Raw genomic sequence first — 57,671 nt, 5'->3', positions numbered from 1 at the left:
TCCTAAGTAACCTACCTGCCGGTTCGGCGAAGTGTCAGATGCGAGAAAGGTGACGGGCGATGACCATGCGCTGGATCTGGTTGGTGCCCTCGAAGATCTGCATGACCTTGGCCTCGCGCATGTAGCGCTCCACCGGGAAGTCGCGGGTGTAGCCGTACCCGCCGAGCACCTGCACGGCGTCGGTGGTCACCTTCATCGCCGCGTCGGTGGCCACCAGCTTGGCGATGGACGCCTGCCGCCCGAACGGCAGCCCCCGGTCCCGGCGGCGCGCCGCCTCCAGGTAGGTCGCCCGCGCCGACTCGACCGCCGCCGCCATGTCCGCCAGCAGGAACCCCAGCCCCTGGTGCTCGATGATCGGGCGGCCGAACTGCTCCCGCTGCCGGGCGTACGCCACCGCCTCGTCCAGCGCCCCCTGCGCCAGCCCCACCGCGCACGCCGCGATGCCCAGCCGGCCCGAGTCCAGCGCCGACAGCGCGATCGGGAACCCCTGCCCCTCGGCGCCGATCCGCCGTTCCACCGGCACCCGGGCGCCGTCGAACAGCAGTTGCGCGGTGGTGGAGCCGGTCAGGCCCATCTTGCGCTCCGGCGGCCCGAACGACAGCCCGTCCGTCCGCCCGTCGATCAGGAACGCGCTGACGCCCCGCCCGCCGTCGTCGGAGGTCCGGGCGAACAGCACGTAGAAGTCGGCCTCGCCGCCGTGGGTGATCCACGCCTTGGTACCGGTGATCACGTAGTGGTCGCCGTCGCGGACCGCGCGGGTGCTCAGCGCCGCCGCGTCCGACCCGGCGTGCGGCTCCGACAGCGCGTATCCGCCCAGCAGCTCGCCGCCGAGCAGCTCCGGCAGCCGCTTGCGCTGCTCGTCGTCCCCGTACGTCGCCACCGGGTAGCAGGCCAGCGTGTGCACGCTCACCCCGACCGCCACCGACGCCCACACCGCCGCGATCTCCTCCAGCACCTGCAGGTAGACCTCGTACGGCTGGCCCCCGCCGCCGGCCTCCTCCGGATACGGCAGCCCCAGCAGCCCGGCACGGCCGAGCAGCCGGAACATCTCGCGCGGGAACTCCTCGTCGGCCTCGGCTCGGGCGGCCCTGGGACGCAGCTCGTTCGCGGCGATCTCGCGAGTCAGGTCGATGAGCTGCCGGGCCTCCTCGGTCGGCAGCAGCCGTTCGGCGGGCATCGGCGGTCTCCTCTCCTCACCGCCGATGTTAACGGTCATTAACCCCCGTACCGTACCGGGCCGGACATCACGGACGGATCAGCCGCCGCCCTGCGAGATCCGGACGACCACCTGGTCCTGGGTGACCGACTGGACCTGCACGCTCAGGCCCTCGACCTCCTGCCGCCCGTCGACCGGCACGGTGATCTGCTGGCCGGCGACGCGCAGCGTCACGTTGTCCCCCTGCACCCCCACCAGTTCGGCCTTGACGCCCAGGATCGAGGCGTTGGCGTTCACGCCCCGGTCGAACGTCACGGTGCAGGCGTCGATCGAGCAGTCCGTGGTGGTGCCCTCGCCGCCGCACGCGGCGACCGCGCCGAGCGGCAGCAGTACGAGAGGGACCACGGCGACCAGACGGCGAATGGGAAGGAACATGCCGCCGAGTCTACGGGCCGCCCGCCCGCCGGCCCCCCTTCCCGAGGATGAACGGCCGTCATCCCGGGGTGTGACCGTGCCCCCCGCCGCCGTGGTCCGAGCCGGACTCGATCCGGCCGCCGAGGTCCGCGCGCAGCGACCGCAGCGTCTGCTCGGTGCCCACCGCGACCCACCGCGGCCCCACCAGGTAGGTGCCGCCCCACGGCTTGGCCTCCTTGAGCCAGGCGGCCTGGCCCGTGTCGGTGGCGAACGTGACCAGCGTGTACCGGCCGCGGTTGGTCTGGCAGGCCCCCTGCCGCAGCTCGGCGGCCTTGGTCTGGCTCTGCAGCCGGCATCCGGTCTTGGCCGCCAGGTCCTCCAGCCCGGCCGCCATCACCGCGGGCGGGCCGTCCTGGCCGGCGCTCGCGGCCCGGCCGGGGGCGTTGGAGGAGGAGCAGCCGCCGAGCAGCAGGGCGGCGCACAGGACCGGCAGCGGCCGGAGACAGCGGGGGAGGTGGAGCATCGGCCGTCCTTCCGCGAAGGCGTGACTTCGGTCGGAACTTCGCTCGGAGGTACGCGGGCGACGGCGCGAAGGGTTCAGCCGGGGCTAGAACATCAGCCGGTCGGATGCGGCGGCCCGTACCCGCTGGTCCTCGGCGGGGTCGGAATGCAGCCGATGCAGCCGCAGCCGGGTGTCGTCGGTGAACGGGGCGGCGGACACCGCCACGCGGCGGGTCTCGTCCTCGCAGTCCCACAGCCCTTCGACGGCGTAGGACTCGGCGGTGTGCGGGGCGGTACGGGTCAACGAGGTCAGCACACGGGGACGTAGGTACGAATAGGCGGACTCCAGCCAGATCGTCTTCAGCAGCGGAACGGCCTCACCGGCCCGCAACCTGCCCAGTCCCTCCACCGGGCCGGCGACCGCCCCCCAGTCGCGGCGCTCCACCGCCGCCTCCAGCTCCGACATCAGCAACGGGATGTCCTGGTGGGTGCCGTGACTGGCCAGGATGCACAGCGCCAGGGCCTCGCACCCGGCGTGCGCCCGCGCCCAGGCCCGCGCCCGCGGCAGCGCCGCCGACCCGTACTCGCGCAACGCCCGGCACAACGCCCCGCCCCATCGCCCGTCCCGCTGCGGCAGCAGCTCCTCGGCCAGGTCCAGCAACGCGGGGGTCCGCCGCCGGCCCAGCTCGAATATCGCCGCCACCGCGCCGTCGTCGTCCCGCCGCCGGGCCAGCTCCAGCAGCTCCGACTCCGACCGGCCGGACCGTTCCCCGCCCTGGACCGGTCCGCCGGGCCGGCGCGGTCGCGTCCCGCCGCCGGCCCCGGCCCGCCGCCGGCCCAGCGCGGCGGCGATCCGCGGCCGCCGCCCCGCCCAGTGCCGGATCACCGGATTGTCCGGATCACCGGCCAGCCACTCCAGCTCACGGTCGTCGCACCGGGCCACCACCAGCGCGTCCAGCCCCTCGGCCGGCGCCGGATCGCCCAGCCGGATCAGCGCCTCCACCGCCTCGAACCACAGCTCGCCCTCCTCGGCGCAGGCCCGCAGCAGCCCGGCGGCCTCCCGGCGGCTCAGCCGGACCAGCTCGGCCAGCACCTCGACGGCCAGCCGCCCCTCGTCACCGCAGCCCGGCTCCAGCAGCCGGTCCCCGATCGGCCCCGCCGGCAGCTCCAGGTCGACCACCAGTCGCGCGTAGTACAGCCCGCGCGACTCCACCCGGGGATCCCACCGCGGATCCCGGCGGATGCAGTCCAGGACCAGCTCCCCGGCCCCCGCGGTCCCGGCCGCCCGGCGCGCGGCCCTGCCCAGGCCGCGCTGCAGTTGCCCGTGCAGCGTGCCCGCTGATTCGATGACGACCTCGTTCACTGCGCCAATATGCGCAGACGACCCCTAACCGGGCAAGTTGTTTGGTCGCGCCTCCGGCGCGACGGTTCGCGCGCGTGTTTGATCGCCGCGGCTCCGCCGCGGCGGCGAGCGGGCCTTCGGACGCGCGGCCGTTCGTCGTCGCGGTTCACGATCGCTCGTTCCTCGCGATCGTGAACCGCTCCTCCTCACGACCACGCGGGCCCGCTCGCGGTGGCCTTCAGTCCCTTCGGGTGCGAGGTCTTCAGGCTCGTGGACGGCCGGGTGCAGGGTCTTTCGGGTGTTGGGGTGCAGTTCTCGGGGTCAGACCTTGCGTTGGGCCATCCAGGAGGCGTGCAGGTCGGCGTAGACGCCGGGGACGGCGACGAGTTCGCTGTGGGGGCCGCGCTGGACCAGGCGGCCCCGGTCGAAGACCAGGACCTCGTCGGCGGCCTGGGCGGTGGACAGGCGGTGGGCGATGGAGATGGCGGTGCGGCCCCGGGTGACGCCGTCGAGGGCGCGCTGCAGGCGGACCTCGGTGGCGGGGTCGACGGCGCTGGTGGCCTCGTCCAGGACCAGCAGGTCGGGGTCGGCGAGGTAGGCGCGGGCCAGGGCGACGAGCTGGCGTTCGCCGGCCGACAGGGACTCGCCGCGCTGGCCGACGGGGGTGTCCAGGCCCTGGGGGAGGCCCTCCAGCCAGTCGGCCAGGCCGAGTTCGGTGAGGGCCAGCAGGATGTCCTCGTCGGCGGCGCCGGGGCGGCCGTACCGGATGTTGTCGCCCAGGGAGGCGTCGAACAGGAAGCCGTCCTGGGGGACCATCACGATCCGTTCCCGCAGGGAGGAGAAGCGGACCCGGTCCAGGGGGACGCCGTCGACCAGGATGCGGCCCTGCGCCGGGTCCATCAGGCGGGTCAGCAGCTTGGCGAACGTGGTCTTGCCCGAGCCGGTCTCGCCGACCACCGCGATACGCGAGCGCGGGGCGATGTCCACCGTCACGTCGTGCAGGACGGTGGGGCCGCCGGGGTAGGCGAACGACACGTTCTCGAAGCGGACCTCGATCGGGCCGCGCGGCAGTTCGTGACCCCGCTCGCCCGGGTCGGCCACGTCGGGCGTGGTGTCCAGCACGCCGAGCACCCGCCGCCAGCCGGCGATGGCGTTCTGCGCCTCGTTCAGCACCTCGGTCGCGACCTGCATCGGCCCGACGAACAGCGTCACCAGGAACATGAACGCCACCAGCTCACCGGCCGTCAGGTGCCCGCCGACGCCCAGCAGCGTGCCCGCCACCACGACGGCGGCGGTCGCCAGCGCCGCCACCAGCTCGCTGGACGGGAACGTCAGCGCCACGAACCCCTGCGCCCGCGTCTGCGCCTTGCGGTAGGCCTCCACCGACTCGTCGATCCGCTGCGCGGTCCGCTCCTCGACGGCGTACGCGCGGATCACCGACGCGCCCACCACCGACTCGCTGACCGCCGCGAGCATGTCCCCGACCCGCTCGCGCACCGTGGTGTACGCCCGCGACAGCAGCTTCTGGAACCGGCGCAGCGCCAGCGCCAGCGGCAGGAACGAGGCCCACACCAGCAGCGCCAGCGGCCAGGAGTAGACCGCCATCAGCACGCTGGCCACCACCAGCTGGCCCGCCGACACGATGATCATCAGCCCGCCCCACTGCATGAACTGGCTGATCTGGTCGACGTCGCCGGTGACCCGCGACACCAGCGAGCCGCGCCGCTCGCTGCTCTGGGTCAGCATGGACAGGTCGTGCACGTGCCGGAACGCCTTGATCCGCAGCGTGGCCAGCCCGCTCTCGGTGGTCCTGTAGAGCCGGACGTTCATCAGGTAGCCGGACACCGCGGTGACCACCACGACCACCGCGGCCACCAGCACCGCGGTGCGGATGAACGCCACGTCCGGGCCGCCGGAGGCCTGCAGCCCCCGGTCGATGGTCTGCTGCACGGCGATCGGCACGACCACCCGCCCCGCCGTGGCCACCAGCGCCAGCAGCAGCGTGACCGGCAGCCCGGTCGCGAACTCCGGGCTCAGCCGCAGCCCCCGCCGCAGCGTCCGCAGCGCCCCCTCCTGAGCGGCCGACTCGTCCAGCGCGCTCACCGTCATGCGGTCACCTCTTCACCCTCGATGGCGTCGCGTTCGGCCTCGGCCCGCTCGTAGGCGTTCACCAGGTTGCGGTAGCCCTCCGAGCGTTCCAGCAGCTCGGCGTGCGTGCCGCGGTCCAGGACCCGGCCGTGCTCGATGTAGACGACCTCGTCGGCCAGCGCGATGGTGGCCTTGCGGTAGGCGACCACCACGACGGTCGAGCCCGAACCGTCGCTCTGCGCCGACCGCAGGCCCTCCAGGATCCGCGCCTCGACCTGCGGGTCCACGCTGGAGGTGGCGTCGTCCAGCACCAGCAGCCGGGGACGGCGCACCAGCGCGCGGGCCAGCGCCAGCCGCTGCCGCTGCCCGCCCGACAGGGTCGCGCCCCGCTCGCCGACCCGGGTGTCCAGCCCCTTCGGCAGCGCCGCCACGAACCCGTCGGCCTGCGCCAGCCGCAGCGCCTCCCACACCTGCTCGTCGGGGATGTCGGCGCCCAGCGTCACGTTGCCGCGGACGGTGTCGTCGAACAGGAACGTCTGCTGCGGCACCAGCGCCGCCGTCGCCGCCACCGCGCCCCGCCGGGCCCGGCGCGCGTCCACCCCGTCCAGCAGCACGGCCCCGCCGGCCGGGTCCACCAGCCGCACCAGCAGCGTCGTCAGCGTCGACTTGCCCGATCCGGTCGGCCCGACCACCGCGATCGTGCGGCCGGGCCGCGCGGCGAACGAGACGTCGTGCAGCACCTGCGCCCGCCCGCCGTCGTCCCCGTCGGCCGCGTAGGCGAACCGCACCGCGCCGACCTCCAGCCCGGCCGGCCCGTCGCCGTCCAGCGGGTGCTCCCCGAACGGCAGCGACCCCTCGGCGTCCAGCACCGCCCGCACCCGGTTCCACCCGACGACGCTGCGCGGCACCTCCGCCAGCACCCAGCCCAGCGCCCGGATCGGCCAGGCCAGCAGGGTGAACAGGTACGACACGTTCACCAGGTCGCCGGCGTTCAGCGCGCCCGCCTCCAGCCGCACCGACCCGACCAGCAGCACCGCCAGCACCCCCAGGGTCGGCAGCGCCTCCAGCATCGGGTCGAACAGCCCGCGGATCCGGCCGACCGCCACGTTGGCGTCCCGCAGCCGGCGGGCGCGCTCGGCGAACCGCTCGGTCTCGGCCCGCTCGCGGCCCAGGGTCTTGATCACCAGGCCGCCCTCGAAGCTCTCGTGGGCCACCTCGCTGACCTCGGCGCGCAACTGCTGGGCGCGCGCCGCCAGCGGCGACAGCCGCCGCTGGTAGACCACGTTGAGCAGCGCGATCGCCGGGAACACGCAGAACCCGACTAGCGCCACCGTCACGTCCACCAGCAGGATCGACACCGCCGCCACCAGCAGCATGAACAGCACGCCCACCGCCATCGGCAGCGGCGCGATCGGCGCCCAGGAGGCCTCCACGTCGGCGTTGGCGTTCGACAGCAGTTGCCCGGTGGGGTGCCGGTGGTGCCAGGCCAGCGGCAGCCGCAGGTACTGCCGGGTCACCGCGCGCCGGTAGCGGGCCTGCATCCGGTACTGCATCAGCCCGGCGTAGAACCGCCGCCCGGCCACCCCCAGCGCCTTCAGCAGCGCCACCCCGAGGATCGCCACCGCCCCGCCGGCCAGCGCCCCCGCCGTCGTGCGGCCCTCCCGGAACGCCGGCAGCACGACGTTCTCGGTCGCCCAGCCCAGCACCCACGCGCTGGCCACGGTCATCGCCGCGTACAGCGCGCTGGCCAGGACGGACACGGTGAACACGACGGGTTCGGCCTTGACGGCGACCCATAGGACCCGCATCCCCTCGCGCAGGATGTGGGGCTCGACCCTCGGGGGCCCTGCTGGCACGACGTCCTCCATTCGGCAGCGGACACCGGCGGACGCCGCCGGCCGGGTCCGCGGTGAGGTGGGCAAGGGGACCTGTGGCCCGCTCATGCCTACCATCCGGGGGTGTCCGCTTATTCCCGTGGACGCCCGCCGCGCCCTCCGGCCCAGGTGACGGACGCGGCATGCGGGACCGCGCGCGGCGGGAACAACGCGGCCGGTCCAGGCGTTGACGCCGTCCGGACGGTTTTCCGTGCCAAGAGCAGGTGAACGGGCGGATCGCGTCCATACCCGGTCTTCTCGCCCATCACAGGACGGTTGCGACGCGCATGGACGCGGCGACCGGTCTTTGGCGTGGCCGGTCGTTGAAAATTGCACGAGGGATCCGGTGTAAAGACATCGGTCCGCATACCGTGCGATACCGCGCGCCCGGCCACGATGCGACGAGACGGCCGGCGCAATCGCGCGCCGACAAAGCGCCCGCGCGTTCCCGGAGCGGCCGGACGGGCCGGTACCTCGGACGACGCGCCCGTGACCCGGCCCCGGCGCCCGCCCGCGGCGGACGGCGCGGCCCGGCGCGTCCCGTGCGGCCGGGAATCCGCCGCCCGGGCCTCTCCGATTTACGCCCGACCGGTGATACGGTGGACCCGTCGGTTGCAGTCGTGGTTCACGATCGTTTTGTATGAACGCCCGCGGACTGATGACAGCGGGCGTTTTGGCTTTTCCGGGACGGTTCGGGAGGGCGAGAGCGTACCGCAGGGCGACCGCACCGGGCCCGCGAGGTGCGGACCCGAGTTTTGCCGCAAGGAGAAAGACATGCCCCAGCAGGGCACCGTGAAGTGGTTCAACGCCGAGAAGGGCTACGGCTTCATCGCCGTGGACGGCGACGGTCCGGACGTGTTCGTGCACTACTCGGCGATCCAGACCTCCGGCTACCGGACCCTCGACGAGAACCAGCGCGTCGAGTTCGAGGTGACGCAGGGTAACCGGGGTCCGCAGGCCGACCAGGTCCGCCCCCTGTAACACCCGCAGACGTTCCGTCGGGCCCGCACCATCCAGGTGCGGGCCCGACGTGTTTTCCCCGGACAACGGCGTGGTGCGGTGGCCGGGAGGGCGGGGAGGGCGGGCACAATGGAGGGCATGTCCGAGCGTGCGTCCAACCTGGACCCGAAAATCGCCGCGCGCCTCAAGCGCGATCCCAACGGGCTCGTCCCCGCCATCGCCCAGCAGTACGACACCGGTGAGGTGCTCATGCTCGCCTGGATGGACGACGAGGCCCTGCACCGCACCCTGACCACCGGCCGCGCCACCTACTGGTCGCGCAGCCGCCGGGAGTACTGGGTCAAGGGGGAGAGCTCGGGCCATCAGCAGTGGGTGAAGTCGGTCGCCCTCGACTGCGACGGCGACGCCATCCTGGTGAAGGTCGACCAGGTCGGGGCGGCCTGCCACACCGGTGACCGCACCTGCTGGGACGCCGACGTGCTCGACGCCGTCGTCGGTGAACGTCCCCAGAACTCCTGATGAACGTTCGCCGTGAGCGGGCCGCCGCCGTGCTGGCGTGCGCGGCCGGCGCCGGGCTGGTGCTGCTGGCCGCCGGCCGCGAGTGGGCCGCCGTCCGCGCTCACGGCGCCATCACCCCGATCGACCGGACGCTGACCGGCGCCGACCTGACCGGCGCCGTGAGCGCCCTCGGCTGGGCCGGGCTGGCGGCGCTGGCCGCCCTGGTCGCCACCCGCGGCCGGGTCCGCGCCGCCGTCGGGGCCCTGCTGGTGCTGCTGGGCGCGGGCGCGGCCTACACCGCGGCCGCCGCCGTGCGCCGCTCCCACGTCCTGGCCACCGCCGAGGAGCACAGCACGCTGCTGCGGCTCGGCGCCGACCTGTCGGTGACCACCACCTGGTGGTGGGCGGTCGCGGCGGCCGGGGGCGTGCTGATGGCCGCGGCCGGGGTCCTCACCATGGTGCGGGGGCACCGCTGGCCCGGCATGTCCGCCCGCTACGACCGTCCCGGCGCCGGCCGCCCCGCGCGGCGGCCCGCCCCCGACGATCCGGCCGGGCTGTGGAAGTTGCTGGACCGGGGCGAGGACCCCACCGTCCGCGGCGAATGACCCCGCCCGTACCCATGACGCCGATGACGCCCATGACGCACCCGGAAGCAGCGATGCCCGCCGACCACGACGGCGCCCGGACCACCGGGCCGAGCGCGGGCCGTCCATGACCGAGCCCGCCGGCGGACTCGTCCTGGTCGCCGAACACGACCCCGGCGTGGCCGAGCTGGCCCGCCGCTATCTGGCCCGCGCCGGGTACGACGCCGAGATCGAGCTCGACACCGCCCGCGCCGCGGCCACCGCCGCCCGGCTCCGCCCCGACGCGGTGGTCCTGGACCTGTCCGCCGCCGGGCCGCCCGGCGAGCTGTACCGCAAGGTCCGCCAGGCCGCCGGGGACGCCCCCGTGGTGTGCGTCGTCGCCGCCGGGCAGGCCGCGCCGACCGGCGATCCGGGCGTCGCCGTGCTGGCCCGCCCGTTCGGGCCGCGGGTCCTGGTGGACGCCGTCGCCCGGGCGCTGCGCGGCCGGGGCGGCGACGAGGGGCACGTGCTGCGCGCCGGGACCGTCGTGCTGGACCCGCAGTCCCGCACCGTCACCGCCGGGGACCGGCCGGTCGCCCTCACCGCCACCGAGTTCGACCTGCTGCGGTTCCTGATGGGCCGGCCCGGGCGGGTGTTCACCCGCGAGCAGCTGCTGGAGGCGGCCTGGGAGCCGGGCGCCAGCGCCGGCAACCGCACCGTCGACGTGCACATCGCCCAGCTGCGCGCCAAGCTCGGCGACGCCAGCCCCATCCGCACCGTCCGCGGCGTCGGCTACGCCGTCGACGCATAGGCGTCTGGGGGACGACCTCCCAGACCCCGGGCCGCCGCATCCTCGCCGATCCGTTTCTGCGGGGGCGACCTCCGGGGAGCCCGTTCCGTACGCTGGGACCATGACGCAGGTCGGCGCGGCCCGTACCGGCGGCCTGGCGCGCAGGCTGCTGGGGCCCGCCGTCGTGCTCGGGGCCGTCGCCGCCGGGGTGACCTGGGTCGCCCTGGTCGACCCGCACGAGCCGGGGCACTACCCGGTCTGCCCGTTGCTGTGGGCCACCGGCCTGTACTGCCCCGGCTGCGGCGCGCTGCGCATGGTGAACGCGCTGGCGCACGGCCGCCCCGGCGCGGCGTTCGGGCTCAATCCGCTGCTGTTCGCGCTGCTGCCGGTGCTCGGCTACCTGTACGGCCGCTGGGTCCTGCTGGCGGCGCGCGGGCGGCCGATGACCTCGCGGCTGCTGCGGCCTGCGGCGGCGTACGCGGTCCTGGTCCTGGTGATCGTGTTCTGGGTCGTCCGGAACCTGCCGTTCGGGGCGTCCCTGGCCCCGTGACGGCGGGCCGGGTGGCCGGGCCGTCGGGGCCGGAGGCTACGATCGGGGCACGTACGATCCGCAGACGAGGGGGCCTGATCCGTGAGCGACGTGACGAGCCGGCAGGCGCGGAACGGAGCCGACCCGGTGGCGCACCCGGACGCGGCCGCCGGGCCGCTGGGGGAGGAGGCCGCGTGAGCGTGCTCGCAGAGATCGTGGAAGGCGTCCGGGCCGACCTCGCCGAACGGCAGGCCGCGGTGCCGCTGGAGGCGCTCAAGGACAAGGCCGCCGCCGCCCCGCCGCCGCGCGACGCCATGGCCGCCCTGCGCGCCGAGGGGGTCAGCGTGATCGCCGAGGTCAAGCGGTCCAGCCCGTCCAAGGGCGCGCTCGCGGCGATCGCCGACCCGGCCGCGCTGGCCCGCGACTACGAGGCCGGCGGGGCCAAGGTGATCAGCGTGCTCACCGAGCGGCGCCGGTTCGGCGGCAGCCTGGACGACCTGGCCCAGGTCCGCGCCAACGTCGACGTCCCGGTGCTGCGCAAGGACTTCATCGTCACCTCCTACCAGCTGTGGGAGGCCCGCGCCCACGGCGCCGACCTGGCCCTGCTGATCGTCGCCGCGCTCGACCAGGACGCGCTGGTCTCGCTGGTGGAGCGGGCCGAGTCGATCGGGCTGGTCCCGCTGGTGGAGGTGCACACCGAGGAGGAGGTGGCGCGGGCGCTGGACGCCGGCGCCAAGGTCATCGGGATCAACGCCCGCGACCTGAAGACCCTCAAGGTCGACCGGAGCGTGTTCGCCCGGCTCGCCCCGCTGGTGCCCCGCGACGTGGTCAAGATCGCCGAGTCGGGGGTGCGCGGCCCGCACGACCTGCTCGCCTACGCCTCCTCCGGAGCCGACGCCGTGCTGGTGGGGGAGAGCCTGGTCACCGGGCGCGACCCGCGCACCGCCGTGGCCGACCTGGTCGCCGCCGGCGCGCATCCGGCGCTGCGCCAGGGCAAGTAGGCTTTGCCCATGCCCGACGAGCCTTTGTCGACGTCGCCGCGCGGCCGGGTTCGGCCGCGCCGCCCGCGGGGCATGACCACCTCGCCCAGCGGCCCGGCCGCGGCGGAGGTCGCCGAGCCGCTGCGCGAGCGATGGTGCGCTCATCCGGATCTCGCACTGCACGCATAGCCCGGACGAGCCCACCCTTCACGTTCGACGTACGACAGGACGATCATGACCATCGACGCCGCGCGCGGCGCTGCCAGCGATTCCGCGAACCTGCCCGATCCGACCGGCCACTTCGGCCGGTTCGGCGGCCGGTTCGCCCCCGAGGCCCTGATGGCCGCCCTCGACGAGCTGACCCGCGAGTTCGAGGCCGCCAAGGCCGATCCCGCCTTCACCGGCGAACTCGACGAACTGCTCACCGACTACGCCGGGCGGCCCAGTCTGCTCACCGAGGCCCGGCGGTTCGCCGAGCACGCCGGCGGCGCCCGCATCCTGCTCAAGCGGGAGGACCTCAACCACACCGGGTCCCACAAGATCAACAACGTGCTGGGGCAGGCGCTGCTGACCCGCCGGATGGGCAAGCGCCGCGTCATCGCCGAGACCGGCGCCGGCCAGCACGGCGTCGCCACCGCCACCGCCGCCGCCCTGCTCGGCCTGGACTGCACCGTCTACATGGGCGAGGTCGACACCCGGCGCCAGGCCCTCAACGTCGCCCGGATGCGGATGCTGGGCGCCGAGGTCGTCCCGGTCAAGAACGGCAGCCGCACCCTCAAGGACGCCTGCAACGAGGCGTTCCGCGACTGGGTCGCCACCGTCGAGGACACCCACTACTGCATCGGCTCGGTGATGGGGCCGCACCCGTTCCCGATGATGGTCCGCGACTTCCAGCGCGTCATCGGGGTCGAGGCCCGCCGGCAGGTGCTGGAGCTCACCGGGCGGCTGCCGGACGCGGTCGTCGCCTGCGTCGGCGGCGGCTCCAACGCCATCGGCATCTTCCACGCGTTCGTCCCCGACGAGGGCGTCCGGCTGTACGGGTTCGAGGCCGGCGGCGACGGCGTGGACACCGGCCGGCACGCCGCCACCCTGGCCGGCGGGTCCCTCGGCGTCATCCACGGCATGCGCACGTTCCTGCTGCAGGACGACGACGGCCAGACCCTGGAGACCCACTCGGTGTCGGCCGGGCTGGACTACCCGGGCGTCGGCCCCGAGCACTCCTGGCTGCACGACACCGGCCGCGCCGTCTACCGGGCCATCACCGACGCCGAGGCGATGGACGCGTTCGGGCTGCTGTGCCGCACCGAGGGCATCATCCCGGCGATCGAGTCCGCGCACGCCCTGGCCGGCGCGCTCAAGGTCGGCAGGGAGCTCGGCGAGGACGCCGTCATCGTGGTGTGCCTGTCGGGCCGCGGCGACAAGGACATGCACACCGCCGCCGAATGGTTCGGCTTCATCACCGGTGAGGAGGGCGGCCGATGAGCACCTCCGTCGCGTTCGCCAAGGCGCAGGCCGACGGCCGCGCCGCGCTGGTCGGGTACCTGCCCGCCGGATTCCCCTCCTACCAGGGCGCCATCGACGCCGCCAGGGCCATGGTCGAGGCCGGCTGCGACGTCATCGAGATCGGCCTGCCCTACACCGACCCGATGATGGACGGCCCCACCATCCAGGACGCCGTCCACCGGGCGCTGACGGGCGGCGTCCGCGTCGCCGACGTGCTGCGCACCGTCGAGGCGGTCGCCGCCACCGGCGTGCCCACCCTCGTCATGACCTACTGGAACCCGGTCGACCGGTACGGCGTGGACGCGTTCGCCCGCGACCTGAAGTCGGCCGGCGGCGCCGGGCTGATCACCCCCGACCTCACCCCGGAGGAGGCCGGCCCGTGGCTGGCCGCCTCCGACGCCCACGACCTGGACCGGGTGTTCCTGGTGGCGCTCAGCTCCACCGACGAGCGCATCGCCAAGATCGTCGACGTGTGCCGGGGCTTCGTGTACGCCGCCTCGCTGATGGGCGTCACCGGCGCCCGCAGCGCCGTCGACACCGGCGCGCCCCGGCTGGTCGAACGGACCCGCGAGGCGCTGGCCCGGCGCGGCCCGGACGCCCCCGCCCTGCCGGTCGGGCTGGGCCTGGGGGTCAGCAACGGCGTACAGGCCGCCGAGGTCGCCGGCTTCGCCGACGGGGTGATCGTCGGGTCGGCGTTCATCCGCCGGCTGCTGGACGCACCGGACGAGAAGGCCGGAATCCAGGCGGTCCGGGCGTTCGCGGCCGAACTCGCCGAAGGCGTACGCCGTGGCGCGTGAACCGGTCACGGCACCGGCCGGCGTGGCAGGATGGGGCCCGCGCTAACGGCCTCCTTATCGGGGCCCGGTTAGCCTGCGAGCCGCGACATGCCACCAGGAGACACGGGGGACGACGCCACGGTGGTCACAGACAAGGCCGAGGACCGTCAGACCGGGACCGCACCGGCCGGCCCGCCGGTGACCGGCGGGCCCGCCCGGTGGCTGCCGCCCGCGCTCACCCTGCTGCTGCCGGTGCTGCTGGCGTGGACCGCGTGGGCGCAGATCGGCGAGCGGTGGACCGGCATCGCCGGCGGCCTGGCGCTGCTGGCGGTGCTGGCCTGGGCCGCCCGCACCGTCCCGGCCGACCCGTGGACCACCGCCGCCGCCCGCGCCGGCCTGGCCGTCGTGCTCGGCTGGGCGGGCCTGGCCAAGGCCCTCGAACCGCCGGCACTGCAGGAACTGGCCGTGGAGGCGTACCAGTTGCTGCCCGGCGCGCTGATCACCCCGGTCGGGGTGGGCCTGCCGATCCTGGAGATCGTGCTGGCCGTCCTGCTGCTGGCCGGGTTCGCCACCCGCGTCGGCGGGGTGCTGTCCGGGCTGCTGATGGCGGTGTTCATCGCCGGGATCGCCTCCGCCTGGGCCCGCGGCCTCAAGATCGACTGCGGCTGCTTCGGCGGCGGCGGCCAGATCGCCGACCCGCCCTACCTCAGCGAGATCGTGCGGGACCTCGGCTTCCTCGCGCTGGCCGCCTGGATCACCGTGTGGCCGCCCGGCCGGGCCGCGCTGGACCGCAGGCTCGGCCTGTACGAGGACTGACCATTCCGCCGGCCGCGCGGGACGGGGTTCCCGGCCGCGCCCACGGCGTGCCCGCGCGGCCCCAGAACGTTCGGAGGACACCACCATGAGCAAGGCCGAACGCCAGCGCAGCGCCCGCGAGCGGCTGGCCGAGCAGCGCCGCCGGGAGGAGCAGCGGCACCGGCGGCTGCGCGCCCTGCTGGTCGGCGCGGGCGCCGTCGCGGTGATCGCGGTCGTGGTCGCGGCGGTGGTGCTGGTGCAGACCCGCGGCGGCGACGAGGGCCCGGTGGCCACCGCCCCGGTGTCCCGGCAGGCCGACGGCTCGGTGGTGATGGCCAAGCCGGGCGTCACCGCCCCGGTGCTGGAGATCTACGAGGACTTCCAGTGCCCGGCCTGCCAGGAGTTCGAGGAGGCCACCGGCCGGACCGTCAAGGAACTGGCCGCCGAGGGCAAGGTCAAGGTGGTCTACCGGCCGTTCTCGTTGTTCCGCTCGTCGAACGAGCCGACCCGGGGCAACTCGCTGCGGGCGCTGAACGCGTCGCTGTGCGCCCCGGCCGACAAGTGGCTGGCCTACCACGACAAGCTGTTCGCCGAGCAGGGCCCCGAGACCGCCAAGGGCTTCGAGAACGCCGACCTCGTCAAGTGGGCCGCCGAGGTCGGCATCACCGGCGACGCGTTCGCCCAGTGCGTCGAGGGCACTCGGAAGCAGCAGCAGATCGACCAGGTCAACGCCACCGCCGACCGGGCCGGGGTGCAGAGCACCCCGTGGGTGACGCTCGACGGCCGCAAGCTCGACCAGAACGCCACCTTCACCGCCGACGGCCTGCGCGAGGCCGTCGAGAACGCCGACAAGACCTGACCCGGCCGCGCCTCCCCGGCCCGCGCCGCCGCCTCCACTAGCCTCGACCTGCTCAGACATGGATCGGGGGAACCATGGACAACGACGCGGCGAAGGGCACCGCACGGGAACGGCTGGCGGAACGGCGGGCACGGGAGGACAGGCGCGCCCGCCGGCGGCGGACCCTCGGCATCGCGGTGGGGGCCGTCGCGGTCCTGGCGGTCGTGGGGGCGGCCGCCACGACGGTGCTGGTCCGCGGCGGCGGGGAGGCCGCCGCCCCGCAGGGGGAGACCGCCCCCCTCACCCGGCAGCCGGACGGGTCGGTGGTGATGGCCAGGCCCGGCGTCATCGCCCCGGTGCTGGAGATCTACGAGGACTTCCAGTGCCCCGCCTGCAAGGCGATGGAGGACGCCACCGGCGCCACCATCAAGCAGCTGGCCGCCGAGGGCGAGGTCAAGGTGGTCTACCGGCCGTTCTCGCTGTTCCGCGCCCTGCCCGAGCCGATCAGCGGGAACTCGCTGCGGGCGCTGAACGCGTCGCTGTGCGCCCCGGCCGACAAGTGGCTGGCCTACCACGACAGGCTGTTCGCCGAGCAGGGCCCCGAGACCGCCAGGGGCTTCGAGAACGCCGACCTGATCGCCTGGGGGCGGCAGGTCGGCATCACCGGCGGCGACTTCGCGTCCTGCGTGACCGGCGGGGCCAGGAAGGCCCAGATCGACCAGGCCAACGACCACGCCGCCCGGAACGGCGTGCGCAGCACCCCGTGGCTGGCGCTGGACGGCCGCAAGCTCGAACGGGACGCCGTCTACACTCCCGGCGGCCTGCGGGAGGCGGTCGAGCGCGCGGCCCGCTGACCGGCCCGAGACCTGCCTGGGACCTGCCTGGGACCGGCCTGCGGGGAGCGGCCGACACGGTGGCCCGGAAGCGGTAACGTCAACGCTCATGCAGCCCCTTGCGACGATTCCGAGCCCCGACGAGGGCGTCTGGCACCTCGGGCCGTTCCCCCTGCGCGCCTATGCCCTGATGATCATCCTGGGCATCGTGGTGGCGGTCTGGCTGGGCGAACGGCGCTGGACCGCCCGGGGCGGCACGCCCGGCGCGGTGATCGACGTGGCGGTCTGGGCGGTGCCGTTCGGTCTGCTGGGCGGCCGGCTCTACCACGTGCTCACCGACTGGCAGCGGTACTTCGGCGAGGGCGGCGACCCGGTCGCCGCCCTGCAGATCTGGCGCGGCGGGCTCGGTATCTGGGGCGCCATCGTGCTCGGCGGCGTGGGCGCCTGGATCGGCTGCCGCCGCCGCGGCATCTCGGTGCTGGCCCTCGGTGACGCCATCGCCCCCGGCCTGGCGCTGGCCCAGGGCATCGGCCGCTGGGGCAACTGGTGGAACCAGGAGCTGTACGGCCGGCCGCTGGACGCCTGGTGGGCCCTGGAGATCGACCCCGACCACCGGCCCAAGCTGCCCGGCACCAACACCGTCGACCCGCGTTACGCCGACGTCGCCACCTACCACCCGACCTTCCTGTACGAGTCGCTGTGGTGCATCGCGCTGGCGTTCGTGGTGATCTGGGCGGGACGTCGCTTCACGCTCACCCACGGCCGCACGTTCGCCCTGTACGTCGCCGGCTACACCCTCGGCCGCTTCTGGATCGAGTCGCTGCGCATCGACGAGGCCCACCACATCCTCGGCATGCGCCTGAACAACTGGACCTCCCTGCTGGTGTTCGCCGGCGCCGTCGCCTACCTGTGGTGGGCCCGTACCCGCACCACCCCTGAGGCGGTCACGGTGAAGGGCGCCGTCGACCCCGCCGCTCCGGCCGTTCCCGCCGGGGCCGGGGCGTCCGCGGCGACCGCCGCCGCCAAGAGCGAGGAGTCCGACGACACCGCCGAGACCCCGGCCACCGAGCCCACCGCGTCGGCGGACCGGCCCGACAAGGCCGAGGACACCTCGTCCGAAGAGCCCGACGAGGCGGAGGGCGTTCAGCGCCCCGAGACCGCTGGGGGCGTGCGGGATGAGACCGAGGAGCCCCGGCAGGAGCCCGACGCCGAGAACACCGGGACCTCCGACAGCACCGGGGCTCAGAGCGCCGAGGACGCCCAGAGCCCCGAGCCCTCTGGAAGCACCGAGACCCAGAGCACCGAGAGCGCCCAGGCCACCGAAAACGCTCGGGCGCCCGAGAGCACCGAGGTCTCCGAAAGCGCCCAGGCCGCTGAAAGCGGCCGGGCCCTTGAGAACGCTGAGGTCCCTGAGGGGGCTCAGGTCTCTGAGAGCGCCCAGGTCTCCGAGGACGCCCCAGTGTCTGAGAGCTCTGAGGCTGATGAGGACATCGAGGCCACCGAGAGTGGCGAGGCCGATGAGACCGCTCGGGACGCCGTGAGCGCTCAGGACGCCGTGAGCCTTCCGGACACCGAGAGCGCCGAGGCCGCCGAGGGCATCCAGGTGGCCGAGAGCGGCGAGGTCGCCGAGGCCGCTGAGAGTGCTCAGGTCGTCAAGAGCGCCGAAGCCGCTGAAAGCGCCGAGGCCAGCGAAAGCGCCGGGGGCTCTGAAAGCGCCGACGATCGGAGCGCCGAGAGCCCTGCGGCCGCCGAAGGCTCCGAGGAGCAGGGTGCCGAGGGCTCCGAGAGCGCTGAGGACCGTGGCCCTGAGGGCTCTGCGGAGTCCAAGAGCCTCAAGGACTCTGCGGAGTCGGAGGACGCCGGGGACTCCGCGAGCGGTGGAGGCGCCGGATCGGCTGCTGATGCCGAGGCCGAGGAAGCCGAGGCTGAGGAAACCGAGGCCGAGGTGGCCGTGGACTCCGGGAGCGCCGGGGAGACGGACGGTTCCGCGGACGTTCCGGGGCCTGCGGAGACGAGCGACGAGGACGAGGGCGGCGCCGGGCGGCGGACGGCCGGTCGCAAGGCCGAGACCGTCAAGGACTGAACGGCCGCCGCGGGAAGGACACGGACGGGCCCGGCCGCCGTCACGGGTGACGTGACGTGGCGGCGGCCGGGCGCGTCGGCCGGCGGGGCCTGACGGAAAGCGCCTTTTCGGCACCCCGTGCCCCGCTTGGGCGATAAGCTCACCGCTGCTGATCGACCCGTGCGAACCGGAGGCGAAGTGAGCGAGACGGGCTCGCGCATGACCACGCGCAAGGCCGCGCAGGACGACTTCTGGCCGGGCGACGCCCCGCAGCAGCGGCGGCGGTCCCGTTCCGGCATGCCGCTCATCGCGATCGCGGTCGCGGCGGTCGTCGTGGTCGCCGCGGTCGTCGTCGGGGTGGTGCTGATGGGCGGCGACGACAAGGACGCCGCCGGCCCGGCCAAGGTGCTGCCCACCGTCTACACGCCGCAGGCGCCGAACGCCGACACCGCCGGGCTCGCCAGGCGCACCGCCGACCCGCGTCCGCTGACCGAGGGCGAGGTCTTCACCGCCGCCACCAAGTCGGTGACCTACCGCAACTACGCGTTCACGCTGGCGGGCTCGCACGTGTCCGCCGACTGCAAGGCCGTCACCTGGGGCGAGCGTCTCCAGGCGGACCTGGACAAGCACGGCTGCAACCAGATCGTGCGCGGCGCGTACGTCAGCCGCGACAAGGCCCACGTCGGCCAGTTCTTCGCCGTCAACCTGGCCGACCAGGCGGGCGCCGAGCAGATCTCCCGCGACCTCAACCCGCAGGCCCAGGCCGGTTTCGTGGTGCCGCTGGAGGCCCCGGGGGTGAAGGACTTCGGCCGCGGGTACAGCGCCGCCTACGGCCAGATCTACGGCCACTACCTGGTCGTCGCGTGGGTGCAGCGGGCCGGCGGCACCGAGCCCGCCCGCGGGCTCAGCGAGCTGATCGACATCAGCCTGGCGGTGGAGAAGCCCGGCGACTTCGTGTGGGGACGGATGCAGCTGCTGCCCGACAGGAGGACCAACTGATCCGCCACGACCGCTCTCCCCGCAGGTGAGGAACGACGACACGGGCAGGCCCGCCGGCGCCCGCCGCACCGGCCCGCAGGCCGCGCGGCGCGGCGACGGCCGTCCCCGCCCGGCCGCCCAGCCGCGGCGCGGCGCCCCGGCGGGCGACCCCCGGCCGCCCGCCCCGCCCCGCCCGGGCCGCGGGACCCCGCCGCAGGGCGTTCCCCGGGATGCCGACGGCCGTTCCCGCCGCGGCGCTCCGGCTCGGCCCGAACGCGCCGGCCAGGAGGGTCCGCGGCGCGGTGCCCCGGCGGGCTCTCGGCCGCGTGACGCCGAACGCCGCCCCTCGAGCGCCGGCTCCGACCGTTCACGGCGGGGCGCGCCGAAACGCCCGTCCCGCGACGAGACGGCACGCGCGGCGCGTGACGGCTCCGGTCGTGTCCGCGGCAGTGCGTCCACGTCCCGGCAGCGCGCCGGCGGCTTCGGCCTTCCCGGGCTCGGGATCCTGGACCGTCTGCGGCGCGGCGCCTCCGGGCGTCCGCGGCCCCGTACTCCCGAAGCCCCCGACCGGGCCGCCGCGGAGCAGCCGCCCCGGCGGCCGGGGAGCGGTCCGGTGAAGCGCGGGCCGGGGTCGGGTAAGGCGTTCTTCGGGGCGGCCGTGGCGCTGGTGGCCGTCGTCGTCATCGCCGTCGTGGTGCTGATCGCCGTCTCCGGCGGCGACGAGCGGCCGGCGCAGGGCGGTCCGGCGGTGTCGGTGGGGCGGCCCGCCGACAGCGGGTCGTCGCCGCAGTCCTACTCCAGTTCGCCGTCCACGGACGCCTACCGGGGCATCGCGGAACGCGCCAAGGACGCCAGGCCGCTCACCGAGGCGGAGGCGTTCCCCGAATCCGACCGCACCCTGACCGTCAAGGAGGCCGGCGCCCGGCTGAAACTGGTCGGCAGCCGGCTGGACGCCGACTGCGCGCAGGCGGTGTGGGGCTCGGCGGTCGCCGACGAGCTGCGCCGGGGCGGCTGCAGCCAGGCCGTCCGCGGCATGTACGCCGACACCAAGAAGGGGTACGCGCTCAGCGTCACGATCCTCAATCTGAACACCTCCGCCGATGCCGACCGTTTCGTGGCGGCGCTCGGCCAGGTCCGCGGCGGCGGGTTCGTCCGCCCGCTGACCGACGTCCCCGGCGGGGTCACCGCCAGCCCGGCCCCCGACGAGCTGGCCCGGTTCGGGCAGGGCTTCGGGGCGGCGCGGGGCCTGGCGATGGGCCACTACGCGGTGATCGCCTGGGCGCAGCGGCTGGACGGGACCGGCGACCCCACCGACGAGGCGCTGCTGGCGCTGCTGATCGAGGGCGGCAAGGCGCCCGCGGTGCTGGGCCGTGCGGCCGCCGCGCTGTGACCGCGCCCGGGAATACGAACGCGCCGTGAACGCGCTGTGAGAAGTCGCACCCCGAGGCGACCCTCCGGTGAGGATGATCACCGAACCGGGTGATTTGCATCGGTTCGGTCCCGGCTATGCTGGTCTAAACCACTTGTCGGTGGTTCCGTCGGGATGCGAGGAAGCGGATCCGTACAACGCGATGTGGCGTGGGCTCCGCCGGAGCCGGGTATACCGGGCGGGACCGGAGGACCCGGCCGACCGGCGAGCGATCTTGCCTGCTCGGCAACCTTCCCGACGGTGGGATAGTCTTCCGGTAAGGAAAGCAGCAAGGGCCAGCGCCGTCCCGGACTGCACTGACACGTAAGCAGTGACACGATGACGGGAGGGTTGATGACGGCTGCTGCCCTCACACCTGGCATGCCCCCGCGCCAGGGGCTGTACGACCCGGCCAACGAGCACGACGCGTGCGGCGTCGGCATGGTCGCGGACATGCACGGCCGCAAGAGCCACGACATCGTCGGCAAGGCCCTGACCGTCCTGCGGAACCTGGACCACCGCGGCGCGGTCGGCGCCGAGCCCGACGACGGGGACGGCGCCGGCATCCTCACCCAGATCCCCGACGCCTTCTTCCGCGAGGTCGTGGACTTCGAGCTGCCCCCGGTCGGCTCCTACGCCGCCGGGACCGCGTTCCTGCCGGTCGACGGCGCGGAGCGGGCCAAGGTCGTCGCCCACGTGGAGGCGCTGTGCGCCGAGGAGGGCCTGACCGTTCTGGGGTGGCGCGAGCTGCCCCACGACCCCGACTTCTGCGGCCCGGCCGCCCGCCGGACCATGCCGCACTTCGCCCAGCTGTTCGTGACGGCCGCGGGCGACGGCCCGCACGCCGGCAAGACCGGCCTGGAGCTGGACCGCGTGGTGTTCTGCATGCGCGAGCGCGCCGAGCAGGACGTCGCCGTCTACTTCCCCAGCCTGTCGTCGCGGACCATCGTCTACAAGGGGATGCTGACGACCCCGCAGCTGGAGCCGTTCTTCCCCGACCTGTCGGACCGCCGCTACGACACCGCCATCGCGCTGGTGCACTCGCGGTTCTCCACCAACACGTTCCCGGCGTGGGAGCTGGCGCACCCGTACCGGTTCATCGCCCACAACGGCGAGATCAACACCGTCAAGGGCAACCGCAACTGGATGCGGGCCCGTGAGGCGCTGCTGAAGTCCGACCTGATCCCCGGGGACCTGTCCCGCATCTACCCGGTGATCGACATCGAGGCCAGCGACACCGCCTCGTTCGACGAGTGCCTGGAACTGCTGCACCTGGGCGGCCGGTCGCTGCCGCACGCGGTGCTGATGATGATCCCCGAGGCGTGGGAGAACCACGCCGAGATGGACCCGGCGCGGCGCGCGTTCTACGAGTTCCACTCCACCCTGATGGAGGCGTGGGACGGCCCGGCCAGCGTCACCTTCACCGACGGCACCGTGGTCGGCGCCGTGCTGGACCGCAACGGGCTGCGCCCGGGCCGGTTCTGGGTGACCGACGACGGTTTCGTGGTGCTGTCCAGCGAGTCCGGCGTGCTCGACGACATCCCCGCCGAGAAGGTGGTGCGCAAGGGCCGGCTGCAGCCGGGCCGGATCTTCCTGGTCGACACCGCCGCCGGCCGGATCATCGAGGACGACGAGATCAAGGCCGAGCTGGCCGCCGAGCACCCCTACCAGCAGTGGCTGGCCGACGGCCTGGTGCGGTTCGAGGAGCTGCCCACCCGGCAGCGCGAGATCGCCGACCACGAGGCGCTGGTCAAGCGCCAGCAGGCGTTCGGCTACACCATCGAGGAGCAGCGGGTCATCCTCACCCCCATGGCCAGGACCGGCGCCGAGCCGATCGGGTCGATGGGCACCGACACCCCGCTGGCCGTGCTGTCGGACCGGCCGCGGCTGCTGTTCGACTACTTCAAGCAGCTGTTCGCGCAGGTCACCAACCCGCCGTTGGACGCCATCCGGGAGGAGCTGGTCACCTCCCTGCAGTCCACCCTCGGCCCCGAGGGCAACCTGCTGGAGCCCGGCCCCGAGTCCTGCCGCCGGCTGGTGCTGCCCACCCCGATCATCGACAACGACGAGCTCGCCAAGATCGTCCACATCAACGACGAGGGCGCCCTGCCGCACCTGCAGGCGCACGTCGTGCACGGCCTGTACGAGGTCGACGGCGGCGGCGAGGCCCTCCAGCGGCGGCTGGAGGAGATCTGCGCCGAGGTGTCGGCGGCCATCGAGGACGGCGCCCGCATCATCGTGCTGTCGGACCGCGGCGCCGACCGCACCCGCGCCGCCATCCCGGCGCTGCTGCTCACCGGCGCCGTCCACCACCACCTCATCCGCGAGAAGGCCCGCACCCGCGTCGGCCTGGTGGTGGAGACCGGCGAGGCCCGCGAGTGCCACCACATGGCGCTGCTGATCGGGTACGGCGCCTCCGCCGTCAACCCGTACCTGGCGATCGAGACCGTCGAGGACCTCATCGCCACCGGCGCGCTGCCCGGCCTCGACCCCGCCAAGGCCGCCCGCAACATGGTCAAGGCGTACGGCAAGGGCGTCCTGAAGATCATGTCCAAGATGGGCGTGTCCACCGTCGCCTCCTACACCGGCGCGCAGATCTTCGAGGCCATCGGGCTGGGCTCGGAGGTCATCGACCGCTGCTTCACCGGCACCACCTCCCGGCTCGGCGGCGTCGGCTTCGACGTCATCGCCGAGGAGGTCGCCAAGCGGCACCGCCGCGCCTACCCGGTCGGCGGCAACGAGCCCGCCCACCGCACCCTGGAGGTCGGCGGCGAGTACCAGTGGCGGCGCGAGGGCGAACCGCACCTGTTCAACCCCGAGACCGTCTTCAAGCTGCAGCACTCCACCCGCACCCGCCGGTACGAGATCTTCAAGGAGTACACCCGGCTGGTCGACGAGCAGTCCGAGAAGCTGATGACGCTGCGCGGGCTGTTCCGGCTCAAGGAGGGCGAGCGGCCGCCGGTGCCGATCGAGGAGGTCGAGCCGGCCAGCGAGATCGTCAAGCGGTTCTCCACCGGCGCGATGTCCTACGGGTCGATCTCCGCGGAGGCGCACGAGACCCTCGCCATCGCGATGAACCGGCTCGGCGGCAAGTCCAACACCGGCGAGGGCGGTGAGGACCCCGAGCGGTTCACCCCCGACCCCAACGGCGACCTGCGGCGCAGCGCCATCAAGCAGGTCGCGTCCGGCCGGTTCGGGGTGACCGCCGAGTACCTGACCAACGCCGACGACATCCAGATCAAGATGGCCCAGGGCGCCAAGCCCGGCGAGGGCGGCCAGCTGCCCGGCCACAAGGTCTACCCGTGGATCGCCAAGACCCGGCACTCCACCCCCGGCGTCGGCCTGATCTCCCCGCCGCCGCACCACGACATCTACTCCATCGAGGACCTGGCCCAGCTCATCCACGACCTGAAGAACTCCAACCCGGCCGCCCGCATCCACGTGAAGCTGGTCGCCGAGGTCGGGGTCGGCACGGTCGCGGCGGGCGTGTCCAAGGCCCACGCGGACGTGGTGCTGATCAGCGGTCACGACGGCGGGACCGGCGCGTCCCCGCTGACCTCGATCAAGCACGCCGGCGCCCCCTGGGAGCTCGGCCTGGCCGAGACCCAGCAGACGCTGCTGCTCAACGGGCTGCGCGACCGGATCGTGGTGCAGACCGACGGGCAGATGAAGACCGGCCGCGACGTCATCATCGCCGCCCTGCTGGGCGCCGAGGAGTACGGCTTCGCGACCGCGCCGCTGATCGTGTCCGGCTGCGTGATGATGCGGGTCTGCCACCTGGACACCTGCCCGGTCGGCGTGGCCACCCAGAACCCCGAGCTGCGCAAGCGGTTCAACGGCAAGCCCGAGTTCGTGGTGAACTTCTTCGAGTTCATCGCCGAGGAGGTGCGCGAGTACCTCGCCGCGCTCGGCTTCCGCTCGCTGGACGAGGCCATCGGCCGGATCGACCTGCTGGACACCGAGCGGGCCGTCGACCACTGGAAGGCCGCCGGCCTGGACCTGACCCCGATCCTGCACAAGCCGGAGCTGCCCGCCGGCACCGCGCTGCGCCGGGTCACCAGCCAGGACCACGGGCTGGAGAAGGCGCTGGACAACACCCTCATCCAGCTCGCCGAGTCCGCCATCGAACGCGGCGAGAAGGTCAAGCTGGAGCTGCCGATCCGCAACGTCAACCGGACCGTCGGCACCATGCTCGGCCACCAGATCACGCTGCGGCACGGCGGCGCCGGGCTGCCCGAGGACACCGTCGACATCACCTTCACCGGGTCGGCCGGCAACTCCTTCGGCGCGTTCGTCCCGCGCGGGGTGACGCTGCGGCTCATCGGCGACGCCAACGACTACGTCGGCAAGGGCCTGTCCGGCGGCCGCATCACGGTGCGCCCCGACCCGGCCGCGCCGTTCGCCGCCGAGGAGCAGATCATCGCCGGCAACGTCATCCTGTACGGCGCCACCTCGGGCGAGCTGTTCGCCCGCGGCATCGTCGGCGAGCGGTTCTGCGTCCGCAACTCCGGCGCCACCGCCGTCGTCGAGGGCGTCGGCGACCACGCGCTGGAGTACATGACCGGCGGCCGCGCCGTCATCCTCGGCCCCACCGGCCGCAACATCGCGGCCGGCATGTCCGGCGGCATCGCCTACGTGCTCGACCTGGTGCCCGTCCGGGTCAACCCGGAGATGGTGCAGATCGAGGAGCTCGACGACGCCGACCGCGAGTTCCTGCGCGACATCGTCGAACGGCACCTGACCGAGACCGGCTCCACCGTCGCCGAGCGGCTGCTGGCCGACTGGGACGCCGCGCTCGGCCGGTTCGCCAAGATCATGCCGCGCGACTACAAGCGCGTCCTGGAGGCCAAGGCCCGCGCCGAGGCCGAGGGCCGCGACGTCAACGAGGCCATCATGGCCGCCAGCAAGGGCTGAGAGAGGGGGGTTCCACCATGGCCGACCCGAAGGGTTTCCTGACCGTTCCGCGGGAGCTCCCCAAGCGGCGTCCCGTCGACGTGCGGATCAGGAGCTGGCGCGAGGTCTACGAGGACTTCGGCCGCGACAGGCTGGAGAAGCAGGCCAGCCGCTGCATGGACTGCGGCATCCCGTTCTGCCACCAGGGCTGCCCGCTGGGCAACCTGATCCCCGAGTGGAACGACCTGGTCTACCGCCACGACTGGCGGGAGGCCATCGAACGGCTGCACGCCACCAACAACTTCCCCGAGTTCACCGGGAAGCTGTGCCCCGCCCCGTGCGAGTCGGCGTGCGTGCTGGGCATCAACTCCGACCCCGTCACCATCAAGCGGGTCGAGGCCGAGATCATCGACCGGGCCTGGGAGGAGGGCTGGGTCACCCCCCGGCCCCCCGCCGTCAAGACCGGCAAGAAGGTCGCCGTGATCGGCTCCGGCCCCGCCGGGCTGGCCGCCGCCCAGCAGCTCACCCGCGCCGGCCACGACGTGGTCGTCTACGAACGCGCCGACCGCGTCGGCGGGCTGCTGCGCTACGGCATCCCCGAGTTCAAGATGGAGAAGCGGCACCTGGACCGGCGGCTCGGCCAGATGCGCGCCGAGGGCACCGAGTTCAAGACCTCGGTGCACGTCGGCGTCGACATCACCGCCGAGGAGCTGCGCGCACGCTACGACGCGGTGCTGCTGGCCGGCGGCGCCACCGTCCGCCGCGACCTGCCCGTCCCGGGCCGCGAGCTGGCCGGGATCCACCAGGCGATGGAGTACCTCCCCGACGCCAACCGCGTCCAGGAGGGCGACTACGCCGAGCCGAAGATCACCGCCGCGGGCAAGGACGTCGTGGTGATCGGCGGCGGCGACACCGGCGCCGACTGCGTGGGCACCGCCATCCGGCAGGGCGCCCGCTCGGTCGTCCAGCTGGAGATCATGCCCAAGCCCCCGGCCGGCCGGCCCGACAGCCAGCCGTGGCCCACCTACCCGATGCTCTACAAGGTCGAGAGCGCCCACGAGGAGCTCGCCGAACTGGGCGGCCAGCGCCTGTACGCGCTGTCCACCGTCGAGTTCGTCGGCGACGAGAACGGGCACGTCAAGGCCCTCAAGGTCGTCGGGGTGGAGGGCCCGCAGACCGGGTTCAAGCCGATCCCCGGCACCGAGCGGGAGATCCCCGCCCAGCTGGTCACCCTCGCCATGGGCTTCCTCGGCCCCGAGCGCGAGGGCCTGCTCGAGCAGCTCGGCGTGGAACTCGACCAGCGCGGCAACGTCGCCCGCGACAAGAACTACGCCACCTCCGTGGACGGCGTGTTCGTCGCCGGCGACATGGGCCGCGGCCAGTCGCTCATCGTGTGGGCCATCGCCGAGGGCCGCGCCGCCGCCGCGGGCGTCGACGCGTACCTGTCCGGCAGCACCGCGCTGCCGTACCCGATCCCGCCGACCGCCCGGCCCATCGCCTGACGCGGTCCGCATCCGCAGCGAGCCCCCGCCCCCGCGGCGGGGGCTCGTCGCGTCCCGGGGCACTCACCCGGGTGACAACCCCGCCCCGTGAACTCGTGGGATCGTGGACGGCCCGCCCGAGACGAGGACGGCTACGGTGCTGCGCGTTCAGGCACCTGCCTCCCCGGGGTGAACGGATTGACCCTCCACGACCACAGCACCCGCCCCTGGCGCAACGTGCCCCCGCACCTGGCCCGGGACCTGCGCCCCCACCTGCCCGCCGTCATCGACGAAGCCGCCACCGCCATCCGGCGGCAGGTCCCCGAATACGCGCGGCCCGCCTACGACGAGGTCCTGCGCGGCGCCGTCGACCACGCCATCCGCCACTTCGTCGACCTCATCGCCGACCCCGACACCCCCTGGGACGACACCCTCGGCCTCTTCCGGGACATCGGGTACGGCGAGGCCCGCGAAGGCCGCACCCTCGACGCCTGGGACACCGCCCTCCGCCTCGGCGCCCGCCTCGCCGTCCGCGCCCTCGGCGAGGCCTCCGACCGGCTCGGCATCACCCGCACCGCCCTCGGCGACCTCGCCGAGGCGATCTTCGCCTACCTGGAGGTCCTCGCCGAGGCCGCCGCCCGCGGCCACGCCGAGGCCGCCGCCCGCGCCGCCGCCGAACGCCGGCACCGCCGCCGGCGCCTGGTCGACCTGCTGATCTCCGGCACCGCCACCCCGCAGGCCCTCGCCGACCAGGCCCGCCTGGCCCGCTGGCCCCTCCCGCGCACCCTGTGCGCCGTCGCCCTCCACGAACGCGGCCACGGCCCCTACCGGCCGCCCGCCCTGCCCGGCGACGTCCTCGCCGACCTCGACCGCCGCGACCCCTGCGTCCTGGTCCCCGAGCCGGACGGCCGCCGCGCCGTACTCGCCGCCGCCGGCCCGCCCGTCGAGCCCGTCCACGCCGCCCGCTCCCTGCACTGGGCCCGCCGCGCCCTCGACCTCGCCCGCCGCGGCGTCCTGCCCGCCGACCGCCTCGTCCACGCCGCCGACCACCTGCCCGCCCTGGCCGTCATGCACTGCGAGGACCTCGTCGCCCGCGTCACCGAACTGCGCCTGGCCCCCCTCCTCGCCCTGAGCCCCTCCCGGCGCGAACGCCTCGCCCGCACCCTCCTGGAATGCCTGCGCTGCGGCTTCAACGCCACCGAGGTCGCCGGCCGCCTCCAGGTCCACCCCCAGACCGTCCGCTACCGCCTCCACCAGCTCGAGGGCCTCCTCGGCGACACCCTCCACGACCCGGACCGGCGCCTCGAACTGGAGATCGCCCTCTTCGCCTGGCTCACCACGGGCGGCAGGGTGACCGATTCCTGCAAGACCCCCCGACCGGGCCCCGCCTAGGGTCGTCGCCATGAAGACGCTGACCGCCGACCGGCTCGACGCCGCCGAACGCTTCCTGTGGCTCAACGCGCGCCCGCTGGAACGCCGCAGATTCCAGCACCTGTTCAAAGGAGGAGCCGCCGCGGCCGTCGTCGACGCCCTGCGGCCCTACCAGAACCCCGACGGGGGATACGGCAACGCCCTGGAACCCGACCTGCGAGGCGACGCCAGCCAGCCCGTGCCCGCACAGCACGCCCTCGAGATCCTCCACGAGGCCGGAGCCGACGACGACCCCGCCGTCGACCGCCTCTGCGACCACCTCACCACCATCACCACACCCGACGGGGGAGTGCCGTTCGTCCTGCCCACCGTCCGCCAAACCCCCCACGCCCCCTGGTGGCAGACCCCCGACGACCCGCCCGGATCACTCGTCCCCACCGCGACCCTCGCCGGGCAGCTCCACCGCATCGGCCACGACCACCCCTGGCCGGCGCGCGCCACCGACTTCTGCTGGAACGCCATCGACGACCTCACCGACGTGACCCCCTACGTCGCGTACGCCGTCCTGACGTTCCTGGAGCACGTTCCCGACCGCGACCGCGCCGACGCCGCCTTCGAACGGCTCCGCAAACCCCTCCTGGACTGCGTCGCCCTCGACCCCCACGCCCCCGGCGAAGCCCACTTCCCCCTCGACTACGCCCCCACGCCCCACTGCCTGGCCCGCCGCCTCTTCGACGACGCCCTCATCGAACGGCACCTCGACGCCCTCGTCGACGCCCAGGACGACGACGGCGGCTGGCACGTCAACTTCCCCATCTGGACGCCCATCACCGGCCACGAATGGCGCGGGCACACCACCGTCGAACGCCTGATCACCCTCCGCGCCTACGGACGGCTCGGCTGACCACGCCCGCCCGGGACACCCCCGGACCCCGAGACGGCCGGTCGGGCGATCCTCACTCCGCCGCGGTCACCCGACCAGCTCACCCAAGGTCACGCCCGCCAACGCGCGCACCTCGTGCGCCAGATGGGCCTGGTCGGCATAGCCCGCCGCGAACGCCGCCTCCGCCGCCGGAACCCCGGCGCGCACCAGCCGCAACGCCCGCTGGAACCGCAGCACCCGCTGCACCGTCTTCGGCCCGTACCCGAACGCCGCGATCGCCCGCCGCCGCAACTGCCGCTCGCTGACCCCCAGCCGCGCCGCCGCGTCCCGCACCGAGCACCCCGCCAACGCCTCCACCAGCGCCGGAGCCAGCGGATCGGCCGGAACCCCCGAGGCGCGGACCCGCTCGCCCACCGCCCGCACCAGCACCTCCACCGGATCCGGCGCCGACCCCAGCCGCTCGGCCAGCGCGTCCGCCGCACCGCCCCACAGCTCCGCCAGCGGCACCCGCCCGTCCCGCACCGCGTCCACCGGCACCCCCAGCACCGGCGCCGCAAGACCCGGCCGGAACCGCACCCCCGCCATCCGGCCGCCCGCCGGCACCACCGCGGGCCGCGGACCGGTGTCCGGACCCGCCACGATCACCTGGCCGTCCCAGTCCGACCAGACCACGTCCACGCACCCGTCCGGCACCACCAACTGGGTGAACGGCGCGTCACCCGCGGCCCGCGCATGCGTCCACACGCACGCGAACCCGAACCCCTCCGGCGCGGGCCCCTCCCGATACGCCGAACGTGACATGCCCCATGCATACCACCTGCCTGCGCGGGCACCCCCGAGACGAACCGGTACGAGCAAGGCATAGCGAACACGGGAGTTTCCCATGACCGACGAACTGAAAGGCAGGACCGTCGCGTTCCTCGTCGCCCCCGAAGGCGCCGAACAGGTCGAACTCGTCGAACCCTGGCAGGCCGTCGAGCAGGCCGGCGGACGCCCCCTGCTGGTGTCCACCCAGTCCGGCCGCATCCAGGCGTTCGACCACCTCGAGGCCGCCGACACCTTCCAGGTCGACACCACCGTGGAGGTCTCCGGCCACGACGAGTTCGACGCCCTCGTCCTCCCCGGCGGCGTCGCCAACCCCGACCACCTGCGCACCCAGCCCGCGGCCGTGCGGTTCGTCAAGGACTTCTTCGAGGCCGGCAAGCCCGTCGCCGCCATCTGCCACGCCGCCTGGACCCTCATCGAGGCCGACGTCGTCCGCGGCCGCACCCTCACCAGCTGGCCCAGCCTGCGCACCGACCTGCGCAACGCCGGCGCCCACTGGGTCGACGAGGAGGTCCGGGTCTGCCACGACGGACCCAACACCCTCGTCACCAGCCGCCGCCCCGACGACCTCAAGGCGTTCTGCCAGGCCGCCGTCGAGGCGTTCCGGAGCTGACAGGTCACCCTCCGCAAAGGTCTAGACCCCAGGACTAGACCAATCGGTGAAGATTCGGGGACGTTGCCCAGCACAGATACACGTACCCGCCGGTAACTACCTAGGGTTGTGTCCGTGACCCGTCGAGCGAAGATAGTCAGCACCATCGGCCCCGCCTGCTCCAGCCCCGAGCAGATCCACGCCCTCGTCGAAGCCGGCATCGACGTGGCCCGCCTCAACATGAGCCACGGCGACCACGCCGCCCACGAGGCCGTGTACCACCACCTGCGCGCCGCCTCCGACGCCACCGGCCACGGCGTCGGCATCCTCGCCGACCTGCAGGGCCCCAAGATCCGCATCGGACGGTTCGCCGAGGGACCGGTGCGCCTCACGCTCGACGACGAGTTCACCATCACCACCGAGGACGTCCCCGGCACCCGCAAGGAGGTCTCCACCACCTACCAGGGCCTGCCGGGCGACGTCGCCCCCGGCGACACCGTCCTCATCGACGACGGCCGCGTCGCCCTCGAGGTCACCTCCGTCGACGGCCCCCGCGTGCACACCCGCGTCGTCGTCGGCGGCATGGTCTCCGACAACAAGGGCCTCAACCTGCCCGGCGTCGCCGTCAGCGTCCCCGCCCTCACCGACAAGGACGAACGCGACCTGCGCTGGGCACTGCGCCTCGGCGTCGACATGATCGCCCTGTCCTTCGTCCGCACCCCCGACGACGCCGAGATCTGCCACCGCATCATGGAGGAGGAGGGCGTCCGCGTCCCCCTCATCGGCAAGATCGAAAAGCCCCAGGCGGTCGAGGCCCTCCCCGAGATCGTCAACGCCTTCGACGGCATCATGGTCGCCCGCGGCGACCTCGGCGTCGAACTCCCGCTCGAGCAGGTCCCCATCGTCCAGAAGCGCGCCATCGAACTCTGCCGCGAGAAGGCCCGCCCGGTCATCGTCGCCACCCAGATGCTCGAGTCGATGATCTCCGCGCCCCGCCCCACCCGCGCCGAGGCCTCCGACGTCGCCAACGCCATCTTCGAGGGCGCCGACGCCGTCATGCTCTCCGGCGAGACCAGCGTCGGCCAGTACCCCATCGAGGCGGTCAAGACCATGAGCCGCATCGCGCTGGCCGCCGAGAAGGCCAGCCTGCGCGCCGTCCACTCCCTCGAACGCGTCCCCGAGACCGTCGGCGGAGCCATCGCCCGCGCCGCCGCCGAGGTCGGCGCCATCGTCGGCGCCAAGGCCCTGGTCGCCTTCACCATGTCCGGCGAGACCGCCCGCCGCCTGTCCCGCTACCGCTCGCCCATCCCCCTGCTGGCCTTCACCAGCGTCCAGGCCACCCGCAGCCAGCTCGCCCTGGTCTGGGGCGTGGAGACCTTCATCGTCCCCCACGTCGACCACACCGACGACATGGTCCGCCAGGTCGAGCAGGCCCTCCTGGAGATCGGCCGCTGCCAGAAGGGCGACCGCGTCGTCATCGTCGCCGGCTCGCCCCCCGGCACCCCCGGCTCCACCAACGCCCTCCGCGTCCACCGCATCGGCGACGCCATCGCCATGCGCCACTGACCCGGAGCCTCCGACAGGCGCGTACGCGGTGGAAGCGCCCCTCCACCGCGCACGCGCCTTCGTCCGTTCCGATCGCCGCGACCACCAAGGCGCAGTGCCCGCCCCGGCCTCCCATCGGGCGGGTACAGGCATGCCATCCCGTCACGCACCGGCCCGGTCGCCGCAGGTACGGCCACCGGGCGGGTGGGGGACGACGTCGGCTCAGTACTTGGGACCGACGAACTCGTCCAACCGGGCCACCGCATCCCGTCTCGCGACGGAGATCTCCCGGACGTTGTTCTGCTTCCAGGCGATGCCGAGACGGTCGAGCGCGTCGGTGTAGAGGCGGCGGATATCGTCGGACGCGTTCTTGAAGAGATAGCGGGGGTACTCGTACCAGCGGTCGCCGTCCTTGAGCGGGCGCCGTACCCGGTTGATGCATCGGCACCCGTCCGAGTGGATCAGCCCCCGGACGAACTCCCTGGCGTGCTCTTCGACGATCGCCTGTTGCCACTCGACGAGCGCGATCCTCCTGGTGTGCTTCATCCCAGGTCCGTGTTGTGGAAACACGCAGGGCCAGTGTTTGGAATAGGCGCCGACTCCGCTGCAACCTTGGTGTTGACGACGACCGACCTTCAAGCCGGGCATGACCGCGGCGATGGCCTGCGCTGTCTCGGCGGCTATGCCCGGCCATCCGTCATCACAGTAGATCTCCAACCGGTACACGCCCCTGTTCCCGGTCCGGACGATGTGGCCGTCACCCAGGTAGAGCCCGAAGAGGTAGGCATAGGCACGGCCGTCCAGCGGGCGGTCATGGCAGCGGGGACACTGCGCCTTCGTCACGCGGTCACGGCCGTCGGGAGCGCGTCGGTCGCCGCGGCGCCAATGACGCAGAGCCCCCACCGAGATGCCGCACTTGAGGGCGACCTCTCGATCGGTCAGTCCACTACGGCTTAACTCTAGGGCGCGATCGACGATTTCCTGGGGGTGCATGTCGGCCAGTATGGCGGCCGGGTATGACAAAACCGCCGCCGAGAGTGGTGGCGGTTGGAATGTGTGCCCCGGGTGGGATTCGAACCCACACTGTTCACCTTTTGAGGGTGCTGCCTGTCTGCCGATTGGGCTACCGGGGCAATACGGGCATCTCGGGCGCCCTTGCGCGAGACGGCCGCTCACATAGGGACCGGCTGAGGTCCAGGGTAGCGCGTCCCGGTAGTCTCGTGCGCGTGACCGAGAGCGCTCGACGTGTTGTGATCGCAGAGGACGAGGCCCTGATCCGGCTGGATCTCAAGGAGATGCTGCAGGAGGAGGGGTACGAGGTCGTCGGCGAGGCCGGGGACGGGGAGGCCGCGGTGCGGCTGGCCGCGGAGCTCAAGCCCGACCTGGTGATCCTGGATGTCAAGATGCCGGTCCTGGACGGGATCTCCGCGGCCGAGCGGATCTGCGGGGAGCGGATCGCGCCGGTGGTGATCCTGACCGCGTTCTCGCAGCGCGAGCTGGTGAAGCGGGCGACCGAGGCGGGGGCGATGGCCTATCTGGTCAAGCCGTTCACCAAGACGGACCTGGTGCCGGCGATCGAGATGGCGGTGAGCCGGTACGACGAGATCCGGGCGCTGGAGGCGGAGGTCTCGACGCTGACCGAGCGGCTGGAGACGCGCAAGGTGGTGGACCGCGCCAAGGGGTTGCTGCAGGAGCTGAACGGGTGGAGTGAGCCGCAGGCGTTCCGGTGGATCCAGAAGACGTCGATGGACCGGCGGATGACGATGCGCGCGGTGGCCGAGGCGGTGGTCGCCGGGGCGCTGGGCGAGTCGGCCGAGGGCGCCTCGGGCGGGGCCTCGGGGGGCGACGGCGCGGCGGGGTCCGGCGGGGGAGCGGCGGGCTGACCCCTGGTTGGGGCCGCCATGTGTTCACCCAGCGTGACGGAATGCGTCGCTAGCTGGTCTTCTTCGGGCACGGACCTGTAACGAACGAGTAACCCTTCTGTCCGGGTGTGCCGTTCTGTGACATGTGCTCGGTGTACTACGTGGCAGGTCCCCGGGTGCCCGTTTCCTCCGGCTGCGGCACAGGCCGCTGCGGCGGAACGACTTCGGGGCGCGACTTGACCCGATCCCCTGGGATCCGGACTGAAAGGTTGGCGACCTTGCGACTCAACGGGATTCGCGTCGGAGCGATCGCCGTCGGTGCGGCGCTCGCGATGACTCTGAGCGCGTGCGGCGGCGGAGGGGACGACTCCGGTTCCGGCGACGGCGTCGTGATCGGCTTCATGGGCGACCTGACGGGGGAGAACTCGGGCATCGTCATCCCGCCCAAGAACGGCGCCCAGCTGGCGATCGACGAGTACAACGCCACGAACCCGAAGGTGAAGATCACCCTCAAGACCTACGACAGCCAGGGCAAGGGCGAGCAGGCCGTGCCGCTGGCCAAGAACGCGATCACCAAGGACGACATCGTGGGGCTGATCGGCCCGGCGTTCTCGGGTGAGTCGCAGCAGGTGGCGCCGGTGCTGGAGGAGGGCAAGATCCCCAGCGTCTCGCCGTCGGCGACCAACACCGCGCTGGGCAAGAACGGCTGGAAGTACTGGCACCGGATCGTCGGTAACGACGAGGTGCAGGGCGCCGGCGTCGGTGAGTTCATCACCCGGGCGCTGGAGGCCAAGAAGGTCTTCGTGATCCACGACAACTCCGAGTACGGCAAGCCGCTGGGCGAGAAGGTCGAGGCGACCGTCAAGTCCAAGGGCGCCACCACCCAGGTCGACGCGATCGACCCGGAGGGCTCGGACTTCGCCGCGACGGTCAACAAGGTGAAGGCGTTCGCGCCGGACGCGATCTTCTACGGCGGGTACTACGCCGAGGGCGGCAAGCTGCTGAAGCAGCTGCGTGAGGGCGGTGTCACCGCGCGCTTCCTGTCGGGCGACGGTTCGCTGGACAAGGGTCTGGCCGAGGGCGCGGGTGAGCAGAACGCGAACGGTTCGATCATCGCCTGCCCGTGCCTGATCGACCCGGAGGGCAAGACCAGCCCGGCGAGCAAGACCTTCGCCGACAAGTACCGGGCGAAGTTCAACGCGCCTCCGGCGATCTACTCGGCCGAGGGCTATGACGCGGCGACGGCGTTCATCGAGGCCGTCAAGGCGGGCAACACCACCGCCGAGGACATCAACGCGTTCCTGTCGAAGGTGGACGTGCCGGGCGTGTCCAAGCAGGTGAAGTTCCTGCCGACGGGTGAGCCCGCCGCCTCGGACGTCTACGTCTACGAGGTGAAGGGCGCCACCCTGCCGCTGATCGGGAAGGCCGCCGAGGCGGACGTCTGACGCGGATCCGGTCGGTTTCCGGGTGACCCTTTGCACGCGCAGGAGCGGGAGCGCCACCAGCGCTCCCGCTCCTTGACGAAGGCGACATAAATGTTCGGCAACTTCATTGACCAGTTCTGGCCGTCCACGATCGACGGCCTGTCGCTGGGCGCGATCTACGCCCTCGTCGCCCTGGGCTACACGATGGTCTACGGCGTCCTGCGGCTCATCAACTTCGCGCATTCGGAAATCTTCATGATCGGCACCTTCGCGGGGCTGATCACCTTGAACACGATCGGCCTGTCCAGTTCGGTGGGCGGGGTGGCGCTGATCGGGGTGGTCCTGCTGCTGGCGCTGGTGGCCGGGCTCGCCTCGGGGGCCAGTGCGGTGGCGCTGGAGTTCGTGGCGTACCGGCCGTTGCGGCGGCGGGGGGCGTCCCGGCTGGCGGCGCTGATCTCGGCGATCGGCGCGTCCCTGTTCCTGCAGCAGTTGTTCGCGCGGGTGTTGATCCCGTGGTGGTTCGACCTGCCGGACGAGAAGGGCGCGCTGCCGATCCAGCATCATTTCGTGGAGCGGACGAATCTGGTGTCGTTGGGGGATTTCGTCATCCCCAACGACAAGCTGCTGGTGCTTCTGGGGGCGATCCTGATGATGATCGCTCTGGACCAGTTCGTGAACCGGACCCGGCTGGGCCGCGGTATCCGGGCGACCGCCCAGGACCCGGAGACGGCGGTGCTGATGGGCGTCAACATCGACCGGGTGGTGGCGACGACGTTCCTGATCGGCGGCGCGATGGCGGGTGTGGCCGCGGCGCTGTACCTGCTGCGGTTCGAGGACACCCATTACTTCGTGGGCTTCCTGCTGGGCATCAAGGCGTTCACGGCGGCGGTGCTGGGCGGTATCGGCAACCTGCGCGGGGCGCTGCTCGGCGGACTGGTGCTCGGGTTGATCGAGATGTACGGCTCCGCGATCTTCGGGACGGAGTGGCAGCATGTGGTGGCCTTCTCCGTCCTGGTCCTCGTCCTCATGTTCCGTCCCACCGGAATCCTCGGTGAATCTCTCCAGCAGGCGCGCGCATGACTGACAACGCAAACACCAAGAGCAGTGCGGTGCTGACCAAGCAGGCGCCGCCCGCCGCCGACGACGGCGGCCGCGGGCTGGGCGCGCGGTTCGCCGACATCGTGCCGCGGGCCCGGCGGGTCGCCGGGCGGTGGCCGGCCGCGGTCCGTCCGCTGATCTTCGGGCTGAACGTGGCGCTGGGGCCGCTGGCGGTGCTGTCCGACGCCTTCCACGACTGGTGGGTGCGGCAGGGCCGCCTGGTGCGCTGGGTGGTGTACGGCCTGTTGATCCTGTTCGCGCTCGTGCTGCCGTCGGACGTGATCGGCGATGTGATGTCGCCGCACACCGAGTGGCAGACGCTGCTGTTCTTCCCGATCGGCGGGTACATCCTGCTGGCGATCGGGTTGAACGTGGTGGTCGGGCAGGCGGGTCTGCTGGACCTGGGGTACGTGGCGTTCTTCGCGGTCGGCGCCTACGCGATGGCGATCTTCGGCAAGTACCACGGCTGGAGCTTCTGGGAGATCCTGGTCGTGGGCGTGGTGATCTCGGCGTTGTCCGGGATCGTGCTGGGGGCGCCGACGCTGCGGCTGCGCGGCGACTATCTGGCGATCGTGACGCTGGGATTCGGTGAGATCATCCGGATCGCCGCGCAGAACTGGGAGTACGTCAACGGCCCGAACGGCATCTCGGGGATCCCGCACCCGCCGAACCTGTCGGACTGGGAGATCCCGGAGGGGCAGCCGTGGGAGCTCCTGGGGCTGGCGGGCATGAAGCCGTTCACCTACGGGGCGCTGGACGGGCGGCCGTACTACTACCTGATGCTGGCGACGATCATCGCGGCGATCATCTTCTGCAAGCGGCTGGAGAACAGCCGGGTGGGCCGCTCGTGGGCGGCGATCCGGGAGGACGAGGACGCGGCCGAGCTGATGGGCGTGCCGACGTTCAAGTTCAAGCTGGCGGCGTTCGCGATCGGCGCGGCGATCGGCGGCGCGGCGGGCGTGGTGTACGCCAGCCAGGCGACGTCGATCATTCCGGCGAACTTCCCGTTCATCCTGTCGGCGACGATCCTGGCGGCGGTGGTGCTGGGCGGTTCGGGCAACCTGCCGGGCGTGATGGTGGGCGCCTTCCTGGTGGCGTGGCTGCCGGAGTACTTCCGCGGGCTGGCCGAGTACCGGATCCTGATCTTCGGTCTGGCGCTGATGGTGATGATGGCGCTGCGGCCGGAGGGGATCCTGCCGTCGCGGCGCAGGCAGGCGGAGCTGGCCGAGGGGACCGGCGGCATGGGCGCGCTGGGCGCCGAGGTGGCCGGGCCGGGCACGAAGGCGGCGACCGAGGGGGCGAAGTGAGCGACAAGAAGCCGACCGAGGCGATGCCGGTGACGGTGCCGTCGGGCAAGGCCCCGCTGCTGGAGCTGCGCGACGTCACCATGCGGTTCGGCGGCGTCGTGGCGATCAACGGCCTGCGGCTGGGGATCGACGAGGGTGAGATCTTCGCGCTGATCGGTCCGAACGGCGCCGGCAAGACCACGGTGTTCAACGTGGTCACCGGCGTGTACCGGCCGACGCAGGGGCAGGTGCTGCTGGCCGGCCAGCGGATCGACGGCAAGAAGCGGTACAAGGTCACCAAGCTCGGCGTGGCGCGCACGTTCCAGAACGTGCGGCTGTTCCACAACATGACGTCGCTGGAGAACGTGATGGTGGGCGCGGACGCGCATCACCGGACCGGGCTGGCGGGGGCGTCGCTGGGCCTGCCGTGGCATCGCCGCGAGGAGCGGGAGGGCCGGGAGAAGGCCCGCGCGCTGCTGGAGTTCGTGGGGATCGGGCACCGCATCGGGGACATGGCCAAGAACCTGCCGTACGGCGACCAGCGCAGGCTGGAGATCGCGCGGGCGCTGGCCACCGACCCGAAGCTGCTGCTGCTGGACGAGCCGGCCGCCGGGATGAACCCGGCGGAGAAGGAGTCGCTGCAGGAGCTGATCCGCAAGATCCGCGACTCGGGCCGGACGGTGCTGCTGATCGAGCACGACATGAGCCTGGTGATGGGCATCAGCGACCGGGTGGCGGTGCTGGACTTCGGCCAGAAGATCGCCGAGGGCCTGCCGTCCGAGGTGCAGAACGACCCGCGGGTCATCGAGGCGTACTTGGGGGCTCCCGCCGATGCTTCTTGAGATCAGGGACATTCATGTCCACTACGGCAACATCGCGGCGCTCAAGGGCGTCACGGTCGAGGTCGGCGAGGGCGAGATCGTCACGCTGATCGGCGCCAACGGCGCCGGCAAGACGACCACGCTGAAGACGATCTCGGGGTTGCGTCCGCTGACGTCGGGTTCGATCTGGTTCGAGGGCCGCGACATCAGCCGGATGCCGGGGCACAAGCGGCTGATGGCCGGGATCGGGCAGGCGCCGGAGGGCCGGGGGATCTTCCCGGGCATGTCGGTGCTGGAGAACCTGTACATGGGCGCGTACGCGCGCAAGGGGAGCGTCGACAAGGACCTGCAGGAGGTCTTCGAGCTGTTCCCCCGGCTCGCCGAGCGCAGGAACCAGCCCGGCGGCACCATGTCCGGCGGTGAGCAGCAGATGCTGGCGATCGGCCGGGCGCTGATGGCGCGGCCGAGGGTGCTGCTGCTGGACGAGCCGTCGATGGGGCTGGCGCCGATGCTGATCCAGCAGATCTTCACGATCATCGAGGAGATCAACCGGCGCGGCACGACCGTGCTGGTGGTGGAGCAGAACGCGCAGCAGGCGCTGCAGCTGGCGCACCGGGCGTACGTGCTGGAGACGGGCCGGGTGGTCAAGTCGGCTCCGGCGCGGGAACTGCTGGACGACCCGGAGGTCCGTGCGGCGTACCTGGGCACGGGTGCGGGCGCGCCGGGGGCCTGATCCCGGCGGTCTCGTCCGCGTTTCGGTGTCAGGGCCGGGTGACCGCGGGTCGCCCGGCCCTGGGCCGTTCCGGGGCCGTCACAGGGGCCTCACAGGGGGATGTCGACGGTGCGGGCGGTGTCGGCCGGTGCGCCGCTGACCTGGTCGCCGAGGGCGGACGAGGTGGTGTCGCCGGTGATCCGCAGGGCCCGTACGGTCGCGGCGGCGGGGATCTCGAACCACAGGTCCAGTTCGCGGCGTTCCTCGCGGGCGAGGGTCTGGGCGCCGGTGACGGCCCGGCTGACCGACATGGCGTCGTGGTCGGGCCGGTGGGCGCGTCCGTCCGCGGTCACCAGGGTCTGCCGGGACGGGACGAACTGGTGGCGGTCCCGCCCGCGGTTGTCGATGAGCAGCCTGACGCGGACGTACTGCCCTTCGGCGGGGATGCTCCCGTGGCTGCCGATCACTTCCTTGATGCCGGTGCGGACGGCCATGACGGTGTAGGCGAGTTCGCCGAGCCTGGTCTCCCGGTAGGGGAGGGGTGTCTCGGAGGGCCGGGCGGTGCGGGCCGGGGTGTCGTAGCGCGGCGGGTCGTCCCCGCCCGAGCAGGCCGCCGTGGCCGCCGTCAGGAGTGACAGTCCCGCGATCAGCGCCCGTCGCATGACGTGACTGTAAGGCGGGCGCGGGGCCCGGGCAAGATCGGCGGCTGTGATGGGGCGGGTACGGGGCCGCCTTTGGGGCCGTACACCCCTTCCCCGGACGTACGTTGTCTACTCAGCGGCCCCGGACCCTCTGTGACAACGCTAGCGACGCATGGGCCCCGGTTGCAAAGGATGTCTGGTTTGTGCAGGTGGGGGACGTGGCGTTCGTTTCGGGTCAGCCGGTGGGCTTGTCGCGGAGCATGCAGGTCAGGCGGGCGGTGCAGACCCGGCGGCCCTGGTCGTCGGTGATGACGATGTCGTAGGTGGCCAGGGTGCGGCCGCCGTGGACGCGGGTGGCGACGCCGGTGACGTACCCCTCGGTGGCGGACCGGTGGTGGGTGGCGTTGATCTCCACGCCGACGGCGATGCGGCCGGGCCCGGCGTGCAGGACCGCGCCGGTGGAGCCGAGGGACTCGGCCAGGACGCAGGACGCGCCGCCGTGCAGCAGCCCGAACGGCTGGGTGTTGCCCTTGACGGGCATGCGGCCGACGACGCGTTCGGGGGACGCCTCCAGCAGCTCGATGCCCATGGTGGAGGCCAGGTCGCCCTCGGGGCCGCCGCCGAACGTCTCGATCAGTTCGGCGCGCTGCCGCTGCGGGGTCGGTCCGCCCTGGTGGGTCACGTAAGCCTCCCTCAAAGTGTCGTAACGGAAGGCTAGGCTCATGGCGTGGAGATGATGGCACCGACCCCCGACAACACCGAACGGCTGCTGCTGCTGGACGGGCATTCGCTGGCCTACCGGGCGTTCTTCGCGCTGCCGCTGGAGAACTTCTCGACCACCGACGGCCAGCCCACCAACGCGGTCTACGGCTTCACCTCGATGCTCATCAACGTGCTGCGCGACGAGCAGCCCACGCACATCGCGGTGGCCTTCGACCGGTCCGAGCCCACGTTCCGGCACGAGCAGTACGTGGAGTACAAGGCGGGCCGCAGCAAGGCTCCCGACGAGTTCCGCAGCCAGGTCAGCCTGATCTTCGAGGTGCTGGACGCGCTGCGGATCCCGCGGCTGTCGGTGGCGGGGTACGAGGCCGACGACATCATCGCCACCCTGTCGTCCCAGGCGTCCGCCCAGGGCATGACCACCCTGGTGGTCACCGGTGACCGGGACGCGTTCCAGCTGGTCAACGAGCACGTGACGGTGCTGTACCCGGTGCGGGGCGTGTCGGAGCTGACCCGCTACGACCCCGCGGCGGTGGCCAAGAAGTACGGGGTGCCGCCGGAGCGGTACCGGGAGCTGGCCGCGCTGGTGGGGGAGAGCAGCGACAACCTGCCCGGCGTGCCCGGGGTGGGGCCCAAGACCGCCGCCAAGTGGCTCACCCAGTACGGCGACCTGAACGGGCTGGTGGCCAACGTCGACCAGCTCAAGGGCAAGGCCGGCGCCAGCCTGCGCGAGCATCTGGCGCAGGTGCTGCGCAACCACCAGATCAACCGGCTGGACTGCGAGGTCCCACTGGAGGTCGGGCCGCGGGACCTGCGGCTGGGGCAGTGGGACCGCGACGAGATCCACACCCTGTTCGACTCGCTGCAGTTCCGCGTGCTGCGGGAGCGGCTGTACGCGACGCTGTCGGCGGTGGAGCCGGAGGCCGAGGAGGGCTTCGAGGTCGAGCTGACCCGTCCCGAGCCGGGGACGCTGGGGGCCTGGCTGGCCGAGCACGCCAGCACCCCGGGGGAGCGGGTCGGCATGGCGGTGACCGGCCGGTGGGGGCGCGGCACCGGTGAGGTGACGGCGATCGCGCTGGCCACCGCGCGGGGCCCGGCGGTGTTCGTGGAGCCGGCCGAGCTGGCCACCGACGACGAGCAGGCGCTGGCCGCCTGGCTGGCCGACCCCAAGCGGCCCAAGGCGGTGCACGAGGCCAAGGGCCCGATGCTGGCGCTGGCGGCGCGCGGCCTGTCGCTGGAGGGGGTGACCAGCGACACGGCGCTGGCCGCCTACCTGGCGCTGCCGGGGCAGCGCACCTTCGACCTGGCCGACCTGGTGCTGCGGTACCTGCACAAGGAGCTGCGGGACGAGGCCGCCGGCGACGGGCAGCTGACGATCGACGGGTCGGCGGAGGCCGACGCCGCGCGGGAGCTGGCGGTGCGGGCGCGGGCGGTGCTGGAGCTGGCCGGCGAGCTGGACCGCGACCTGGAACGGCGGGGCGCGGTGCGGCTGCTGCACGAGGTGGAGCTGCCGCTGGTCGGGGTGCTGGCCGAGATGGAGCGCGCCGGGATCGCCGTCGACACCGACCACTTCGCGGCGTTGTCGGCGTCGCTGGGCGGGCAGGTCAAGGAGTGCGAGCAGCGCGCCCACGCCGCCGTCGGCCACGAGTTCAACCTGGGGTCGCCCAAGCAGGTGCAGCAGGTGCTGTTCGACGAGCTGGGCCTGCCCAAGACCAAGCGCACCAAGACCGGCTACACCACCGACTCCGAGGCGCTGACGGGGCTGCTGGCCAAGAACGGGCACCCGGTGCTGGAGCACATCCTGCGCTGGCGCGAGGTCGCCAAGCTCAAGAGCATCGTGGACTCGCTCATCCCGATGGCGGCCGAGGACGGGCGGATCCACACCACGTTCAACCAGATGGTGGCGGCGACCGGGCGGCTGTCGTCCACCGACCCGAACCTGCAGAACATCCCGATCCGCACCGCCGAGGGCCGGCAGATCCGCGAGGGCTTCGTGGTCGGCGAGGGCTTCGCGTGCCTGATGACCGCCGACTACAGCCAGATCGAGCTGCGGATCATGGCGCACCTGTCCGGCGACGAGGCGCTGGTCGAGGCGTTCACCTCCGGCGCCGACTTCCACACCATCACCGCCGCCAAGGTGTTCGGGGTCCCGCCCGACCAGGTGGACCCGGAGCTGCGGGCCCGGATCAAGGCGATGAACTACGGCCTGGCCTACGGCCTGTCCCCGTTCGGCCTGGCCGCCCAGCTGTCCATCACCCCCGACGAGGCGCGGGTGCTGATGGACGACTACTTCGAGCAGTTCGGCGGGGTCCGCGACTACCTGCAGGGCGTGGTCGAGCGGGCCCGCCGCGACGGCTACACCGAGACCATCCTGGGCCGCCGCCGCTACCTGCCCGACCTGACCTCCGACAACCGGCAGCGCCGCGAGATGGCCGAGCGCATGGCCCTGAACGCCCCCATCCAGGGCTCGGCCGCCGACATCGTCAAGGTCGCCTCCCTGAACGTCGACCGGGCCCTGCGTGAACGCGGCCTCACCTCCCGGATGCTGCTGCAGGTCCACGACGAACTGGTCTTCGAGGTCGCCCCCGGCGAGCTGGAGGAGCTCCAGGCCCTCGTCCGCGACCAGATGACCCGCGCCTACGACCTGCGCGCCCCCCTGGAGGTCTCCATGGGCACCGGCCGCACCTGGCAGGAGGCCGCCCACTAGACTCGCGCTCCGGTGCCGCCCTCTGAGCCGGGGGCGGCACCGGCATGTGGGGCGGTTGATGGGCGTGGGCCGGCCCGGGTGTTAGGAAGTTGTGTTCCTCCATGTGCTACACGCGGGCATGGGGCCGACCGTACGCTGGGGCAGGCTTTGCTCACGATCGACGGGAGGGTCGTGCCGCCCCTGCACAAGCTCGCCGGCGTGCTGATCGCGCTGGCGGTGATCGTCGGGTTGGTCGCGCCGGACGCCCGGCGCGGGGAGGGGACCACGGCCGCGCCCGCGGCGGCGCCGTCGGTGCAGGGCGCCGCGGACCGGCCCGCCGGACGGGAGACGCCGGGGGCGCCGGTCGCGCAGGGCGGGTCGCCGCGGCCGTCGGCGACGCCGACCCCGGCCCCGACGATCGGGACGGCGTCGGCGGTGGCGCGGCAGGTGCGGGCCAACGAGCTGGGGCAGATCCCGGTGATCATGTACCACCGGATCGTGGCCGACCCCGGGTCGTCGCTGGACCGCACGCCCGAGGAGTTGCGCGAGGAGCTGACCCGGCTGGCGCGGGAGGGGTACGTGCCGATCACCGCCGCGGACTTCGCGCGGGGGTGGATCGACGTCCCGGCCGGGCGGCATCCGGTGGTGCTGACGTTCGACGACGGGACGCCCGGGCATTTCGCGCTGGACGAGCGGGGAACGCCGAAGCCGGACACGGCGGTGGGCGTGCTGCTGGAGGTGGCGCGGCGGCATCCGGGATTCCGGCCGGTCGCCACGTTCTACGTGAACTCCGATCCGTTCCAGATGGGGGACCGGGCCGCGGAGGGGCTGCGGTGGCTGGTGGCCCACGGGTTCGAGGTGGGCAACCACACCTGGTCGCACACGGACCTGTCCACCCTGGACAAGGAGGGGGTGCAGCGGGAGATCGGGCGGGCCGAGGCGCAGATCGTGGCGATGAGCGGCCGGCACTCCACCACGCTGGCCTACCCGTTCGGATCCGAGCCGCGGCGGAGTTCGTGGGCGCGGGCCAAGGACGGCGAGTACTCGTTCCGGGGGATCTTCCTGGCGGGCTGGCGGCCCTCGGCCTCGCCGTTCCACGCCGATTTCGATGAAGACGCGATCACGCGGATCCAGTCTGCGGGTAAAATCCCGGAAAACGACTGCCGGCGCTACTGCTCGGCGGCGTGGCTCGACTGGCTGCGCGACAACCCCGCGGAACGTTACGTCTCCGACGGCGATCCGGGCACGGTGGCCTTCCCCGCGGGCGCTGCGGAGGACCTGGACGCCGACTACCGCAGGTACGGGCGGGCCTACTAGACTCGGCGGTACAACTGTGCGGTGGGCCGGCGGGAGCGGGCCCGCGTCCGTCCCGCAGATTGACCCACGTGGTCAAGTCCCATATGCTGATCGCTGCGCTGTGGGCCTGCGCGTGCTTCGGACGGAGCAGGCTCGCGCTCGGTCAGGTCGACATCGGTCTACAGGCGGGACTTCCGCCGTCTCCGGTTTTGGCAGGGACGAAAAGGGCCCTCTGCGCTGCATAGTCAACGATCTATGTCCGTATCCGGAGCCAGCCCACACATGACGAGCAGCACCGACACCTCGACCACCACTCCTCAGGTAGCGGTCAACGACATTGGCTCGGCAGAGGAGTTCCTCGCCGCGATCGATGAGACGATCAAGTACTTCAACGACGGCGACATTGTCGAGGGCACTGTCGTCAAGGTCGACCGAGACGAGGTCTTGCTCGACATCGGCTACAAGACCGAGGGCGTCATCCCGTCCCGCGAGCTTTCGATCAAGCACGACGTCGACCCCAACGAGGTCGTCAAGGTCGGCGACCACGTCGAAGCCCTTGTCCTGCAGAAGGAGGACAAGGAGGGCCGGCTGATCCTGTCCAAGAAGCGCGCCCAGTACGAGCGCGCCTGGGGCACGATCGAGAAGATCAAGGACGAGGACGGGATCGTCACCGGGACGGTCATCGAGGTCGTCAAGGGCGGTCTCATCCTCGACATCGGCCTGCGCGGCTTCCTGCCCGCCTCGCTGGTGGAGATGCGCCGCGTCCGTGACCTGCAGCCGTACGTCGGCCGTGAGCTCGAGGCCAAGATCATCGAGCTGGACAAGAACCGCAACAACGTGGTGCTGTCCCGTCGGGCCTGGCTGGAGCAGACGCAGAGCGAGGTCCGCCAGACCTTCCTCAACACCCTGCAGAAGGGCCAGGTCCGCAAGGGCGTGGTCTCCTCCATCGTCAACTTCGGCGCGTTCGTCGACCTGGGCGGCGTGGACGGCCTGGTGCACGTCTCCGAGCTGTCCTGGAAGCACATCGACCACCCGTCCGAGGTCGTCGAGGTGGGCCAGGAGGTCACCGTCGAGGTCCTCGACGTCGACATGGAGCGCGAGCGGGTCTCGCTGTCGCTGAAGGCGACCCAGGAGGACCCCTGGCAGCAGTTCGCCCGCACCCACCAGATCGGCCAGGTCGTGCCGGGCCGGGTCACCAAGCTGGTGCCGTTCGGCGCGTTCGTGCGGGTCGAGGAGGGCATCGAGGGCCTGGTGCACATCTCCGAGCTGGCCGAGCGCCACGTGGAGATCCCCGAGCAGGTCGTGCAGGTCGGCGACGAGATCTTCGTGAAGATCATCGACATCGACCTGGACCGGCGCCGGATCAGCCTGTCGCTCAAGCAGGCCAACGAGAGCGCCGCCGGGATGGGCGACGAGGACTTCGACCCCACCCTGTACGGCATGCCGGCCGAGTACGACGAGCACGGCAACTACAAGTACCCCGAGGGCTTCGACTCCGAGACCGGCGAGTGGCTGCCGGGCTACGAGGAGCAGCGCGAGGCCTGGGAGCGGCAGTACGCCGAGGCCCGTCAGCGCTTCGAGGCGCACCGCCGCCAGATCGAGGAGGCCCGCCGGGCCGAGGCCGAGGCGGCCGGCGGCGCCGTGGGCGGCGAGACCGGCTACTCCGGCGGCGGCGAGGCCGAGTCCGGCGGCGCCCTGGCGTCCGACGAGGCCCTGGCCGCGCTGCGCGAGAAGCTGTCGGGCGGACAGTAAGGGCGATTGAGGGCGGTCAGTGTGCTCGTCGGCCTTCGGCCGACTTCGCCACTGACCGCCCTTACGTGTCGGCCCGGGGGGACGACCCCCCGGAACCCCCGATGTGGGGGAGCTCCGCCCCCCACGCCCCCTGGCGTTGATCTCCGGACCTCGAGCCTGGCCTCCGGTCAGGGCGACGAGGCTCGGTGGTGAGGCCGAAGGATCTCCGGGTCTCGGTACCGGGGCCGGGGAGGTCCCGGGATCTCGGTGATCTGGGTCATGGGGCCCGTGTTCGCGGGGCGGGGTGTCGGTCGGTCCTGATCGATGGGCGATGCCATAATGGCCACGGCCGGATGACGGCCCTTGACGGGGTCGACGTCCGGCCGTGGTCGTTTCCTGCGGCCGCACCGTGGTATGAGATCGCCCCAACCCCCGCTGTCAGAGAGCGACGTCACGTGACCACCACTCACCCGGCGACCAGGGCCGAGGACGCCCCGTCGATCGTTCCGCAGGGCCCGGCGCGGCTGGCGCTCATCGCCGTCACCATCGGTGTGCTGGCGCAGATCCTGCGCATGGCGGCACCGTACTTCGACCATCTGGCCGGTTCGGCGGGCAACGCCGTCGCCGCCCTGGTGGTGCTGGCGGTGTTCCTGGCCGGGTTCGCCGCCCCGGCGATCCGGGCGGCGGCCGGGCCGAACGGGCTGCTGGTGGCCGGGGCGGGCGGGCTGCTGCTGGTGCGGCTGCTGGCGCAGGCGCTCACCCCGCAGATGTGGCTGGCGCTGCTCGGCACCGCGATCGGGATGATCGCGGTGGTGGCGCTGTACGAGGCGGCGCGCGGCCTGTCGGGTGTGGGGTTCGCCACCGCGACCGTCGCCGGGCTCGGGGTGGACACGGCGGTGCGGATGGCGTTCGGCACCTGGGACCCGGTGTGGCGGACCGGCGTCGCCGAGTGGGCGGTGTGCCTGCTGTTCGTCGGCGTCGGCGCCGCGGCCCTGGCCAGGGAGCTGTCGTCGGGGCCGGTCAGCGCGCCGGGGATCTCCTGGCGGGACGGGATGGGCGCGGCGGCGCTCGGGCCGTTCCTGGCGCTGCAGATCCTGGTGCTGTCCAGCCCCGCGTTCGTGGCCTCCTCCGGCTGGCAGTCGCTGGTCGTGGCGCACGTGGCGGTGGTCGCCGGGCAGGGGCTGGCGCTGGCGTTCCTGGCGTCCGGGCTGGCGGTGCGGGCGGTGCCCGGCGGGGTGTGCGTGCTCGGCGGCACCGTGCTGGGGGTCGCCGCCGGCGCGGTGGCCGGGGCGTACGCGGTCTCCGGCGCCGTCGTGGTCGGCGTGGTGGTCCTCGGGCAGGTGCTGGCGGCCTGGCTGCTGGCGGTGGCCTGCCGGGCCCCGCTGCGGCGCGCCGGGGACGGCGGCCCGGTGTGGCGGATCGACGTGGGCGCCGCGCTCGGCGGGTTCCTGATCGCGGTGGTGCTGCTGCCGTACCAGCTCAGCGCCGTCGGGGCGCTGCCGTTCCCCAACAACGTGCTGCCCGGCGTGGCCGGGATCCTGCTGGGCGGGCTGGCCGCCATCGCCGCCGCCCGGGGCGGGCCGCTGCCGGCGCGGGCGCCGCTGCGGGCGCTGGCCGGGGGCGCGGCGGCGCTGGTGCTGCTGGCCGGGACGCTGGCGTTCGCGCTCACCAGGCCGGAGGCGAACGCGCCGGCCGACGACCCGCGCGCCCTGCGGGTGATGACGTTCAACATCCACCACGCCATCGACGGCGGCGGGGGACTGGACCTGCAGGCCGTCGCCGACGCCATCCGCGCCCAGCGCGCCGACGTGGTGCTGCTGCAGGAGGTGGGGCGCGGCGCGGTGCTGTCGGGCACCACCGACATCGGGGTGTGGCTGTCCCGCGAGCTCGGCATGCACCTGATCTGGGGACCGGCCGCCGACGGCCAGTTCGGCAACGCCATCCTCACCTCCCGGACCGTGCTGCAGTCGGGCGGCGACCGGATGCCGAAGGGCGACTGGTCCCAGATCCGCGGGTACGTGTGGGCGCGCCTGGACGTCGGCGGGAAGCCGGTGTACGTGTGGTCCACCCACCTGGACGGGGGAGCGGACCGTTCGCAGGCCCGGCAGCGGGAGATCGCGGTGCTGCTGTCGGCGTGGGGCGGCGCGCCCCGCACCATCTTCGGCGGGGACCTCAACAGCGAGCCCGACAGCCCCGAGATGGACATGTTCCTGGACGGCAGGCCGCTGCGCGCCTCCGCCCTGGGCGACTACCGGGCCACCACTCCCGAGGGCAAGAAGGTCGACTGGATCCTGGGCACCGACGACCTGGTGTTCTCCGACTACGGCGTGCACCCGGTCCCGGTGTCCGACCACTACCCGGTGGCGGTGACCGTCCGCCTCGATGACTGAGCGCCGGGCCGGTAGGGTGCGGCGGTGAGCATGCGGCAGGTGGAGATCGTATCCGCCGGCGAGGACGACGCCGGGGAGATCCTGACCGTGCAGCGGGCCGCCTACCTGGCCGAGGCGCAGCTGTACGGGGACCCGTTCATCCCGCCGCTGATCGAGACGTTCGAGCAGCTCCGCAAGGTGCTGGCCGGGGGCGAGACGCTGGTGCTCAAGGCGACGCTGGGGTCCCGGCTGGTCGGCGCGGTCCGCGGCGCGTTCAGCGAGCGGACCTGCCTGGTGGGCCGGCTGGTCGTCGCGCCCGACCTGCAGGGCCGGGGCGTCGGGACGGGGCTGATGCGGGCGCTGGAGGAACGGGCCGCCGCCCGGGCGGACTCCTGCGTGCTGTTCACCGGCCACCTCAGCGACGGCAACCTGCGGCTGTACCGGCGGCTCGGCTACACCGAGACGCACCGGGAACGGCTGGCCGCCCATCTGACCCTGGTGCACATGCGCAAACCGCTCGTCCCCGCGGCCCCCTAGTGTCGTGAGTCAATAATTCGTTGTCACCCGTTAGGCTAGGGCGATGCCGAGCCCGAAGCTTGCTCCCGTGGTGTTGTCCGATGAGGAACGGTCGGTGCTGACCGGGTGGGCGCGTCGCCGGAAGACCTCGCAGGCGTTGGCGTTGCGGTCGCGGATCGTGCTGGCCTGTGCGGAGGGCGGCACGATCGGTGAGGTCGCACGGCAGGTCGGGGTCTCGCGGAACACGGTGTCGAAGTGGCGTTCACGGTTTGTGGCCGACCGGCTGGAGGGCCTGTCGGACGAGCCGCGTCCGGGCCGGCCGCGCTCGATCACCGATGAGCGGGTCGAGCAGGTCATCACCAAGACGCTGGAGGAGACGCCCGGGCGCGACACCCACTGGTCGACCCGGTCGATGGCGTCGGCGACCGGGATGTCGCAGTCGGCCATTTCCCGGATCTGGCGGGCTTTCGGGCTCAAGCCGCATGCGATCGAGACCTGGAAGCTGTCGGCCGATCCGCAGTTCATCGACAAGGTCCGCGACGTCGTGGGCCTGTACCTGAATCCGCCCGAGAACGCCCTGGTCCTGGCCGTCGACGAGAAGAGCCAGATCCAGGCGATCGACCGCACCGCCCCCATCCTGCCGATCATGCCCACCACGCCGGCCAGGATGACGCACGACTACGTCCGGCACGGCACCACCAGCCTGTTCGCCGCCCTGGACATCGCCGGCGGTTCGGTCATCGCCCAGCATTACCGCAGGCACCGCCATCAGGAGTTCCTGCGCTTTTTGAAGCTGATCGACGCCGCGGTCCCCAAGGAGCTGGACCTGCACCTGGTGCTGGACAACTACGCCACCCACAAGACCCCCAAGGTGAAGGAATGGCTCTTGCGCCACCCGCGGTTCCACCTGCACTTCACCCCCACCGGCAGTTCATGGCTGAACCTGGTGGAACGCTGGTTCGCCGAACTGACCAACCGCAAACTCCGCCGCTCCGCCCACCGCAGCGTCACCGAACTCGAAGCCGACGTCCGCCGGTGGATCAACGAGTGGAACACCGACCCCAAGCCGTTCGTGTGGACCAAGACCGCCGACGAGATCCTCGACACCCTCGGCGCCTACTGCCAACGAATTAACGACTCACGACACTAGGCGGGGCGAAGGGGGGCGAACCCACCCGTTAGGCTGACGGCCGTGCTGCGAGTGGGACTGACCGGCGGGATCGGCGCCGGCAAGAGCGAGGTGTCGGCGCGGCTGGCCGCCCGCGGCGCCGTCATCATCGACGCCGACAAGATCGCCCGTGAGGTGGTCGAGCCGGGCACCCCGGGGCTGGCGGCGGTGGTCGCCGAGTTCGGCGAGCAGGTGCTGCGGCCCGACGGCTCGCTGGACCGGGAACGGCTCGGGTCGATCGTGTTCGCCGACGCCGGGCGCCGCGCCGCGCTCAACGCCATCGTGCACCCCCTGGTCGGGGAGCGGATGAACGAGCTGATGGAGGCGGCGCCGCAGGACGCCGTCGTGGTCTACGACGTCCCGCTGCTGACGGAGAACAACCTGTCCGGGCTGTACGACGTGGTGGTCGTGGTGGACGTGCCGGTGGAGACGCAGCTGGAACGGCTCACCGGCCGCCGCGGCATGACCGAGGAGGACGCCCGCGCCCGGATCGCCGCGCAGGCGACCCGCGAGGAGCGGCTGAAGATCGCCGACCACGTGATCGACAACTCCGGGACGCTGGCGGAACTGGACGCGGCGGTGGACGCGCTGTGGGCCGGGCTGCAGGCCCGTTCCGCCGCGGGCTGAACGGGGCGCGGGCCGCCGCGAAAAATGCGATATATCGAGTGACGGTTCCCATAGGCTCGCCATGTGTTGACGGGGGCGGCGATGTGGCCGACGAAGCGATCGCGGGCGCTGGACGTCTCGCTGGCGGCGGGGGCCGCCGTGGTGGACGCGTTCGCCGTGTGGTTCGCCACGCAGGACTTCTGGCTTCCCCGCTGGGCGACGGTCCTGGCGGCGGTGCTGCTCGGGCTGTGCCTGGTGGTGCGCCGCAGGCATCCGGTGGCGCTGGTCGCGGCCGTGATCGTGGTGGGGACGACCACCGGCGCGGGGTTCCTGGCCGGCATCATCGCCTCCTACTCGCTGGGCGCCTACGCGTCGTCCCGGCGGGCCGTGTTCTGCCTGGCGGCGATCGGGATCGCGGCGTTCACGCTGCAGCCCGAGCCGGGGCTGGACCGTTCGGAGCCGGTGATGCTGCGGCTGACCGTCGCGGCGGTGTTCGGGTTGCCGCCGGTGCTGCTCGGCCTGTACATGGGCACCCGCAAGCAGCTCATCGCCTCGCTGCAGGAACGCACCCGGCGGCTGGAACGCGAGCGGACCCTGCTGGCCGAGCGCGCCCGCGTCGAGGAGCGCACCCGCATCGCCCGCGAGATGCACGACGTGGTCGCCAACCGGGTCAGCGTCATGGTGGTGCAGGCGGCCGCGCTGCGCGCCGTCGCCGCCCGCGACCCGCAGCGCGCCGCCGAGACCGCCAAGGTGATCGGGGACATGGGCCGGCAGGCGCTGGACGAGCTGCGGCAGGTGATCGGGGTGCTGCGGCTGGGGTCCGACAGCGGCCCGCAGGCGGTGCCGGGCCCGGACGACTTCGCCGAGCTGGTCGAGCAGTCCCGGGCGGCCGGCCTCAAGGTCGCGCTGACCATCGAGATCAACGACGGCCAGCTCCCGCCGGCGGTGGCGCGCGCCGCGTACCGGGTGATCCAGGAGGGCCTGACCAACGTGCACAAGCACGCCGGTGAGGCCGACACCGAGGTGCTGGTCCGGCAGACGCCCGACGCGATCGAGCTGTCGGTGCTCAACGGGCCGCCGCCGGGCGAGCCCGAGCGGCTGCTGCCCAGCGGCGGCAACGGCCTGGTCGGGCTGGGGGAACGGGTGACCGCGCTGGGCGGCACCCTGGACGCCGGTCCGCGGCCGGAGGGCGGGTTCGCGCTGCGCGCCCGCATCCCGCTGCCCGCCGCGTCCTGACCGCTCGGGGCGGGGGCCGGGAACGCCGGGGAACATCGCGGCGGCCGGGATTGTCGTACCGGCTGCGTACAGTGGGGAACGCCGGGATGAGGCTCATCCGAGCAGGGGAGGACGACGTGCGGCCGGTCACGGATCTACAGCGCAGGGTCGCGCCGTTCCAGGTCGTCACGGACATGACGCCCTCGGGCGACCAGCCGCAGGCGATCGCCGAGCTGGAACGGCGGATCAGCCGGGGCGACAAGGACACGGTGCTGCTGGGCGCCACCGGCACCGGCAAGACCGCCACCATCGCCTGGCTGATCGAGCGGGTGCAGCGGCCCACCCTGGTGATGCAGCCCAACAAGACGCTCGCCGCGCAGTTCGCCAACGAGCTGCGGGAGATGCTGCCGAACAACGCGGTGGAGTACTTCGTCTCGTACTACGACTACTACCAGCCCGAGGCGTACATCCCGCAGAGCGACACCTACATCGAGAAGGACTCCTCCATCAACGAGGAGGTCGAGCGGCTGCGGCACTCGGCGACCAACTCGCTGCTGACCCGCCGGGACACGGTGGTGGTCGCCTCGGTGTCGTGCATCTACGGCCTGGGCACCCCGCAGGAGTACGTGGACCGGATGGCGCGGCTGAGGGTCGGCATGGAGATCGACCGCGACGAGCTGCTGCGCAAGCTGGTCGACATGCAGTACACCCGCAACGACCTGGCGTTCACCCGCGGGACGTTCCGGGTGCGCGGCGACACCGTCGAGATCATCCCGCAGTACGAGGAGCTCGCCGTCCGGATCGAGATGTTCGGCGACGAGATCGAGAAGCTGGCCACCCTGCACCCGCTGACCGGCGAGGTGATCACCGAGGACGAGGAGCTGTACGTCTTCCCCGCCTCCCACTACGTGGCCGGCCCCGAGCGGATGGAACGCGCGATCGCCGGGATCGAGGCGGAGCTGGCCGAGCGGCTGGCCGAGCTGGAGGCCCAGGGCAAGCTGCTGGAGGCGCAGCGGCTGCGGATGCGCACCACCTACGACATCGAGATGATGCGGCAGGTCGGCACCTGCGCCGGCATCGAGAACTACTCCCGGCACATCGACGGCCGTGAGCCCGGCAGCGCGCCCAACACCCTGCTGGACTACTTCCCCGAGGACTTCCTGCTGGTCATCGACGAGTCCCACCAGACCGTCCCGCAGATCGGCGCGATGTACGAGGGCGACGCCTCCCGCAAGCGGATGCTGGTCGAGCACGGTTTCCGGCTGCCGTCGGCGATGGACAACCGGCCGCTGAAGTGGGAGGAGTTCTGCGAGCGGATCGGCCAGACCGTCTACCTGTCGGCCACCCCCGGGCCGTACGAGCTGGGCCGGGTCGGCGGCGACGTGGTCGAGCAGGTGATCCGGCCGACCGGGCTGGTCGACCCGGAGATCGTGGTCAAGCCCACCAAGGGGCAGATCGACGACCTGATCCACGAGATCCGGCTGCGCGCCGAGCGGGACGAGCGGGTGCTGGTCACCACGCTCACCAAGAAGATGGCCGAGGACCTCACCGACTACCTGCTGGAGCTGGGCATCCGGGTCCGCTACCTGCACAGCGAGGTCGACACGCTGCGCCGCATCGAGCTGCTGCGGGAGCTGCGCAGCGGCGAGTTCGACGTGCTGGTCGGCATCAACCTGCTGCGGGAGGGCCTGGACCTGCCCGAGGTGTCGCTGGTGGCGATCCTGGACGCCGACAAGGAGGGCTTCCTGCGCTCGGAGACCTCCCTGATCCAGACCATCGGCCGGGCCGCCCGCAACGTCTCCGGCCAGGTCCACATGTACGCCGACCAGATCACCCCGTCGATGGCCCGCGCCATCGACGAGACCAACCGGCGCCGTGCCAAGCAGCAGGCCTACAACGCCGAGCACGGCATCGAGCCGAAGGCGCTGCGCAAGCGGATCGCCGACATCCTGGACTCGCTGGTCCGCGAGGACGCCGACACCGAGACCCTGCTGGGCGGCGCCGGCCGCCAGCAGAGCCGCGGCAAGGCCCCCGTCCCCGGTCTGGCCTCCCGCGCCCGCGAGGCCGGCCGGCACGCCGCCGACCTGGTCGGCGAACGCCCCCGCGAGGAGCTGGAGTCCCTCATCGAGCAGATGACCGCCCAGATGCACCAGGCCGCCACCGACCTGCAGTTCGAGCTGGCCGCCCGGCTCCGCGACGAGATCAAGGAGCTCAAGCGCGAACTCCGCGACATGAAGGAGGCCGGCGTCCGGTGAGGCCCGGCCGGACCGGGTTCCTCACCCACCGGTGCGCGCGGGCCGCGGATCCCCGGTGAACCGCCCTCGGCGGCACGGTCAACGGCGTCGGTCCCTGCCCTCCGGCTCCGGGATTAGGGCGTTGGGGCGGTCGAGGGGGCGGCGGTACGTTCCTGGGGTGGGGCTTTCGGTGCGGATGGCGCGGGCGGCGGATCATGCGGTGCTGCCGGAGATCGAGCGGAGCGCGGACGGGGTGTTCGCGTCGGTGGGGATCGTCTTTCCGGCCGGTCCCGCGGTGATCGAGGAAGTGGGGGAGCGGGCCCGGGTGTGGGTGGCCGGGGAGCCGCCGGTGGGGTTCGCGGCGGTCGTCGAGATGGACGGGCATCCCCATCTGGAGCAGATCGCGGTGCGTGCCGACCGTACCGGTCAGGGCATCGGAGGGCTGCTGCTCGCCCGGGTGATCGAGGAGACCCGGGGGACGCTGACGCTGATCACGTTCCGTGACGTGCCGTGGAACGCTCCCTGGTATGCGCGGTTCGGGTTCGAGGTGATGCCCGAGCCGGAGTGGGGGCCGCGGTTGCGCGAGCACTGGGCGGCGGAGATCGAGGCCGGACTGCACGCGCTGGGACCCCGGGTGGTCATGTGCCGGGAGGGAACGCCGGCCGGACGCCGGACGGATTGAGCGAGGCCGGGACGGGGCAGTACGCCGGGGCGGCACGACATGTGAGAGCGGTGGGCCGGGTGTTGATCGATCGGCCGTCGTTCAGGGTGGGAGAGCCGGTTCCGCTGGGCTTGGAGTGCTCGTGGTGCCCTGCAGGCGTGACGCGGAGGGCGCGGGCAGGCCGGGCGGTGGTCGGTGGGCATCGGGCGTGAATGTTCGCTCGGTGCGGTGAGCCGGCCGCCGAGGCCGTGTCCGGTATTTGAGGTTTTAACTATTTGGTGCCCGGCTTACGGAAGCGTGAGGATGGCGGCCCCTGGGTCAAGGGCGCGAGGGGCAATCACTACCTGGGGGGTGGTGTGTCGAACGGGTGGCTGGCCCAGGATCGATGGCGCAGCCGAACAGCGATGCGAACGGTGGGTGGCATGACGAGCATGACGTTTCGCAAGGAACTCGACTTCTCGGTCGCGGTGCTGCGGCACCAGGACCGGGCGGTGGTGTACGTCGCGGGCGACATCGATCTGCACACCAACGGGCATCTGCGGCAGGCGCTGACGGGCCTCATCGAGGAACGCGCGTCCCAGGTGATCGTCGACCTGCGGGAGGTCGGCTTCTTCGGCTCGGACGCCCTGCGCGTGCTGGCCGACGCCCAGGCGGCGGCCGAGGCCGCCGACGTGTCGCTGACCCTCGCCGCGGTCCCGCCGGGCGTGCTGCGCATCATGGAGATCACCGGCATGGACGGCGCATTCCGCATCCGCCCCGCCTGGGCCTGAACCGCATCCCCGGCGGACCGGCCTGCCGGACCGGCCATCCGCGCCACTCCACGCTTCGTTCCACCACGCCCGCGCCCGTCCCCGCCGCACATGTCCCATGCCGTCCCGTACGCCTTTCGTCCTGCCCGGATGTGAGAGGCGGCAGATCGCTTGCACGGGGCGACGGCAGGTGGTGATCTACAACGTAAAGGCGGGAACCTTGCTCCGTGGCCTGACGTCTGGTCAGACGGGCGGCGTACCCGGTGTGCGAGGGGAAGGCGATGGGCGGGCCGAGGACGTGGCTGCGGAGTGAGGGCGAGCGCTCGCCCCGGCTCGGGGAGCGGGGGCGGGCGTTCGTGGTGCTGGTGGTTCTGGTGCTCGTGGCCGTGGGGCCCCTGGTCGCGTTCCCCGCGGTGCGGTGCGAGGTTTTCGGGGCCGGGTGCCGTGAGGCGCCGGCGGTCAAGGCGCCGGCGGCGGAGCCGACGCGGAGCGCCGCGCGCAGGCTCACGCCGCTGGAGGCCGCCACGTGGGGACAGTACGTGGCGCTGGGGGACTCGTACTCGTCCGGGGAGGGCGCGTACGGGACGGCCGCCGACCTGGATCCCACCAACCGGTGTCACCGCACGTCGCACGCCTACTACCACGATGTCGCCAGGCGGTTCCGGTTCGCCGGGGGCACGGCGTTCTGGGCGTGCGCGGGGGCGACCACGGCGAGCGTGCTGAAGGGCAAGTCGGGGGAGCCGCCGCAGACCGGCCGGGTGGGGCCGGGGACCAGCCTGGTGACGATCAGCGTCGGCGGCAACGACGTGGGCTTCTCCCGGGTGCTGGCGGGCTGCGTGGTGCGGCTGCCGTGGAGCCGGGCCTGCCGGGAGCAGGGTCCCGAGATCGCCGAGCGGATGGCCGCGCTGCGGTACTCGCTGACCACCGTGCTCGACGCCGTCACCGAACGGGCCCCGCGCGCCCGGGTGATCGTGCTGGGCTATCCGCGGATCTTCGCCGAGCGCTCCGGGGCGTACGCCGACAACATCAGCGTCGGCGACCAGCAGTGGCTGAACGCGCGGGCCCGCGAGCTGAACGAGGTCATCCGCCAGGTGGCGGCCGACCGGGACCGGCAGATCGCGGCGACCGAGGGCCAGGGGAGCGTGGAGTTCATCGACGCCTACCACGCGTTCTCCGGCCACGAGATCGGCAGCCCGGACCCGTACGTGAACGGGCTCAAGGTCAACCTGTCGGCGCTGTCGGCCGAGCCGGCCAGCTTCCACCCCACCAAGGCCGGCTACCAGGCCCTGGCCCGGCTGTTCGTGCAGCAGATCCGCACCGGCCCGGGCCGTCCGCTGCACCAGTTCCGGTGAGCGCCGGTCAGCCGGAGCCGGTGATCGCGTTGAGCCGGTCCAGCGC

49 protein-coding genes and 1 tRNA gene (1 of these 50 running past the window's edge) are annotated in these 57,671 nt (G+C 72.7%); 38 read left to right on the top strand and 12 right to left on the bottom strand.

What is annotated here, in order from left to right:
• Nucleotides 1-34: 34 nt before the first annotated feature.
• The 6 genes from HNR21_RS26655 to HNR21_RS26630 all read right to left on the bottom strand — a co-directional run bounded on the left by HNR21_RS26655 (nt 35) and on the right by HNR21_RS26630 (nt 7,369).
• Nucleotides 35-1,177, bottom strand: a complete 1,143-nt coding sequence (locus tag HNR21_RS26655) for an acyl-CoA dehydrogenase family protein (protein ID WP_119729855.1) — start codon at nt 1,175-1,177, stop codon at nt 35-37.
• A gap of 78 nt (nt 1,178-1,255) precedes the next feature.
• Entirely contained in the window at nt 1,256-1,591 is a 336-nt protein-coding gene (locus tag HNR21_RS26650) for a hypothetical protein (RefSeq protein WP_182707368.1), read from the bottom strand.
• A 58-nt stretch (nt 1,592-1,649) separates the two neighbouring features.
• Complete coding sequence (locus tag HNR21_RS26645; RefSeq protein WP_182707367.1) at nt 1,650-2,093, bottom strand: putative periplasmic lipoprotein; 444 nt, start codon at nt 2,091-2,093, stop codon at nt 1,650-1,652.
• A gap of 84 nt (nt 2,094-2,177) precedes the next feature.
• Nucleotides 2,178-3,434: a hypothetical protein gene (locus HNR21_RS26640; protein WP_182707366.1), complete on the bottom strand. Its 1,257-nt coding sequence runs from the start codon at nt 3,432-3,434 to the stop codon at nt 2,178-2,180.
• 300 nt (nt 3,435-3,734) lie between these two features.
• Nucleotides 3,735-5,522 (bottom strand): ABC transporter ATP-binding protein, encoded by a 1,788-nt coding sequence (locus HNR21_RS26635; RefSeq protein ID WP_182707365.1) that lies wholly within the window; start codon nt 5,520-5,522, stop codon nt 3,735-3,737.
• Nucleotides 5,519-7,369, bottom strand: coding sequence for an ABC transporter ATP-binding protein (locus tag HNR21_RS26630; protein ID WP_182707364.1), 1,851 nt, complete (start codon nt 7,367-7,369; stop codon nt 5,519-5,521). The genes HNR21_RS26635 and HNR21_RS26630 overlap by 4 nt, the downstream gene beginning before the upstream one ends.
• Nucleotides 7,370-8,149: 780 nt before the next feature.
• Between HNR21_RS26630 and HNR21_RS26625 the strand changes: the two genes are divergently transcribed.
• The 18 genes from HNR21_RS26625 (at nt 8,150) to HNR21_RS26540 (ending at nt 29,537) form a co-directional block, all read left to right on the top strand.
• Entirely contained in the window at nt 8,150-8,356 is a 207-nt protein-coding gene (locus tag HNR21_RS26625) for a cold-shock protein (protein ID WP_119729861.1), read from the top strand.
• Nucleotides 8,357-8,473: 117 nt separating this feature from the next.
• Nucleotides 8,474-8,854, top strand: coding sequence for a phosphoribosyl-AMP cyclohydrolase (gene hisI, locus HNR21_RS26620; protein WP_198679160.1), 381 nt, complete (start codon nt 8,474-8,476; stop codon nt 8,852-8,854).
• Nucleotides 8,854-9,438 carry a Trp biosynthesis-associated membrane protein gene (locus HNR21_RS26615; RefSeq protein WP_182707363.1) on the top strand — a complete coding sequence of 195 codons (585 nt, stop codon included), beginning with the start codon at nt 8,854-8,856 and terminating at the stop codon, nt 9,436-9,438. Before hisI ends, HNR21_RS26615 begins: the two co-directional genes overlap by 1 nt.
• Before the next feature lie 106 nt (nt 9,439-9,544).
• A complete protein-coding gene (locus HNR21_RS26610) occupies nt 9,545-10,207 on the top strand; it encodes a response regulator transcription factor (RefSeq protein WP_119729864.1) in 663 nt (220 codons plus the stop codon).
• A gap of 100 nt (nt 10,208-10,307) precedes the next feature.
• Nucleotides 10,308-10,736, top strand: coding sequence for a DUF2752 domain-containing protein (locus HNR21_RS26605; RefSeq protein ID WP_119729865.1), 429 nt, complete (start codon nt 10,308-10,310; stop codon nt 10,734-10,736).
• 173 nt (nt 10,737-10,909) lie between these two features.
• Nucleotides 10,910-11,716, top strand: a complete 807-nt coding sequence (trpC, locus tag HNR21_RS26600; protein WP_182707362.1) for an indole-3-glycerol phosphate synthase TrpC — start codon at nt 10,910-10,912, stop codon at nt 11,714-11,716.
• A 213-nt stretch (nt 11,717-11,929) separates the two neighbouring features.
• On the top strand, nt 11,930-13,177 hold the full coding sequence (gene trpB, locus HNR21_RS26595) for a tryptophan synthase subunit beta (protein ID WP_182707361.1): 1,248 nt from the start codon (nt 11,930-11,932) through the stop codon (nt 13,175-13,177).
• Entirely contained in the window at nt 13,174-13,995 is an 822-nt protein-coding gene (gene trpA / locus HNR21_RS26590) for a tryptophan synthase subunit alpha (RefSeq protein WP_182707360.1), read from the top strand. Before trpB ends, trpA begins: the two co-directional genes overlap by 4 nt.
• A gap of 87 nt (nt 13,996-14,082) precedes the next feature.
• On the top strand, nt 14,083-14,790 hold the full coding sequence (locus HNR21_RS26585; protein ID WP_182707359.1) for a MauE/DoxX family redox-associated membrane protein: 708 nt from the start codon (nt 14,083-14,085) through the stop codon (nt 14,788-14,790).
• 85 nt (nt 14,791-14,875) lie between these two features.
• Nucleotides 14,876-15,628: a DsbA family protein gene (locus HNR21_RS26580; RefSeq protein ID WP_182707358.1), complete on the top strand. Its 753-nt coding sequence runs from the start codon at nt 14,876-14,878 to the stop codon at nt 15,626-15,628.
• 74 nt (nt 15,629-15,702) lie between these two features.
• A complete protein-coding gene (locus HNR21_RS26575; RefSeq protein ID WP_182707357.1) occupies nt 15,703-16,461 on the top strand; it encodes a DsbA family protein in 759 nt (252 codons plus the stop codon).
• Between the two features lie 88 nt (nt 16,462-16,549).
• Nucleotides 16,550-18,523, top strand: a complete 1,974-nt coding sequence (gene lgt / locus HNR21_RS26570) for a prolipoprotein diacylglyceryl transferase (RefSeq protein WP_182707356.1) — start codon at nt 16,550-16,552, stop codon at nt 18,521-18,523.
• A gap of 198 nt (nt 18,524-18,721) precedes the next feature.
• Complete coding sequence (locus tag HNR21_RS26565) at nt 18,722-19,501, top strand: hypothetical protein (RefSeq protein WP_182707355.1); 780 nt, start codon at nt 18,722-18,724, stop codon at nt 19,499-19,501.
• 592 nt (nt 19,502-20,093) lie between these two features.
• On the top strand, nt 20,094-20,870 hold the full coding sequence (locus HNR21_RS26560; protein WP_182707354.1) for a hypothetical protein: 777 nt from the start codon (nt 20,094-20,096) through the stop codon (nt 20,868-20,870).
• Between the two features lie 372 nt (nt 20,871-21,242).
• On the top strand, nt 21,243-25,802 hold the full coding sequence (gene gltB / locus HNR21_RS26555) for a glutamate synthase large subunit (RefSeq protein WP_182707353.1): 4,560 nt from the start codon (nt 21,243-21,245) through the stop codon (nt 25,800-25,802).
• A 17-nt stretch (nt 25,803-25,819) separates the two neighbouring features.
• Nucleotides 25,820-27,283 (top strand): glutamate synthase subunit beta, encoded by a 1,464-nt coding sequence (locus HNR21_RS26550; RefSeq protein ID WP_182707352.1) that lies wholly within the window; start codon nt 25,820-25,822, stop codon nt 27,281-27,283.
• Between the two features lie 168 nt (nt 27,284-27,451).
• Complete coding sequence (locus HNR21_RS26545) at nt 27,452-28,654, top strand: PucR family transcriptional regulator (protein WP_312881304.1); 1,203 nt, start codon at nt 27,452-27,454, stop codon at nt 28,652-28,654.
• A gap of 10 nt (nt 28,655-28,664) precedes the next feature.
• The gene (locus HNR21_RS26540; protein WP_182707351.1) at nt 28,665-29,537 is read left to right on the top strand and encodes a hypothetical protein; all 873 of its coding nucleotides are present in this window, start codon (nt 28,665-28,667) and stop codon (nt 29,535-29,537) included.
• Between the two features lie 66 nt (nt 29,538-29,603).
• On the opposite strand, the gene HNR21_RS26535 is transcribed toward HNR21_RS26540, so the two are convergent.
• Nucleotides 29,604-30,317 (bottom strand): helix-turn-helix domain-containing protein, encoded by a 714-nt coding sequence (locus HNR21_RS26535; protein ID WP_182707350.1) that lies wholly within the window; start codon nt 30,315-30,317, stop codon nt 29,604-29,606.
• Between the two features lie 82 nt (nt 30,318-30,399).
• Here HNR21_RS26535 and HNR21_RS26530 point away from each other — a divergent pair, with 82 nt between their 5' ends.
• Entirely contained in the window at nt 30,400-30,954 is a 555-nt protein-coding gene (locus HNR21_RS26530) for a type 1 glutamine amidotransferase domain-containing protein (protein ID WP_182707349.1), read from the top strand.
• 114 nt (nt 30,955-31,068) lie between these two features.
• Complete coding sequence (gene pyk, locus HNR21_RS26525) at nt 31,069-32,499, top strand: pyruvate kinase (protein WP_182707348.1); 1,431 nt, start codon at nt 31,069-31,071, stop codon at nt 32,497-32,499.
• Nucleotides 32,500-32,700: 201 nt separating this feature from the next.
• On the opposite strand, the gene HNR21_RS26520 is transcribed toward pyk, so the two are convergent.
• Both HNR21_RS26520 and HNR21_RS26515 read right to left on the bottom strand, forming a co-directional pair.
• Nucleotides 32,701-33,471 (bottom strand): helix-turn-helix domain-containing protein, encoded by a 771-nt coding sequence (locus HNR21_RS26520; RefSeq protein ID WP_182707347.1) that lies wholly within the window; start codon nt 33,469-33,471, stop codon nt 32,701-32,703.
• A 64-nt stretch (nt 33,472-33,535) separates the two neighbouring features.
• A tRNA-Leu gene (locus HNR21_RS26515) sits at nt 33,536-33,611 on the bottom strand.
• 87 nt (nt 33,612-33,698) lie between these two features.
• Between HNR21_RS26515 and HNR21_RS26510 the strand changes: the two genes are divergently transcribed.
• The 6 genes from HNR21_RS26510 (at nt 33,699) to HNR21_RS26485 (ending at nt 39,702) form a co-directional block, all read left to right on the top strand.
• Entirely contained in the window at nt 33,699-34,361 is a 663-nt protein-coding gene (locus HNR21_RS26510; RefSeq protein ID WP_312881300.1) for an ANTAR domain-containing response regulator, read from the top strand.
• A gap of 311 nt (nt 34,362-34,672) precedes the next feature.
• A complete protein-coding gene (locus tag HNR21_RS26505) occupies nt 34,673-35,785 on the top strand; it encodes a branched-chain amino acid ABC transporter substrate-binding protein (protein ID WP_182707346.1) in 1,113 nt (370 codons plus the stop codon).
• A 90-nt stretch (nt 35,786-35,875) separates the two neighbouring features.
• Complete coding sequence (locus HNR21_RS26500) at nt 35,876-36,844, top strand: branched-chain amino acid ABC transporter permease (protein WP_182707345.1); 969 nt, start codon at nt 35,876-35,878, stop codon at nt 36,842-36,844.
• Complete coding sequence (locus tag HNR21_RS26495; protein ID WP_182707344.1) at nt 36,841-38,169, top strand: branched-chain amino acid ABC transporter permease; 1,329 nt, start codon at nt 36,841-36,843, stop codon at nt 38,167-38,169. Before HNR21_RS26500 ends, HNR21_RS26495 begins: the two co-directional genes overlap by 4 nt.
• Before the next feature lie 23 nt (nt 38,170-38,192).
• On the top strand, nt 38,193-38,990 hold the full coding sequence (locus HNR21_RS26490) for an ABC transporter ATP-binding protein (RefSeq protein ID WP_182708852.1): 798 nt from the start codon (nt 38,193-38,195) through the stop codon (nt 38,988-38,990).
• Nucleotides 38,980-39,702, top strand: coding sequence for an ABC transporter ATP-binding protein (locus HNR21_RS26485; RefSeq protein WP_182707343.1), 723 nt, complete (start codon nt 38,980-38,982; stop codon nt 39,700-39,702). Before HNR21_RS26490 ends, HNR21_RS26485 begins: the two co-directional genes overlap by 11 nt.
• Nucleotides 39,703-39,791: 89 nt before the next feature.
• On the opposite strand, the gene HNR21_RS26480 is transcribed toward HNR21_RS26485, so the two are convergent.
• Together HNR21_RS26480 and HNR21_RS26475 are read right to left on the bottom strand one after the other, a co-directional pair.
• A complete protein-coding gene (locus tag HNR21_RS26480) occupies nt 39,792-40,343 on the bottom strand; it encodes a DUF4352 domain-containing protein (RefSeq protein ID WP_182707342.1) in 552 nt (183 codons plus the stop codon).
• Between the two features lie 214 nt (nt 40,344-40,557).
• Nucleotides 40,558-40,959 (bottom strand): PaaI family thioesterase, encoded by a 402-nt coding sequence (locus tag HNR21_RS26475; RefSeq protein ID WP_182708851.1) that lies wholly within the window; start codon nt 40,957-40,959, stop codon nt 40,558-40,560.
• Nucleotides 40,960-41,055: 96 nt separating this feature from the next.
• Between HNR21_RS26475 and polA the strand changes: the two genes are divergently transcribed.
• The 12 genes from polA to HNR21_RS26415 all read left to right on the top strand — a co-directional run bounded on the left by polA (nt 41,056) and on the right by HNR21_RS26415 (nt 57,625).
• Entirely contained in the window at nt 41,056-43,749 is a 2,694-nt protein-coding gene (polA, locus tag HNR21_RS26470; RefSeq protein WP_182708850.1) for a DNA polymerase I, read from the top strand.
• Nucleotides 43,750-43,896: 147 nt separating this feature from the next.
• On the top strand, nt 43,897-45,045 hold the full coding sequence (locus HNR21_RS26465; protein WP_220500311.1) for a polysaccharide deacetylase family protein: 1,149 nt from the start codon (nt 43,897-43,899) through the stop codon (nt 45,043-45,045).
• Between the two features lie 261 nt (nt 45,046-45,306).
• Nucleotides 45,307-46,776: a 30S ribosomal protein S1 gene (rpsA, locus tag HNR21_RS26460; RefSeq protein WP_119729887.1), complete on the top strand. Its 1,470-nt coding sequence runs from the start codon at nt 45,307-45,309 to the stop codon at nt 46,774-46,776.
• A gap of 434 nt (nt 46,777-47,210) precedes the next feature.
• The gene (locus HNR21_RS26455; RefSeq protein ID WP_182707341.1) at nt 47,211-49,145 is read left to right on the top strand and encodes an endonuclease/exonuclease/phosphatase family protein; all 1,935 of its coding nucleotides are present in this window, start codon (nt 47,211-47,213) and stop codon (nt 49,143-49,145) included.
• 30 nt (nt 49,146-49,175) lie between these two features.
• Nucleotides 49,176-49,661 (top strand): GNAT family N-acetyltransferase, encoded by a 486-nt coding sequence (locus tag HNR21_RS26450; protein ID WP_182708849.1) that lies wholly within the window; start codon nt 49,176-49,178, stop codon nt 49,659-49,661.
• 43 nt (nt 49,662-49,704) lie between these two features.
• Entirely contained in the window at nt 49,705-50,790 is a 1,086-nt protein-coding gene (locus tag HNR21_RS26445) for an IS630 family transposase (RefSeq protein WP_182705927.1), read from the top strand.
• 42 nt (nt 50,791-50,832) lie between these two features.
• Nucleotides 50,833-51,435, top strand: coding sequence for a dephospho-CoA kinase (gene coaE / locus HNR21_RS26440; protein ID WP_312881294.1), 603 nt, complete (start codon nt 50,833-50,835; stop codon nt 51,433-51,435).
• 81 nt (nt 51,436-51,516) lie between these two features.
• Complete coding sequence (locus HNR21_RS26435) at nt 51,517-52,650, top strand: sensor histidine kinase (RefSeq protein ID WP_182707340.1); 1,134 nt, start codon at nt 51,517-51,519, stop codon at nt 52,648-52,650.
• A 116-nt stretch (nt 52,651-52,766) separates the two neighbouring features.
• Nucleotides 52,767-54,884, top strand: a complete 2,118-nt coding sequence (uvrB, locus tag HNR21_RS26430; RefSeq protein ID WP_182707339.1) for an excinuclease ABC subunit UvrB — start codon at nt 52,767-52,769, stop codon at nt 54,882-54,884.
• A gap of 157 nt (nt 54,885-55,041) precedes the next feature.
• Nucleotides 55,042-55,545, top strand: a complete 504-nt coding sequence (locus HNR21_RS26425; RefSeq protein ID WP_312881292.1) for a GNAT family N-acetyltransferase — start codon at nt 55,042-55,044, stop codon at nt 55,543-55,545.
• A gap of 410 nt (nt 55,546-55,955) precedes the next feature.
• Complete coding sequence (locus HNR21_RS26420) at nt 55,956-56,294, top strand: STAS domain-containing protein (protein ID WP_157995985.1); 339 nt, start codon at nt 55,956-55,958, stop codon at nt 56,292-56,294.
• Between the two features lie 260 nt (nt 56,295-56,554).
• Nucleotides 56,555-57,625, top strand: coding sequence for an SGNH/GDSL hydrolase family protein (locus HNR21_RS26415; protein ID WP_182707338.1), 1,071 nt, complete (start codon nt 56,555-56,557; stop codon nt 57,623-57,625).
• Between the two features lie 7 nt (nt 57,626-57,632).
• Here HNR21_RS26415 and HNR21_RS26410 read toward each other — a convergent pair whose 3' ends face one another.
• A protein-coding gene (locus HNR21_RS26410) for an NAD(P)H-dependent flavin oxidoreductase (RefSeq protein ID WP_182707337.1) crosses the window boundary here: on the bottom strand, nt 57,633-57,671 show its 3' portion. The gene runs 1,116 nt beyond the window's last position; the window shows 39 of its 1,155 coding nt (coding positions 1,117-1,155); the start codon falls outside the window, past its right edge — the gene reads right to left on this strand; the stop codon is at nt 57,633-57,635.

It is taken from the genome of Thermomonospora cellulosilytica, assembly GCF_014138835.1.
GTDB classification, from domain to species: domain Bacteria; phylum Actinomycetota; class Actinomycetes; order Streptosporangiales; family Streptosporangiaceae; genus Thermomonospora; species Thermomonospora amylolytica.
The sequence above is the reverse complement of the archived record's forward strand: the minus strand, read 5'-3'. Positions and strand labels throughout refer to the sequence as shown.

Coding starts and splice junctions, on each gene's coding strand:
- HNR21_RS26655 (WP_119729855.1), bottom strand. CDS start 1,177: ATGCCCGCCGAACGGCTGCTGCCGACCGAGGAGGCCCGGCAGCTCATC.
- HNR21_RS26650 (WP_182707368.1), bottom strand. CDS start 1,591: ATGTTCCTTCCCATTCGCCGTCTGGTCGCCGTGGTCCCTCTCGTACTG.
- HNR21_RS26645 (WP_182707367.1), bottom strand. CDS start 2,093: ATGCTCCACCTCCCCCGCTGTCTCCGGCCGCTGCCGGTCCTGTGCGCC.
- HNR21_RS26635 (WP_182707365.1), bottom strand. CDS start 5,522: ATGACGGTGAGCGCGCTGGACGAGTCGGCCGCTCAGGAGGGGGCGCTG.
- HNR21_RS26630 (WP_182707364.1), bottom strand. CDS start 7,369: ATGGAGGACGTCGTGCCAGCAGGGCCCCCGAGGGTCGAGCCCCACATC.
- HNR21_RS26625 (WP_119729861.1), top strand. CDS start 8,150: ATGCCCCAGCAGGGCACCGTGAAGTGGTTCAACGCCGAGAAGGGCTAC.
- hisI (WP_198679160.1), top strand. CDS start 8,474: ATGTCCGAGCGTGCGTCCAACCTGGACCCGAAAATCGCCGCGCGCCTC.
- HNR21_RS26615 (WP_182707363.1), top strand. CDS start 8,854: ATGAACGTTCGCCGTGAGCGGGCCGCCGCCGTGCTGGCGTGCGCGGCC.
- HNR21_RS26610 (WP_119729864.1), top strand. CDS start 9,545: ATGACCGAGCCCGCCGGCGGACTCGTCCTGGTCGCCGAACACGACCCC.
- HNR21_RS26605 (WP_119729865.1), top strand. CDS start 10,308: ATGACGCAGGTCGGCGCGGCCCGTACCGGCGGCCTGGCGCGCAGGCTG.
- trpB (WP_182707361.1), top strand. CDS start 11,930: ATGACCATCGACGCCGCGCGCGGCGCTGCCAGCGATTCCGCGAACCTG.
- trpA (WP_182707360.1), top strand. CDS start 13,174: ATGAGCACCTCCGTCGCGTTCGCCAAGGCGCAGGCCGACGGCCGCGCC.
- HNR21_RS26585 (WP_182707359.1), top strand. CDS start 14,083: ATGCCACCAGGAGACACGGGGGACGACGCCACGGTGGTCACAGACAAG.
- HNR21_RS26580 (WP_182707358.1), top strand. CDS start 14,876: ATGAGCAAGGCCGAACGCCAGCGCAGCGCCCGCGAGCGGCTGGCCGAG.
- HNR21_RS26575 (WP_182707357.1), top strand. CDS start 15,703: ATGGACAACGACGCGGCGAAGGGCACCGCACGGGAACGGCTGGCGGAA.
- lgt (WP_182707356.1), top strand. CDS start 16,550: ATGCAGCCCCTTGCGACGATTCCGAGCCCCGACGAGGGCGTCTGGCAC.
- HNR21_RS26565 (WP_182707355.1), top strand. CDS start 18,722: ATGACCACGCGCAAGGCCGCGCAGGACGACTTCTGGCCGGGCGACGCC.
- gltB (WP_182707353.1), top strand. CDS start 21,243: ATGACGGCTGCTGCCCTCACACCTGGCATGCCCCCGCGCCAGGGGCTG.
- HNR21_RS26550 (WP_182707352.1), top strand. CDS start 25,820: ATGGCCGACCCGAAGGGTTTCCTGACCGTTCCGCGGGAGCTCCCCAAG.
- HNR21_RS26540 (WP_182707351.1), top strand. CDS start 28,665: ATGAAGACGCTGACCGCCGACCGGCTCGACGCCGCCGAACGCTTCCTG.
- HNR21_RS26535 (WP_182707350.1), bottom strand. CDS start 30,317: ATGTCACGTTCGGCGTATCGGGAGGGGCCCGCGCCGGAGGGGTTCGGG.
- HNR21_RS26530 (WP_182707349.1), top strand. CDS start 30,400: ATGACCGACGAACTGAAAGGCAGGACCGTCGCGTTCCTCGTCGCCCCC.
- HNR21_RS26520 (WP_182707347.1), bottom strand. CDS start 33,471: ATGCACCCCCAGGAAATCGTCGATCGCGCCCTAGAGTTAAGCCGTAGT.
- HNR21_RS26505 (WP_182707346.1), top strand. CDS start 34,673: ATGACTCTGAGCGCGTGCGGCGGCGGAGGGGACGACTCCGGTTCCGGC.
- HNR21_RS26500 (WP_182707345.1), top strand. CDS start 35,876: ATGTTCGGCAACTTCATTGACCAGTTCTGGCCGTCCACGATCGACGGC.
- HNR21_RS26495 (WP_182707344.1), top strand. CDS start 36,841: ATGACTGACAACGCAAACACCAAGAGCAGTGCGGTGCTGACCAAGCAG.
- HNR21_RS26490 (WP_182708852.1), top strand. CDS start 38,193: ATGCCGGTGACGGTGCCGTCGGGCAAGGCCCCGCTGCTGGAGCTGCGC.
- HNR21_RS26485 (WP_182707343.1), top strand. CDS start 38,980: ATGCTTCTTGAGATCAGGGACATTCATGTCCACTACGGCAACATCGCG.
- HNR21_RS26480 (WP_182707342.1), bottom strand. CDS start 40,343: ATGCGACGGGCGCTGATCGCGGGACTGTCACTCCTGACGGCGGCCACG.
- polA (WP_182708850.1), top strand. CDS start 41,056: ATGATGGCACCGACCCCCGACAACACCGAACGGCTGCTGCTGCTGGAC.
- rpsA (WP_119729887.1), top strand. CDS start 45,307: ATGACGAGCAGCACCGACACCTCGACCACCACTCCTCAGGTAGCGGTC.
- HNR21_RS26450 (WP_182708849.1), top strand. CDS start 49,176: ATGCGGCAGGTGGAGATCGTATCCGCCGGCGAGGACGACGCCGGGGAG.
- HNR21_RS26445 (WP_182705927.1), top strand. CDS start 49,705: ATGCCGAGCCCGAAGCTTGCTCCCGTGGTGTTGTCCGATGAGGAACGG.
- HNR21_RS26435 (WP_182707340.1), top strand. CDS start 51,517: ATGTGGCCGACGAAGCGATCGCGGGCGCTGGACGTCTCGCTGGCGGCG.
- HNR21_RS26420 (WP_157995985.1), top strand. CDS start 55,956: ATGACGTTTCGCAAGGAACTCGACTTCTCGGTCGCGGTGCTGCGGCAC.
- HNR21_RS26415 (WP_182707338.1), top strand. CDS start 56,555: ATGGGCGGGCCGAGGACGTGGCTGCGGAGTGAGGGCGAGCGCTCGCCC.